Origin of the sequence: Brevibacillus brevis NBRC 100599 (genome assembly GCF_000010165.1) — a bacterium.
GTDB lineage: Bacteria > Bacillota > Bacilli > Brevibacillales > Brevibacillaceae > Brevibacillus > Brevibacillus brevis_D.
Window position 1 is genome coordinate 940,172 of record NC_012491.1, and the last position, 55,975, is coordinate 996,146.

General features: G+C 48.1%; 62 protein-coding genes, 1 pseudogene and 1 riboswitch (1 of these 64 only partly in view). Of the genes and pseudogenes, 31 read left to right on the forward strand and 32 right to left on the reverse strand.

Annotated elements, in window-relative coordinates; genetic code table 11:
- The 3 genes in view from BBR47_RS04785 to BBR47_RS04795 are tightly spaced (at most 26 nt apart) and all read right to left on the reverse strand, a layout consistent with a single transcriptional unit that may run on beyond the window.
- Window positions 1–307: the 5' portion of an ABC transporter permease gene (locus tag BBR47_RS04785; protein ID WP_012684624.1), read on the reverse strand. It extends 881 nt beyond the left edge of the window; the window shows 307 of its 1,188 coding nt (coding positions 1–307); the start codon lies at window positions 305–307; the stop codon falls past the left edge of the window.
- Window positions 304–1,023: an ABC transporter ATP-binding protein gene (locus BBR47_RS04790; protein ID WP_007724719.1), complete on the reverse strand. Its 720-nt coding sequence runs from the start codon at window positions 1,021–1,023 to the stop codon at window positions 304–306. Before BBR47_RS04790 ends, BBR47_RS04785 begins: the two co-directional genes overlap by 4 nt.
- 26 nt (window positions 1,024–1,049) lie before the next feature.
- Window positions 1,050–2,327, reverse strand: a complete 1,278-nt coding sequence (locus BBR47_RS04795) for an efflux RND transporter periplasmic adaptor subunit (protein WP_012684625.1) — start codon at window positions 2,325–2,327, stop codon at window positions 1,050–1,052.
- Between the two features lie 210 nt (window positions 2,328–2,537).
- Between BBR47_RS04795 and BBR47_RS04800 the strand changes: the two are divergent.
- From BBR47_RS04800 to BBR47_RS04840, 10 genes and pseudogenes are all read left to right on the forward strand, one after another.
- Window positions 2,538–3,887: pseudogene (locus tag BBR47_RS04800) on the forward strand (glucose-6-phosphate isomerase); the annotation flags it as partial.
- Between the two features lie 15 nt (window positions 3,888–3,902).
- Complete coding sequence (locus BBR47_RS31880) at window positions 3,903–4,127, forward strand: excisionase family DNA-binding protein (RefSeq protein WP_306299208.1); 225 nt, start codon at window positions 3,903–3,905, stop codon at window positions 4,125–4,127.
- Window positions 4,128–4,191: 64 nt separating this feature from the next.
- Window positions 4,192–4,308: riboswitch (TPP riboswitch) on the forward strand.
- A gap of 630 nt (window positions 4,309–4,938) precedes the next feature.
- The gene (gene thiO, locus BBR47_RS04805) at window positions 4,939–6,042 is read left to right on the forward strand and encodes a glycine oxidase ThiO (protein WP_012684627.1); all 1,104 of its coding nucleotides are present in this window, start codon (window positions 4,939–4,941) and stop codon (window positions 6,040–6,042) included.
- An 88-nt stretch (window positions 6,043–6,130) separates the two neighbouring features.
- The gene (locus BBR47_RS04810; protein WP_012684628.1) at window positions 6,131–6,937 is read left to right on the forward strand and encodes a hypothetical protein; all 807 of its coding nucleotides are present in this window, start codon (window positions 6,131–6,133) and stop codon (window positions 6,935–6,937) included.
- Between the two features lie 150 nt (window positions 6,938–7,087).
- Complete coding sequence (locus BBR47_RS04815) at window positions 7,088–7,486, forward strand: YugN-like family protein (protein WP_012684629.1); 399 nt, start codon at window positions 7,088–7,090, stop codon at window positions 7,484–7,486.
- Between the two features lie 94 nt (window positions 7,487–7,580).
- Window positions 7,581–8,030, forward strand: a complete 450-nt coding sequence (locus tag BBR47_RS04820; protein WP_012684630.1) for an NUDIX domain-containing protein — start codon at window positions 7,581–7,583, stop codon at window positions 8,028–8,030.
- A 102-nt stretch (window positions 8,031–8,132) separates the two neighbouring features.
- On the forward strand, window positions 8,133–8,930 hold the full coding sequence (locus BBR47_RS04825; RefSeq protein ID WP_012684631.1) for an NAD kinase: 798 nt from the start codon (window positions 8,133–8,135) through the stop codon (window positions 8,928–8,930).
- Window positions 8,931–8,955: 25 nt separating this feature from the next.
- A complete protein-coding gene (locus BBR47_RS04830; protein ID WP_012684632.1) occupies window positions 8,956–9,693 on the forward strand; it encodes an MOSC domain-containing protein in 738 nt (245 codons plus the stop codon).
- The gene (locus BBR47_RS04835) at window positions 9,690–10,178 is read left to right on the forward strand and encodes a YbaK/EbsC family protein (RefSeq protein WP_012684633.1); all 489 of its coding nucleotides are present in this window, start codon (window positions 9,690–9,692) and stop codon (window positions 10,176–10,178) included. Before BBR47_RS04830 ends, BBR47_RS04835 begins: the two co-directional genes overlap by 4 nt.
- On the forward strand, window positions 10,175–10,738 hold the full coding sequence (locus BBR47_RS04840) for a hypothetical protein (RefSeq protein WP_012684634.1): 564 nt from the start codon (window positions 10,175–10,177) through the stop codon (window positions 10,736–10,738). The genes BBR47_RS04835 and BBR47_RS04840 overlap by 4 nt, the downstream gene beginning before the upstream one ends.
- Window positions 10,739–10,806: 68 nt before the next feature.
- On the opposite strand, the gene BBR47_RS04845 is transcribed toward BBR47_RS04840, so the two are convergent.
- From BBR47_RS04845 to BBR47_RS31150, 9 genes are all read right to left on the reverse strand, one after another.
- Window positions 10,807–12,060: an MDR family MFS transporter gene (locus tag BBR47_RS04845; RefSeq protein WP_012684635.1), complete on the reverse strand. Its 1,254-nt coding sequence runs from the start codon at window positions 12,058–12,060 to the stop codon at window positions 10,807–10,809.
- A 225-nt stretch (window positions 12,061–12,285) separates the two neighbouring features.
- Window positions 12,286–12,777 carry a GNAT family N-acetyltransferase gene (locus BBR47_RS04850; RefSeq protein ID WP_012684636.1) on the reverse strand — a complete coding sequence of 164 codons (492 nt, stop codon included), beginning with the start codon at window positions 12,775–12,777 and terminating at the stop codon, window positions 12,286–12,288.
- A 54-nt stretch (window positions 12,778–12,831) separates the two neighbouring features.
- Window positions 12,832–13,539: a 3'-5' exonuclease gene (locus BBR47_RS04855; protein ID WP_012684637.1), complete on the reverse strand. Its 708-nt coding sequence runs from the start codon at window positions 13,537–13,539 to the stop codon at window positions 12,832–12,834.
- Window positions 13,540–13,550: 11 nt separating this feature from the next.
- Window positions 13,551–14,564 carry a DUF294 nucleotidyltransferase-like domain-containing protein gene (locus BBR47_RS04860; protein WP_173362214.1) on the reverse strand — a complete coding sequence of 338 codons (1,014 nt, stop codon included), beginning with the start codon at window positions 14,562–14,564 and terminating at the stop codon, window positions 13,551–13,553.
- Window positions 14,565–14,613: 49 nt separating this feature from the next.
- A complete protein-coding gene (locus BBR47_RS04865; protein WP_012684639.1) occupies window positions 14,614–15,948 on the reverse strand; it encodes an ammonium transporter in 1,335 nt (444 codons plus the stop codon).
- Window positions 15,949–16,072: 124 nt separating this feature from the next.
- Window positions 16,073–17,311 (reverse strand): MFS transporter, encoded by a 1,239-nt coding sequence (locus tag BBR47_RS04870; RefSeq protein WP_012684640.1) that lies wholly within the window; start codon window positions 17,309–17,311, stop codon window positions 16,073–16,075.
- A gap of 79 nt (window positions 17,312–17,390) precedes the next feature.
- Window positions 17,391–18,566: an MFS transporter gene (locus tag BBR47_RS04875; RefSeq protein WP_012684641.1), complete on the reverse strand. Its 1,176-nt coding sequence runs from the start codon at window positions 18,564–18,566 to the stop codon at window positions 17,391–17,393.
- A 70-nt stretch (window positions 18,567–18,636) separates the two neighbouring features.
- On the reverse strand, window positions 18,637–18,927 hold the full coding sequence (locus tag BBR47_RS04880) for an ArsR/SmtB family transcription factor (protein WP_012684642.1): 291 nt from the start codon (window positions 18,925–18,927) through the stop codon (window positions 18,637–18,639).
- Window positions 18,928–18,976: 49 nt separating this feature from the next.
- On the reverse strand, window positions 18,977–19,135 hold the full coding sequence (locus BBR47_RS31150) for a hypothetical protein (protein WP_012684643.1): 159 nt from the start codon (window positions 19,133–19,135) through the stop codon (window positions 18,977–18,979).
- A gap of 134 nt (window positions 19,136–19,269) precedes the next feature.
- Between BBR47_RS31150 and BBR47_RS04885 the strand changes: the two genes are divergently transcribed.
- Window positions 19,270–19,629, forward strand: coding sequence for a toprim domain-containing protein (locus BBR47_RS04885; RefSeq protein WP_012684644.1), 360 nt, complete (start codon window positions 19,270–19,272; stop codon window positions 19,627–19,629).
- A 64-nt stretch (window positions 19,630–19,693) separates the two neighbouring features.
- Window positions 19,694–19,900 carry a hypothetical protein gene (locus tag BBR47_RS04890; RefSeq protein WP_012684645.1) on the forward strand — a complete coding sequence of 69 codons (207 nt, stop codon included), beginning with the start codon at window positions 19,694–19,696 and terminating at the stop codon, window positions 19,898–19,900.
- Between the two features lie 33 nt (window positions 19,901–19,933).
- On the opposite strand, the gene BBR47_RS04895 is transcribed toward BBR47_RS04890, so the two are convergent.
- Window positions 19,934–20,713, reverse strand: coding sequence for an undecaprenyl-diphosphate phosphatase (locus BBR47_RS04895; protein ID WP_041749253.1), 780 nt, complete (start codon window positions 20,711–20,713; stop codon window positions 19,934–19,936).
- Between the two features lie 190 nt (window positions 20,714–20,903).
- On the opposite strand from BBR47_RS04895, the gene BBR47_RS04900 reads away from it, so the two are divergent.
- Window positions 20,904–21,824 carry a CvfB family protein gene (locus tag BBR47_RS04900; protein WP_041749254.1) on the forward strand — a complete coding sequence of 307 codons (921 nt, stop codon included), beginning with the start codon at window positions 20,904–20,906 and terminating at the stop codon, window positions 21,822–21,824.
- 75 nt (window positions 21,825–21,899) lie between these two features.
- On the opposite strand, the gene BBR47_RS04905 is transcribed toward BBR47_RS04900, so the two are convergent.
- The 3 genes from BBR47_RS04905 to BBR47_RS04915 are packed head-to-tail and all read right to left on the reverse strand — an operon-like array spanning window position 21,900 to window position 25,395.
- The gene (locus BBR47_RS04905; protein WP_012684648.1) at window positions 21,900–23,846 is read right to left on the reverse strand and encodes a TRAP transporter permease; all 1,947 of its coding nucleotides are present in this window, start codon (window positions 23,844–23,846) and stop codon (window positions 21,900–21,902) included.
- A gap of 1 nt (window position 23,847) precedes the next feature.
- Window positions 23,848–24,381: a DUF1850 domain-containing protein gene (locus tag BBR47_RS04910; protein ID WP_012684649.1), complete on the reverse strand. Its 534-nt coding sequence runs from the start codon at window positions 24,379–24,381 to the stop codon at window positions 23,848–23,850.
- 6 nt (window positions 24,382–24,387) lie between these two features.
- Entirely contained in the window at window positions 24,388–25,395 is a 1,008-nt protein-coding gene (locus tag BBR47_RS04915; protein ID WP_041749255.1) for a TAXI family TRAP transporter solute-binding subunit, read from the reverse strand.
- A gap of 167 nt (window positions 25,396–25,562) precedes the next feature.
- On the opposite strand from BBR47_RS04915, the gene BBR47_RS04920 reads away from it, so the two are divergent.
- The 3 genes from BBR47_RS04920 (at window position 25,563) to BBR47_RS04930 (ending at window position 28,966) form a co-directional block, all read left to right on the forward strand.
- A complete protein-coding gene (locus BBR47_RS04920; RefSeq protein ID WP_041749256.1) occupies window positions 25,563–26,846 on the forward strand; it encodes a sensor histidine kinase in 1,284 nt (427 codons plus the stop codon).
- 4 nt (window positions 26,847–26,850) lie between these two features.
- A complete protein-coding gene (locus BBR47_RS04925) occupies window positions 26,851–27,789 on the forward strand; it encodes a response regulator (RefSeq protein WP_012684652.1) in 939 nt (312 codons plus the stop codon).
- Window positions 27,790–27,910: 121 nt separating this feature from the next.
- Window positions 27,911–28,966 carry a tetraprenyl-beta-curcumene synthase family protein gene (locus BBR47_RS04930; RefSeq protein ID WP_012684653.1) on the forward strand — a complete coding sequence of 352 codons (1,056 nt, stop codon included), beginning with the start codon at window positions 27,911–27,913 and terminating at the stop codon, window positions 28,964–28,966.
- Between the two features lie 11 nt (window positions 28,967–28,977).
- On the opposite strand, the gene BBR47_RS31065 is transcribed toward BBR47_RS04930, so the two are convergent.
- A complete protein-coding gene (locus BBR47_RS31065; RefSeq protein ID WP_007722723.1) occupies window positions 28,978–29,151 on the reverse strand; it encodes a YlaF family protein in 174 nt (57 codons plus the stop codon).
- A 119-nt stretch (window positions 29,152–29,270) separates the two neighbouring features.
- Between BBR47_RS31065 and BBR47_RS04940 the strand changes: the two genes are divergently transcribed.
- Window positions 29,271–29,891, forward strand: a complete 621-nt coding sequence (locus BBR47_RS04940) for a PilZ domain-containing protein (protein WP_012684654.1) — start codon at window positions 29,271–29,273, stop codon at window positions 29,889–29,891.
- A 508-nt stretch (window positions 29,892–30,399) separates the two neighbouring features.
- On the opposite strand, the gene BBR47_RS04945 is transcribed toward BBR47_RS04940, so the two are convergent.
- The 3 genes from BBR47_RS04945 to BBR47_RS04955 are packed head-to-tail and all read right to left on the reverse strand — an operon-like array spanning window position 30,400 to window position 34,580.
- Entirely contained in the window at window positions 30,400–31,656 is a 1,257-nt protein-coding gene (locus BBR47_RS04945; protein ID WP_012684655.1) for an MFS transporter, read from the reverse strand.
- 57 nt (window positions 31,657–31,713) lie between these two features.
- Entirely contained in the window at window positions 31,714–32,853 is a 1,140-nt protein-coding gene (locus BBR47_RS04950; RefSeq protein WP_012684656.1) for a winged helix-turn-helix domain-containing protein, read from the reverse strand.
- Window positions 32,844–34,580: a sigma-54-dependent Fis family transcriptional regulator gene (locus tag BBR47_RS04955; protein WP_041749257.1), complete on the reverse strand. Its 1,737-nt coding sequence runs from the start codon at window positions 34,578–34,580 to the stop codon at window positions 32,844–32,846. The genes BBR47_RS04950 and BBR47_RS04955 overlap by 10 nt, the downstream gene beginning before the upstream one ends.
- A gap of 201 nt (window positions 34,581–34,781) precedes the next feature.
- On the opposite strand from BBR47_RS04955, the gene BBR47_RS04960 reads away from it, so the two are divergent.
- The 7 genes from BBR47_RS04960 (at window position 34,782) to BBR47_RS04990 (ending at window position 42,249) form a co-directional block, all read left to right on the forward strand.
- A complete protein-coding gene (locus BBR47_RS04960) occupies window positions 34,782–35,702 on the forward strand; it encodes a proline dehydrogenase family protein (protein WP_012684658.1) in 921 nt (306 codons plus the stop codon).
- Between the two features lie 74 nt (window positions 35,703–35,776).
- Window positions 35,777–36,706 carry a DNA-3-methyladenine glycosylase family protein gene (locus tag BBR47_RS04965; RefSeq protein ID WP_012684659.1) on the forward strand — a complete coding sequence of 310 codons (930 nt, stop codon included), beginning with the start codon at window positions 35,777–35,779 and terminating at the stop codon, window positions 36,704–36,706.
- A gap of 119 nt (window positions 36,707–36,825) precedes the next feature.
- On the forward strand, window positions 36,826–38,160 hold the full coding sequence (gene brnQ, locus BBR47_RS04970) for a branched-chain amino acid transport system II carrier protein (RefSeq protein WP_012684660.1): 1,335 nt from the start codon (window positions 36,826–36,828) through the stop codon (window positions 38,158–38,160).
- A gap of 194 nt (window positions 38,161–38,354) precedes the next feature.
- Entirely contained in the window at window positions 38,355–39,053 is a 699-nt protein-coding gene (locus tag BBR47_RS04975) for a response regulator transcription factor (protein WP_041749258.1), read from the forward strand.
- Window positions 39,053–40,489: a sensor histidine kinase gene (locus BBR47_RS04980; RefSeq protein WP_012684662.1), complete on the forward strand. Its 1,437-nt coding sequence runs from the start codon at window positions 39,053–39,055 to the stop codon at window positions 40,487–40,489. Before BBR47_RS04975 ends, BBR47_RS04980 begins: the two co-directional genes overlap by 1 nt.
- Window positions 40,490–40,659: 170 nt before the next feature.
- A complete protein-coding gene (locus BBR47_RS04985) occupies window positions 40,660–41,031 on the forward strand; it encodes a hypothetical protein (RefSeq protein WP_041749259.1) in 372 nt (123 codons plus the stop codon).
- Window positions 41,032–41,229: 198 nt separating this feature from the next.
- Complete coding sequence (locus BBR47_RS04990; RefSeq protein ID WP_012684664.1) at window positions 41,230–42,249, forward strand: S66 family peptidase; 1,020 nt, start codon at window positions 41,230–41,232, stop codon at window positions 42,247–42,249.
- Between the two features lie 63 nt (window positions 42,250–42,312).
- Here BBR47_RS04990 and BBR47_RS04995 read toward each other — a convergent pair whose 3' ends face one another.
- The 3 genes from BBR47_RS04995 to BBR47_RS05005 form a co-directional block, all read right to left on the reverse strand.
- Window positions 42,313–43,260, reverse strand: coding sequence for a DMT family transporter (locus BBR47_RS04995; protein ID WP_012684665.1), 948 nt, complete (start codon window positions 43,258–43,260; stop codon window positions 42,313–42,315).
- Between the two features lie 146 nt (window positions 43,261–43,406).
- Window positions 43,407–43,925 (reverse strand): GNAT family N-acetyltransferase, encoded by a 519-nt coding sequence (locus BBR47_RS05000; protein ID WP_012684666.1) that lies wholly within the window; start codon window positions 43,923–43,925, stop codon window positions 43,407–43,409.
- A complete protein-coding gene (locus BBR47_RS05005) occupies window positions 43,922–44,377 on the reverse strand; it encodes a DinB family protein (protein WP_012684667.1) in 456 nt (151 codons plus the stop codon). Before BBR47_RS05005 ends, BBR47_RS05000 begins: the two co-directional genes overlap by 4 nt.
- Window positions 44,378–44,517: 140 nt before the next feature.
- On the opposite strand from BBR47_RS05005, the gene BBR47_RS05010 reads away from it, so the two are divergent.
- Complete coding sequence (locus BBR47_RS05010) at window positions 44,518–44,928, forward strand: acyl-CoA thioesterase (protein WP_012684668.1); 411 nt, start codon at window positions 44,518–44,520, stop codon at window positions 44,926–44,928.
- Between the two features lie 5 nt (window positions 44,929–44,933).
- Here the strand turns inward: BBR47_RS05010 and BBR47_RS05015 are convergent, their stop codons facing one another.
- The gene (locus BBR47_RS05015) at window positions 44,934–45,272 is read right to left on the reverse strand and encodes a hypothetical protein (RefSeq protein WP_041749260.1); all 339 of its coding nucleotides are present in this window, start codon (window positions 45,270–45,272) and stop codon (window positions 44,934–44,936) included.
- Window positions 45,273–45,371: 99 nt separating this feature from the next.
- On the opposite strand from BBR47_RS05015, the gene BBR47_RS05020 reads away from it, so the two are divergent.
- Window positions 45,372–46,076, forward strand: a complete 705-nt coding sequence (locus tag BBR47_RS05020; protein WP_012684670.1) for an HAD family hydrolase — start codon at window positions 45,372–45,374, stop codon at window positions 46,074–46,076.
- A gap of 100 nt (window positions 46,077–46,176) precedes the next feature.
- Here BBR47_RS05020 and BBR47_RS31155 read toward each other — a convergent pair whose 3' ends face one another.
- From BBR47_RS31155 to BBR47_RS05035, 4 genes are read right to left on the reverse strand one after another with little or no spacing between them, the layout of a single operon-like run.
- Window positions 46,177–46,338, reverse strand: coding sequence for a hypothetical protein (locus BBR47_RS31155; protein WP_172801911.1), 162 nt, complete (start codon window positions 46,336–46,338; stop codon window positions 46,177–46,179).
- Between the two features lie 30 nt (window positions 46,339–46,368).
- On the reverse strand, window positions 46,369–46,566 hold the full coding sequence (locus BBR47_RS05025; RefSeq protein WP_041749261.1) for a hypothetical protein: 198 nt from the start codon (window positions 46,564–46,566) through the stop codon (window positions 46,369–46,371).
- On the reverse strand, window positions 46,556–47,476 hold the full coding sequence (locus tag BBR47_RS05030; protein ID WP_012684672.1) for an ABC transporter ATP-binding protein: 921 nt from the start codon (window positions 47,474–47,476) through the stop codon (window positions 46,556–46,558). Before BBR47_RS05030 ends, BBR47_RS05025 begins: the two co-directional genes overlap by 11 nt.
- Window positions 47,476–48,189, reverse strand: coding sequence for an ABC transporter permease (locus BBR47_RS05035; RefSeq protein ID WP_050763818.1), 714 nt, complete (start codon window positions 48,187–48,189; stop codon window positions 47,476–47,478). Before BBR47_RS05035 ends, BBR47_RS05030 begins: the two co-directional genes overlap by 1 nt.
- A gap of 108 nt (window positions 48,190–48,297) precedes the next feature.
- On the opposite strand from BBR47_RS05035, the gene BBR47_RS05040 reads away from it, so the two are divergent.
- Together BBR47_RS05040 and BBR47_RS05045 are read left to right on the forward strand one after the other, a co-directional pair.
- Window positions 48,298–49,014, forward strand: coding sequence for a response regulator transcription factor (locus BBR47_RS05040; RefSeq protein ID WP_012684674.1), 717 nt, complete (start codon window positions 48,298–48,300; stop codon window positions 49,012–49,014).
- Complete coding sequence (locus BBR47_RS05045) at window positions 49,011–50,750, forward strand: sensor histidine kinase (protein WP_012684675.1); 1,740 nt, start codon at window positions 49,011–49,013, stop codon at window positions 50,748–50,750. The genes BBR47_RS05040 and BBR47_RS05045 overlap by 4 nt, the downstream gene beginning before the upstream one ends.
- Before the next feature lie 54 nt (window positions 50,751–50,804).
- On the opposite strand, the gene BBR47_RS05050 is transcribed toward BBR47_RS05045, so the two are convergent.
- Window positions 50,805–51,299, reverse strand: coding sequence for a GNAT family N-acetyltransferase (locus BBR47_RS05050; RefSeq protein ID WP_012684676.1), 495 nt, complete (start codon window positions 51,297–51,299; stop codon window positions 50,805–50,807).
- A gap of 109 nt (window positions 51,300–51,408) precedes the next feature.
- Here BBR47_RS05050 and BBR47_RS05055 point away from each other — a divergent pair, with 109 nt between their 5' ends.
- Window positions 51,409–51,669, forward strand: coding sequence for a hypothetical protein (locus BBR47_RS05055; RefSeq protein ID WP_041749262.1), 261 nt, complete (start codon window positions 51,409–51,411; stop codon window positions 51,667–51,669).
- Window positions 51,670–51,736: 67 nt separating this feature from the next.
- Here the strand turns inward: BBR47_RS05055 and BBR47_RS05060 are convergent, their stop codons facing one another.
- Window positions 51,737–52,618: a YitT family protein gene (locus BBR47_RS05060; protein ID WP_041749263.1), complete on the reverse strand. Its 882-nt coding sequence runs from the start codon at window positions 52,616–52,618 to the stop codon at window positions 51,737–51,739.
- Window positions 52,619–52,860: 242 nt separating this feature from the next.
- On the opposite strand from BBR47_RS05060, the gene BBR47_RS05065 reads away from it, so the two are divergent.
- Together BBR47_RS05065 and BBR47_RS05070 are read left to right on the forward strand one after the other, a co-directional pair.
- On the forward strand, window positions 52,861–53,349 hold the full coding sequence (locus BBR47_RS05065) for an SRPBCC family protein (protein ID WP_012684679.1): 489 nt from the start codon (window positions 52,861–52,863) through the stop codon (window positions 53,347–53,349).
- Entirely contained in the window at window positions 53,313–54,074 is a 762-nt protein-coding gene (locus tag BBR47_RS05070) for a DUF2625 domain-containing protein (RefSeq protein ID WP_231850558.1), read from the forward strand. Before BBR47_RS05065 ends, BBR47_RS05070 begins: the two co-directional genes overlap by 37 nt.
- 37 nt (window positions 54,075–54,111) lie before the next feature.
- On the opposite strand, the gene eutH is transcribed toward BBR47_RS05070, so the two are convergent.
- The gene (gene eutH / locus BBR47_RS05075) at window positions 54,112–55,383 is read right to left on the reverse strand and encodes an ethanolamine utilization protein EutH (protein ID WP_012684681.1); all 1,272 of its coding nucleotides are present in this window, start codon (window positions 55,381–55,383) and stop codon (window positions 54,112–54,114) included.
- 375 nt (window positions 55,384–55,758) lie between these two features.
- Window positions 55,759–55,959: a cold-shock protein gene (locus tag BBR47_RS05080; RefSeq protein WP_007725380.1), complete on the reverse strand. Its 201-nt coding sequence runs from the start codon at window positions 55,957–55,959 to the stop codon at window positions 55,759–55,761.
- Between the last annotated feature and the right edge of the window lie 16 nt (window positions 55,960–55,975).

Here is a 55,975-nt window from a genome sequence, read left to right on the forward strand (position 1 = left end):
TACTGGAGTTGGAAGGCACGATGTATTCAATGGCAGGACTAATCCTGCCGAGTACCTCGGTATCTTCCACGGTCATATCTTCTGCGGCAATCTCTTCTTTTGTCTCCCAATTGATGAAGACGTTAAACGTGTTTTGCCCGAACTTTTCCATCTCTTCGTTGATGGCTTTTTGCCCACCTTCACCGAGTGCCGTGACGACAATGACGGAGGTAATCCCGATGATGATCCCGAGCATGGTCAAGATCGAGCGCATTTTGTTCGCCCAAATACCTTCCACGGCGGTGTTAAAGCTTTCCATAAAATTCATGTGACAATCACCTCGTCAGACGGCTTGGAGAATATTCGCTCCGTAACCTTTTCATCGCGAATGATCACGCCATCCTTGAAAGTCACAATCCGCTCAGCGTGCTGGGCGATATCCAATTCGTGGGTAACCAGAATGATCGTAACGCCCTGCGCATGCAGCTCCTGAAACATGGCCATAATTTCGACTCCAGAGCGGCTATCCAGATTTCCCGTGGGTTCATCTGCCAACAGGATGGCTGGTTTATTGACCAGTGCTCTGGCAATTGCTACACGCTGTTTTTGACCACCGGATAGCTGGGTTGGTTTATGATCCATGCGTTCAGCCAGTCCCACTCGCTTGAGTGCTTCTGTAGCCCGTTTGCGCCGTTCTGAGCGACTGACATTGGCGTACATCATCGGCAGCTCTACATTGTGCAAGGAGGAAGAGCGGGCGAGTAGATTAAACGATTGGAACACAAAGCCGATCTTTTGGTTGCGAACAACGGCGAGCTCCGTATCCTTCAAGCTGCTGACCTCAATGCCATCTAACATGTACGAGCCAGAATCTGGACGATCCAGACAGCCTAGCATGTTCATAAACGTCGACTTCCCTGATCCTGATGGCCCCATGATGGCAACGAATTCACCTTGTTCCACCAGCAGGGAGACACCTTTTAAGATGGGCAGTACGGTATCACCCGTCTTGTATGCTTTCGTCAAGCCTTCTACATGAAGCATCGTCGGCTGACCTCCTTCTTTACGTGTTACATGCCCATTGGTGCGCCGCCGCCACTCATCGGCATGACAGGTGTTCCTTCAGTCAGGGATTCGACAGGGCCAAGAATCACTTGCTCATCACCGTTAAGTCCAGACTTGACGTGAGAGAACAACTCATTTTCCATACCGGTTTGGACTTTCTGTTTTTTCGCCACACCATTGTCAGATACCCAAACAAAGGTGCTGCCGTCAGCATCTTGCTGTACAGCCTCGATTGGCACTTGCAAGGCATTATCGATTTTTTCGACGGAGATGTTGATATCCACATGGAAGCCAGGCTTCAAAGCAGATAGATCTCCAGATGGCTTGAGGGTAACTTTGACGCGTGTTTTTTCACCTTGCCCCGACTTGGTGGCAGTAGTGATCGCGGTTGGAGAGATGCGCGCTACTTCCGCATTCAGCTTTTTCTTTCCGAGTGTCACGCCTTCAATCGTGGCAGATTGACCGATTTTGAGCTTATTGACATCGGATTCGTTAATATCTGCTTCAACCAACAGATTGTTCAGATTGGCAAGGGTCAAGATTTCTGTTCCCTTGTTGACGTATTGACCGTTATCAGCTGCAATGCCAATGACGGTTCCATCCATAGGTGCTACGACGACGCTTTGGACACGTTCTTTATTCAACTGTGCTTTTTCTACATTCAGCTTGTTGATTTGGGCTTGCTGAGCGGCAATGTCTTCCTTGCGTGGCCCCTTTTGCTTGAGAGCGAGCTGTTGCTTGGCGACATTCAGCGTAGATAGAGAACTTTCCATTTGTGATTTCAACTTATCCAGCTCTTGCTGGGTAGAAGCGCCAGAAGTGAATAATTGATTCATCCGGTCATATTCCCGCTTTGCCGCATCATATTCACGCTGGGCTTGGGAGACACGTTCTCTGTCCTGTGCGACTTCTTCCGGCTCGTTGCCGATTTGTGCCTTGGCGAGGTTGGCTTTGGCCAATTCCATTTGCGCTTCCAGCTCAAGAATTCGGCTATCGACATCGGACGTGTCGATTTTCGCGATCACTTGTCCCTTTTTCACCTTGTCGCCTTCCTTGACGACAAACTCACGTAAGGTTCCAGTGACGTTGGCGTACTGTTTGAGCTTGTCTTCTACGGTGACGAGCCCTGATGTCAAAACCTTGCTTTCCAAAGCTGATTTCGTTGGTGCGCCGATGTTGACAGGCATTCCCATAGCTTGTTGCGATCCCATCATGGAAAACGCAACGCCCCCGATGCCCAGGAGGACTACGACGGAACCGATGATCCACCATCGTTTTTTCATGTTCATTCTCCTTGCTTTGGTAAGAACCATATTATTTCATTGCTCGAAAGGGTTTTACGGTAGTGCTGGAAAAAGGTAACATAAAACGCCGAATGTTCACATTTTGGACACATTTAAACGCATTTTGATACGTTTTATCGGGAAGTTCTTTGCCGCCAATCGCCGTGATATCATAGATAAAGATGAGATGACGTTCCTCGGAGGGGAGCTATGAACAAAACGATTCGTTTTGATTACGCCAACGCTCGAGCCTTTGTCAAACAGCATGAGTGGGAGCAGCTTTCTCCAGCGATCGAAATGGCGCATCAAATGCTTCATTCAAGGACTGGACCCGGCAAGGATTATCTTGGTTGGGTCGATTGGCCGGAACAATACGACCGGGATGAGTATGAGCGAATTCGCCAAGCGTCAGTACGGATTCAATCGGATTCGGATGTGCTTCTGGTGATTGGCATCGGAGGCTCGTATCTAGGGGCAAAAGCGGTACTTGACATTTTGGGCCACAGCTTTTACAATTTGCTGCCGAAGTCCAAGCGGCGTTTTCCGGAGATTTATTTTGTGGGCAACAATATTAGTCCGATTTATATCTCTCATCTGATGGACGTATTGGAAGGAAAAAATGTGTCCATCAACGTCATCTCAAAATCGGGCACGACGACTGAGCCCGCTATCGCGTTTCGACTTTTTCGGGAATGGCTGGAAAAGAAATACGGACGTGAAGAGGCCAAAAAACGAATTTACATTACGACGGATAAGCAGCGAGGAGCCCTGAAAAAGCTAGCGGATGACGAGGGCTATGCGTGCTTTGTCATTCCGGATGATATCGGTGGGCGATATTCAGTCCTGACTGCGGTTGGATTGTTGCCGATCGCTGTAAGCGGGGCGAATATGGATGCACTCATGCAAGGGGCCAGGGACGCACGCGAACGCTACATGGTCATGGATTTGCGCGATAATCCATGCTATCAGTATGCGGCGATTCGCAATGCACTCTATCGAAAAGGCAAGACAGTGGAGCTGTTGGTCAGCTATGAACCGCAGTTTCGCTACTTTGCGGAGTGGTGGAAGCAGCTCTTCGGGGAATCGGAGGGCAAGGACGGCAAAGGAATTTTTCCGGCTTCTGCCGAGTTTTCAACGGACTTGCATTCGTTGGGCCAATACATACAGGACGGCATGAGGCATTTGTTTGAGACCGTTGTGTCTGTGACGAAGCCCCTTGTTGATTTGACTGTCCAGGAGGATCCCGCTGACGTCGATGGATTGAATTTTTTGACTGGAAAACGAATGGGGTATGTCAATAAAAAGGCTTTCGAGGGAACGGTGCTGGCCCATGTGGACGGCGGTGTACCAAATCTGCTTGTGGAAATACCGGAAGCGACAGCTTACTATCTCGGTGGACTGATTTACTTTTTTGAAAAGGCATGCGGAATCAGCGGCTATTTGCTAGGCGTCAATCCGTTTGATCAGCCAGGGGTGGAGGCGTACAAAACCAATATGTTTGCCTTGCTGGGCAAGCCGGGCTACGAGCGGCAGAAAGCGGAACTGGAGGCAAGATTGCGAGAGAATAAGACGTATTTGACCGTCGAGGAGACAGCCGCCTATTTGGAGCTTCCTGAGACGTTTATTATGGAAAAAATCAAGCAGGGACGCATCCGTGCTGTTCATGACGGCAATGAGTACATCATTAATAAAGAGCAATTCAATCATCATCTCGAAGAAATTCGCAAGCTACAGGAGTTCGAGGATGCTGCACGCCATGAACCGATTCCGGAGAGCTACGATGTGAAGGATGAGGATTAACCAGCGGACGTGCTTGTCAGATGGCGGCAAACAGGACTATACTTACAAAGGAATATCATAATGAACAAGCAACTTGGGGAGTCCTTCATGCGGGGCTGAGAGGATGGAAGCAATCGACCATCGACCCATTGCACCTGATCCGGATCATGCCGGCGCAGGGATACGGTTGCCGGCAGACAGCGCTTTTCGCTTGATTGTTACCTATGCGCATGTAGCCCACCTTTTCCTGCTCGGGAACTGGTGGGCTTTTTGTTATGAAGAAGTGGGCATGTGGCTGTAGGGGAGAGAAGAATATTTCCAGTCTAGGCTCAGGGCTCCGTCCTGCTGGGGGCTGGGACTGCCCGCTACGAAGGGATTCGCGGGGAAACGCAAAAGTGGTAGCCGCTTCGTAGCCCGGGCACGGTTGCGTTTCTGTTGCCCGCGAATCCCTTCTCCGCTCGGTAGGACTCCACAAGTCGCTACATCTGGAAATATTCTTCTCTAGCGTAACTGATTGCGTTCTTCATTAATGAAAAATCTTTAAAAGATCGGATAACACGAAAGGCTCGTAGAGGAAACAGGAGAAAACAGCGAAGATCTTAGGGACACCGACCGAGACGCAATGCAAAAAGCGAAACACGCCTTTAAGCGTCCACCTCTGAAACACATCCTTGAAGATACCACTTTGGACGCGGTTTCGCTTTTTGCATGGAGTCGTGCAGTCAATCCCACAGCGGGTGGCCCTAGAAGCTGAGCGTTTTCTCCTGTTTCCTCCACGCCACAACAGCAACGTACATGACATTTTAGTCAACATGGTGAGGAGAGAAAAAAGATGAGTGATTGTCTGGTAGTGGGTGGAGGAATTATCGGATTGAGCTTGGCATACGAGCTGTCACGGCGCGGGATGAGCGTGACTTTGGTTGAGCAGGGCGAATGGGGAGGGCAGGCGTCTTCTGCTGCGGCCGGGATGCTTGCTCCTTTGAAAGAATTCACAGCACCTGGACCGATGCTCGATTTGGGCATGGAGTCACTTGCGCTATACCCGGAATGGGCAGCAGAGCTGGAAGAATTGACTGGCGGAGATGTACAGCTAAGCTTGGATGGATTGCTGACCGTCGCGTTAAATGAGGAGGAAGTCCAGCAGCTCGCTGACAAGTACCGTTGGCAAAAAGAAGCGGGACATGCTGTGCACTGGCTCTCGAATACAGCACAAGTGAAGGAAATAGAGCCGCTTCTGACCGATCAAGTGCAAGCGGCCATCTATTCTCCGTACGAAGGACACATCAACAATCGAATGCTTCTTCGCGCCTTGGCTACTGCTTGCCAATTGCAAGGAGTGAAGCTGTTATCAGGCTGTGTGGTAAGCGGCATTGCCGTGAAAGGCGGAAAAGTGATCGGGGTCGAGACCTCTTCAGGGTCACTACGTGCCGCACAGACCGTGATTTCCTCTGGAGCGTGGGTTGGAGGGATGATGGAGATGCTTGGTGTTTCCGTGCCGATTCGACCTGTACGCGGGCAGATTGCGGCCGTTTCTTCCGTGGGCATTCCATTGCGAACGGTGATTTTCGGAACGACAGGCTACATCACCCCGAAAAAGGATGGAAAAATTGTCCTTGGTGCGACTGAGGATGAGAGTGGCTTCCAGCGAGACGTTACAATGGCAGGTTTAGCGAGTATCCTGCAAGGGACCATGCCGTATGTTCCTGCGCTTCACTCCGCTACCTTTCTGGAGGCGTGGGGTGGACTTCGACCTGCGACCCAGGATGGAAAGCCGCTCTTGGGCCCCGTTCCTGGCTGGGAAGGACTGTCGATCGCAGGCGGACATTTTCGCAATGGCATCTTGCTTTCTCCTGTCACTGCAAAAGCGATGGCGGACTTTGTGGAAAAAGGAGAGACGGAGCGCCTTTTGCCATTTTTACCTGCCCGCTTTCTATAAATTGGGCTAGTCACGCCTAGATTCTGGTAACCTCCCCATGGGCACTTGTATATGGTAATAAAGAAACACCAGAAGGGGAGGAGTTTCCATGCAGTCTGATTCTGAAAAAAACCTGTATCAGGCTGACATTCAATTTGTCAGCCTGTTAAAGGATATGCGAGAAAATGTGCACAACATCTGCAAGGAGCACGTGGAGAAAAAAGTGCGCATCGAAGCACTTGACGGGCAAGTGTTTGAAGGCGTCATTGTCGATTATGATGATCAAAACGTATACGTAGAAGTTGTCGACCAGGATGCGGAGGAAGAAGAAGTTTTCGAAGAGTATGATTATGAGAACTATGATAACTATGAGGACTACAATCCTTATCAAGTAATGGAAGTGGCGCATCGGCAGCCGTATGGAGGATGGGGGCAGTATCCTGATTATTACTTTCAATATGTGAGCTATAATCCGTATGCAGGTTATCCTCCCTATGGCGATCTTAGTCCTTATGGAGGCAATCCGTACTTTCCGCAGGTAAGTCCCTATGGCGATGAGTTTAATCCATACAGTCAGGTAAGCCCTTTCGGCAGTTCCAACAACTCACGGGTCAGCCCGTTTAGCAGCAGCAATCGTCCCGCCCCCCAAGTCAGCCCGTATAGCAGCAGTAACCGTCCCGCTCCCCAAGTCAGTCCGTATAGCGAGCAGAAACCGCAAGTAAGTCCTTGGGAACAAAATCTATCGCCATTTCCACCATTCTCGCCGTATCCGCCGTTTTTTTGTCCGCCGCCACCACCCCCCCCACCGCCATATGTTTTGCCAAAAGTCCAAGGGAGAAGACGTAGAAGATGCCGGAACGGACGTAGAATCATTCCATTGGCACTCTTTACACTCCTGACAATTGTCTTGATTTAATGGTGGGGAACTTACAAGCCTCTCAAGGCCATCAGGGCTTAGGAGGCTTGCTGCTTTTTGTAGATGTGAGAGTACAACCTCGCCTTTTGTCACACACTACGAACAAAAGGTGGACGTTTCTCATAGAATAAACAAAGGCAGGGATTGACGATGCAACAAATAAACAGTAGCTTGCCAGGTACTCGGGCGACATTTGGCTATTTTCGTGAAGCGCTTCAGCCGCATTTTACATTATCCAATTGGGATTATGAGCAAGGGTACTTCGACCGGGCGCTGGATGATAAAAACATGGTCTATTTGCGCTTGCCTGTAAAAGTATTGCAAGGCGAGCTCGATAGCCCGGATGCATGGCTGGAACTGGGGCGGCCGTTTGTGATCCGGCATGTGTACCAGACTGGGGTAGAAGAAGATATCGGCTACACGGAGGCGCTCGCTTCGGGTTTGATGAATCAGTTTCAAGAGCCGGTAGACAAAGACGCACAGATTGATTCGAGATGGATTCGAAAAGCAGAGGCGGTTGTCAAAGAGCTGGAGAATCGCCTCGCGTGAGACAGGCCGCCGATAGGCCTGTTTTTTCTTGTTCATGGCAGGGAAAATATAGGTGGCTAAAGAATGGTAGCACATGGAAAAGTGAGGTGGAAATATGGCCTGGTACCATGCAGTGGCGAAATGGTATTGGAAAATCCGCAAGCCTCTCACCTTGGGTGTCCGTGTCATTGTAACGGATAAAGAAAAGGGAGTTTTGTTAATTCGGCATACGTATGTCCATGGCTGGTATTTGCCGGGGGGAGGGGTAGAGCGAGGAGAGTCGTTTGGGGAAGCTGCTCGCAGGGAGTTGTGGGAGGAGTGCGGGATACGAGCAGACGTACTTACCCTCTGCCATCTGTTTTACAGTGAGCGGGAAGGAAAACGAGACCACATTGCCTTGTATCATGTCGACCTCACACCTGGCCAAGAATTGCATAAGGATGACAAAGAAGTAGCGGAAATGCGCTTTTTTGCTTGGGATGAACTTCCTCAGGAAATATCACCAGCTACAGAGAGGCGTTTATCTCAGTATCGCATGCAGTCTTTTCAGAGTGACCACTGGTGACAGGTGGGATTTTATGCAAGTCGATTTTTCCTATGGTATAGTGAAGACAAACAACAGAGCGTATATGACCGCTTGTAAGGATAAAAGTGAGGGCAGACCAGCATGAAGATTGCGACTGTACTGCGAAATGACGATTATACACGAGAAGTGGAACAAGCATTAAAAGAAAAGCTGCATGCAGTAAATAGCCCGTTTACCTTTGTGAAGGGACCAGGTGAGCAACCGGATATGGTGTTGTCCATCGGGGGAGACGGGACACTTTTGGAGGCCGTCCATCAATATGGAATCGAGCCGTCTTATGTGGGGATTCATACGGGACATCTCGGCTTCTATGCGGACTGGCGTCCCGAGGAGCTGGACGAATTCGTTGAGCGTCTGATGAACGATGAGCCTCTGATCGCGGAATACCCGACGGTCCAATGCAGGATTAGCACAAGAGATGGCAAGCAGTATGAAAAGTGGGCGTTGAATGAAATGGTTTTGCGCAATGCGAATTTGTCTACCTTGGTGACATGCGTCTATATAAATGGCGATGAGCTGGAGACGTTTCGCGGTGACGGCTTGATCGTTTCATCACCGTCAGGAAGTACAGCCTACAACAAGGCGGTGGATGGAGCGATTGTTCATCCGTCTATTGAGGCGATTCAGTTGTCCGAGATCGCTTCGATCAATAATCAAGCGTATCGGACGATCAACAGCTCGCTCGTATTGCCGAAGCATCATGAAGTAGAGCTGATCGTCATGAATCCTGAGATTATGATCGGCTTGGACCGCGAGCAGGCAGTGTGGAAAGATGTGTGTTCCATTCGTTGCCGAGTGGGACCTGACAAAGTGAAATTCGCTCGCTACAAGCGACTGACGTTTTGGGGGCGGGTTCGCAATTCGTTTATATCCGGATAGAGAAAGCGTTGGGGAGGGGAACCAAATGAAAAAAGTAGGAAAACTGCAGACCATTTTCCGTCATCCTGTCAAAGGGATGCGAGGGGAAGAGCTATCATCAAGTACGGTCGATGAATTTGGCTTGTATGGAGACCGTGCCTATTATTTTTTGGATAATGCTCGTCAAGGTAAGTATCTCAGTGCGGATGTTGTGCCCGCTTTAATCGGGTATCATGCCAGAATGAGCGAAGGGACAGGAAAAGAAGCGTACCCGCCGATTCGGATTGAAGCCCGAGACGGCAGTGTACATACGTGGGATGATGCTTTATTTGCCCATGTCGCGGAGACAGCGAAGCGCTCCGTTACGCCAATGATTAGTAGTCCGCATGAAGGCGGCGTGAACTGGGAAGATCACATTCTGCTGGTCACGGATGCATCTCTTCGAGAGATTGCGCGGCAGATTGACGCAGAACAGGTAGATCCACGACGCTTTCGGGGGAATTTGGTCGTTGTCCTGGAGGATGATGAGCCGTTCGCCGAAGACAAATGGCTGGGCAAGCAGATCAAAATCAATGATGTGACCTTGCAAGTCAACAAGCACTGCGAGCGCTGTGTATATGTCAATATCGACCCGGAAACGTTGGCGATGACCCCTGCCGTATTGAAGGCATGCGTCAAGCGTCACAACAATCACTTCGGTGTCTATGCTTCAGTTGTCACGACAGGCAGTGTGTCACAAGGCGATGACGTTTTTTTAGTGGAGATGGAGAGTGACGGGGAATGATCGCAAGCCCTTTAGAAAAGGTTCGCAGCTATGTACAACGCTATGATTCGAGTATCGAGCCAATTTTGTTTGAACAGCCGTTGCCTACGTCGGAAGTGGCTGCACAGGCATTAGGTGTCGAGATCGGACAAATCGCAAAGTCAATCTTGTTTCGGGTGGATGAGCAGTTCGCCTTGTTTGTGGCAGCAGGCGATGTACGTGTCCATCCCAAGCAAGTGAAGGCAGCATTTGGACAAGGAAAGCCAAAGATGGCTACGCCGGAAGAGGTAGAAAAAATGACAGGCTTCCGTGTCGGAGCCGTTTGTCCGTTTGCTTTGCAGGAAGAAGTACCTGTCTATGTGGATCGCTCCTTGAAGCGTTTCCCGATGGTTTATACGGCGGCTGGTATAGCAGAATCGCTTTTACCCGTCTCTTATGAAGCATTGTTGGAGATGACAGGGGCGAAGGAAATCGATGCGGCTTCGGCAGAAGGAAGCGCATCATGAAAAAGGTTGCAGTCTCCATCGCAGTAGTAGCCATTGTCGTAGTCGCTGGTCTTGCCATGCTCGGAATGTCTAACCAAACGACTGCAATTGAAACGAGCATCTCCCATTCTGCTTCCTCATTTAAACAGATGACAACAGAAACGTACCTGAGTCAGTACAACAAAATCAAAGAAGATTTAGCTGTGAAAGGAATTCATACTCTTCCTTTTCAGCTTGAGTTGGACAAGCAAACGAATTACTACCGCTTTTATTATCCAAAACAAGCAAATGCGGCAAACGAAAAAGCGATATGGGTAAGCGTTATGCTGAGTGCCGATCAAAAAACAATAGACGGTATCATGTATGAAGGGGTTCCTGATGTTCATACAGTGAAGGCGATGATTCAAGCTACTGGACTTACCTGGACTCCAGAGCTGGAGCAATTCGTTGCGGTTACCAACATTGCAAAAACGCCAAAAGAAATGGTTGTTTCCGATGTGAAAGTAACGATCGAAGGAACGTCAGCACAAATAAAAGTAATGGTTGACCCTGTGAAATTAGAAGCTCCGAAAAAATTATGATGCTGAAAATGAAAAAGTGGTTGGCAGAGGTTATGGCTGCGCAACCACTTTTCGTTTTTTGTTGTCGTTTAGCAGGAATGAGAGGACTCACGCATCTGCACGATTTGGAATAGCTTCACATAAAGAATGGCACTCAAAAGGGAGCAGCACAAGATAAACCCAAAAACGCCAATCGGCATGATCCACTCTGAAAGAATGACGGTCACGGGAGCGAGGAAGCGACCGAGCGAGTACTGTAGGTTTGCGGCACCCATGTACTGTCCGCGTGCATGTTCTGGTGCGTATTTGCTGACGAAGCTCTGCTCTACCGGAGTTCGCATCACTTCCCCAACTGTAAAGACAACCACGCATCCGAACAACAGCCAGGCATTCGTCGTGAAACCCACCAAAAACATGCCCATGCCAAATAGCAAGGAGGACAAGAGGAAGATATTCCGGTCGCTCCAGTTCTCAAACCATTTGGTAACTGGCAGAGCGCACAGAACAAACAGAAGGCCACTTATTCCCAGCATCCATCCGAAAATCTCCGTACTGCTAAGCGAGAGCGACCAGGCATTCCACGAAAGAAGTGTCTGCGCTGGGACAAACTCTTTTACATAGACCGCCAAAAATAAATCGAGCTGCACGATTGCGATCGTTATTAGCATGCCTGCGAAAATATAGATAGCAAAAGCTTTGTCGCGTAGAATGACGGCGTAGCTCTTCCATTGCTCCTTCATAACGGAAGGGAAATGGATAGAGGCGACAGAGCTTTTTACGGACTTTGGCAGTGTTTCTCTCATATTGAACCAGATCGCAATCGAATACAAAAAAGTGACAAGCGCACAAGTCCACAGCAGCTCACTGCGGTATTGGAAGAAAAAGATGGCCCCCAGAGCGGGTCCCAATATGGCGCCAATGTTCATGGCCGTAACGAAGGTAGCGAAGACTCTGCGTCTATCTTTTTCGGAGGTGAGATCAGCGACCATCGCAGAACTCGCTGGGCTGTATACCGCTTTGCCAATCCCGATTCCAATAAACGCAAGATAATCGATCCAAGAAGAGAGGGAGAAGGCAAACAGGACAAACATGCCTGCCTGCAAAAACGCTCCTGACAGCATGACATATCGACGACCAAATCGATCAGCCAAATAGCCGCCAAAAAGATTGCCGATCATACTCATAATCGGTGGCACTGTCATGAGTATCCCGGCAACATTTTTGCCAAAGGTATCACTAAAGTGGAGGGTGAGAAAGGGGAAGTACATCCAAAATAATAGGTTGAAAAGGGTCTCGCCGATCAATCTGGTCTTCAGGTTCAGATCCCATGACAGCCATTGCACAGCAGGGTTACCTCCTATTTTTGATTCCCTGGCCAGGTACACCCACTTTAGTGCAAATTTTCAAAAAGATATAGACTTATAATCATCCGTCGGTTACACTAATATCATAAGGGCTAAGGGATTAGACCCTGGCTTAAGATGTGCCACTTTTAGGGATTCGCTTCTTACAAAAACAAATAAGCCGACACTTCCTTTTGGAAAGGGGTGTCGGCTTTTCGTATGTTGTTACTTGACCATCCATTGATAGAAATGAACATCGTGCCACTCTCCGAACTTGAATCCCACCTCTTGAAACCTCCCTGCCAATGTAAAACCGAATTTCTCGTGCAGCTTCACGCTGGCGTCATTGCCACCTACGATTCCGCTCACGATCGTGTGGTATTCGAGTTGTCTGGCGCGCTCCAGAATCGCACTCATCAAGGTAGTGCCGACACCTTTCCCGCTTTGATCAGGGGCGATATAAATAGACAGTTCCGTTGATTTTTGATAGGCGGGCTTCTCACGGAATACGGACAGACTGCAATATCCGATCACATTCCCTTCGTATTCGGCGACGATGATCGGATGTCTGCCACCGTGCTTGTGGAACCACACTTCGCGCTGGGCCAAGGTCTGTGGCTCCAAGTCAAATGTCGCAACTAGATTTTCCACTGCGTAGTTGTAAATAGCGAGCATAGCGGGCAGGTCACTCAGAACTGCGTCTCTGATCTGTAGCATAATATTCTCTCCTCATGTTGGTTGGTAGGACTTATTGAACGATTCGAACGAATTCTAGCGTGCGGCTTCGTAAACCTGCCGCAGGTTTGTAAATCCCTGGGATTGTGCTTTTACCAAATACTTCGCCCAGAGCGTTCCAGCGGCAAGAGCGTCACAGTAAGCGTGATGCCTGCGTGAGATCGGGATGTCGTGGGCCGCACAGAGGGCGTCCAGCGAGCCGTTGCCAATCGGATTATTCAACAATCGGATGAGCAGCATCGTATCCAGCATGCGATGGGTAAATGGACGCCGACTCGTTTTCCAAAGTCCAGATCGCAAAAATTCACGCTCATGGCGAGAATGATGGGCAACGAGTGGCCGATCTCCAACGTATTGAAAAAAACGGGACAAAGCCTCTAATAGCGGAGGAGCATCGGCAACCATATCATCGGTAATCCCGGTGAGAGAGCGGATGTGTGGAGGAATCGCCCGTCCGGGATTGACCAACGTATAAAAAGAATCGCCGAGGAGGAGGTGTTCTCCTCTCATGGCGACTGCTCCCATCGATATAATCGCGTCCCCGTGATCGGGATAAAAACCGGTCGTTTCCAGATCGACGACGACAACCTCCAGATCGTGTAGAGGAATATCGGCACTGGAATCGACCTGTTTATTCACTTTGGAGATGGAGCGCAAATAGGCGATGTGTTGTTTATCATCTGCAATATCCGGCATGTCACGGTTCATATGCCAAATGCGACCGAATAAGTCCCATTTTGCCACGAAAACTCCTCCTATCGCCCCAAAATGGACGGGAGCTTTTCTGTCATTTTTTGCAGGCGGATCGCTAGCTTCATCGATTGTCGCACCATCACTTGGGTGTCAGGAGAAAGCTCCCCTAGTTTGATATAGCTATTGCTTGTGTATTGTCCGTCTTCCCAATGGAGGGGAGCGATCAGTCGCAGACCTTGAACTTGACGGAAGTACGCGGCTACCTCGTCACAAAAGCTTTTGCTCCAGACGCCTTTTTCGCCGAGTAGATCTAAGCGTTCCAAAGTAGAACTAGCAAAGATTCCATTCGCCAAGGCAAAATGCCGTACACAATTCACCAGTGGCAAATAGATGCCATACTTCACATTGATGGCGCCGCGGAAGCGACCATGGACTTCAGGTAAAACTCTGCCGAAGATTCCGAGCGGCACTCGATAATGCAGCGTATTGCTCACCAGTCGATTCAGCAAGAAGACGTTTCCTGCAAGCAATTGACGGAAACGGTCATGGACGGGAGTAAAAATAGCCGATTCACCCCATAGGACACGAACATCACTTGCGAGCAGTAAATAACGGGCGTTTTCCCAGATGGGGTGAGAGACCCATCTGTCCATTTGGTCCAGCCATTGTTCGGTGCTTCCTCGCCATTTTGGGGAGAGGCAAGTGACATTCCCTTGGCAGGGAGGATAGCCAGCTACCTCCAAACCAGCAACGATCGTCGCCCCTAACAATTGAAAGTAGCCATGTATCTTCTCTTTTTCTTGTTCGCCCAGATGATCTGGCAGTTGATAGACGAGACCGTTATCCTGATCGCTGATGAGTGCTTGCTCTGATCGGCCGCCACTGCCGAATTGCAGAAAGGCAAAGGGGATGGGAGGGGTACCCAAGCCTCTTTTGGCAAGGTCGTTCACAGCGAGGAGCACCCCTTGTCGGATGAGATTGTCGTGAATCAGATTGACGACGATGGAAAAGGGGGCTAATTCCCCTGCGCGATTTAATGAACGTAACGGGGAAGGGTCCAACAATTCGCGTCGCAATACGGCCAGCTCGTCAAAGGAGTCAACATTCCGTATTTTTTCCACTTGTTCAGGTGAGAAAATGAGAGGTGCTGCTTTGAGTAGATCCAGTCGGTCGTGCGCGTTCAGGCTGGAGTAGTTCGGGATAGCCGTATCCCCCGTGTTCGCTAAGGTCAAGACCAACCACCTCCTCCTCTTCAGTGACTCGCAGGCCAATGGTTACTTTTAACACATACAAAATGATGAAGGCTACCACGAAGACGTAGAGCGCGGAGCCAGCCAAGCCCAAGGCCTGAACCCCTAGTTGATGCAGACCGCCACCATAAAACAGCCCAGGACTGCCTACGCCGACCTTTTCGACAAGCTCCGGGGTAGCGAATAAGCCCGTGGACAACGTTCCCCATATACCAGCCACCCCATGCACGGAAAAAGCGAAGACAGGATCATCAATCCCCATGCGGTCAAACCAAATAGATGTATAAAATGTTAGAATACCTGACACAGAACCAATCACGACAGCTGCCCACGGATCGACGAAGGCGCAGGATGCTGTAATCGCGACGAGAGCTGCGAGGACGCCGTTGAGCATGCTTGGAATATCTGCTTTTCCCATGACGATCCAGGAGATAGCAAGAGCGGCGACAGCGCCCGCTGCGGTAGCAAGATTGGTAGTGACAGCGATATAGCCGAAAAATCCAGATGTGCTGCCGAGCGTGGAGCCAGCATTAAAGCCGAACCAGCCGATCCAGAGAAACAGGACACCTAGGACAGAGTAGACTTGGTTGTGACCAGGAATCAGATTGGAGCTGCCGTCGCGATTGTATTTTCCAATGCGGGGTTTCAAAAGGATAGTGGCGACGAGTGCGACGATGGCGCCTTGAAGGTGGACAACCGTAGAACCAGCGAAGTCTTGCATCCCGAGCTGCGCCAACCAACCTCCGCCCCATACCCAGTGACCGACGACAGGGTAGATGAGGACAGTAAATAGTACGCTGAACAGAAAATAAATGGATAGCTTGGCGCGTTCAGCAAAACCGCCCCAGGCGATGGCGAGTGAAACGGCTGCAAAAGCGAGCTGAAAGAGGAAGAGAATCGAGATAGGTACAGTTGCAGCGGAAAAAGCGGAGAAAGCGTCTTTTTGCATGCCGTCAAAAAAGAATCCGGAAAGTCCAATGAAAGAGTTCCCGTCTCCAAAGGTCAGCCCAAAGCCGAACGCCCAAAAGGCAATCGAGCAGATGCCGAAGGTAAGGACCGTTTTGCCTGCGACGTGACCGGCGTTTTTCATGCGAGTAGAACCGGCTTCCAGCAGGGCGAATCCAACCTGCATGAGAATGACCAGAATGGCCGAGACCATGACCCATGTGGCGTCAATGGCAGACGAGAGACTTGCGACAGTAGGTTCCATCCATCTACCTCTTTTCTGTGTCAGATAACCTGACGCGAATTTATTTATGTCAGATTATATGACATGAAAATTTCGGATGCAATTGTTTTTTTGCAAATAATGAGAAAACACCAATCCTTCCGTCTTAAGCAGAGGAGGATTGGTGTTGTTCGGTTGATGCTCGTTTTTCAATTAGGAAGCCAGTGAAGCTCATGGCAGCGAGGAATAGTCCACTGACGAGGAAAAGCTGCTCGACGGGCCATTTGCCCATCCAGATTGCACCGAGGCTGCTGGACAACGTCGAAAAGAAGGTGAGCACAAGCAAATTGATTGCGAATATCTTGCCTGTACTGTTGCTGGATGCTTTCATTTGAATCGCAGTCACGGTAGGAATGCCGATGAGCGGTCCCCCTATTCCTGAGACGGCAGCTCCGAGGAAAGCGGTCCAGGAAGCACTCCCTCCCATCATGAGTAAAAAGGACCCGCATGCCTGAAAAGACCACCCGATTAAAATGAGAAACAAATAGCGAGTAGAACTCGTCCGGGTCATGTACAGACTCCCCAACAAATTTCCGATTCCATAAAAACCAAACAGGATGGCTAATATACTTCCGTTGCCTTGTTGCATGCGTTCGGCTAAAAAGGGGTAGCCCACCGTATACGTGACCTGCCAAATGAGAAAGCCCATGTTGCCAAAGAGTAGGACCAACAGCAATATTCGATTTCGCTTCAATTCTTGTACTCCTGAGGTAATATCACGGATGTACTGGCGAGGTGTCATTTTGACAGGGAAATGATCGGTCTTAGAGAGGCGAAGTGCTTGAAGAAAGAATACCGAGATGAGATAACTGCCTGCGTTGATAAAAAACAAGGTGGAAAGTGGCAAGAAAGAGGCGACAAGCCCGATTGTCATTGGTGCAATAATTCGAACTGTTCGCATGGTTGTATCCAAAATGGCGTTTGCCTGTCCTAGCTGATCCACGGGAACTGCTGATTTGATCGCCACAGTCCGGGCGGGTTGGAACAGACTGGAGAACAATCCTAACCCAAATTGGGCTATAAGAAAATACGAAAACTGCTCGATTCCCATCACTGTAAGGAAGCCAACGACGATCACCACGGCAATTCGTGAGAGGACAGCCACAACCATAAGCAGGCGTGGACTGTATCGGTCCGCAAGTACGCCACTAATGAGGAAAAACAGCAGGCCAGCAACCATCTCCGGAATGGCGAGGAGACTGAGCACCGTTCCTGATTTCGTTGCTTGAAGCAAATACCAGAGCAAGGCAAAGCTGTAGCACTGATCTCCAATGTTGGACATCAATTGCGCTAGCCATAGCTTGAGAAACGACCCATTTTTCCACAAAGATGAAGGCGAATCCATCTAACCCTCTCCGTTCTGCTGACTGCGATAAAATGAATTTGACCATAGCGTAGCAAGGCGGAGAGGGAAAGTAAAGGACTCAAGCTTGTGCGGTTACATGTAATTTACCTGTCCTCCAAACGAAGAGAAAATAGGCGATCAGAAAAGTGAAGGTGGCGAAGGTGCTGACCCCCACGAAACCAAAAATCGAATACAAACTGCCTGCGAAAGAAGAGGCAATGAAAGTTCCTATGTACATGCAAGCGTTAGCCAAGCTCGATATGGTACCGCGCGAGGTGTCGGACAATGATTGCAAGTAACCCATCAGGACAGGCACGAGTACACCGCCGAAGCAATACATGAAGAAGAGGACAACCTGCAAAAGGCCGATTCCCGGTATGTAAGGCAAAACAAGATAGAGCAGGGCGCTGCCCAGAAACCCAACGGTCAAAATCGTACTTCTCTTCCAACGCTCGAGTAACCAACCGCTGAGTAAGCTGCCAACGGTGTTGCCAAGCCCGATAACTAAAGTGATCAAGCCAATTTCAGTAACAGATTGCTGATATTGATCGGAAAGCCATACGCCATAGAATGAAAAGACTGCATAGACACCCGTCATAAAAACGAAATAGCCGATAAAGCTGCGTGAAGCTTGCGGCAGTCGCAACAGATCCTTGTAACGTGCAAAAATAGCGTTGGTGGTTCCAAGTCCGGGTATGGAGGTAGGAGGCAATAGATCAGGAAGTTTTCGGATGATGAGTACAAAAGCTCCGAGAGAAGCAATTCCTACAGCCAAAAAAGGAAACGACCAATGATAAGCTGACAGAAAACTGCCGATAGGTACACCGATCACTTGGGAAACCGAAAGACCTGCCATGACAACCCCCATAGCTTTTCCGATACGAGCAGGAGGAAACAAAACAGGAATGGCGGCCCACACCTGCGGACCGATAAAGGCTGAACAGATCCCGGCAAGAAAGCGAAAGAAAAGCATCGCGGTGAAACTAGGTGCAAAGGCGCATGCAAGTGTGGAAAGGGCAAATCCGAGCATACCGACTGCCATCACATGTTTTCTATTTCGATTATCAGATAGCGGGCCGGCGATTAAAGCGGCTAAAGCAAATCCGAGAGCATAGGTTCCGATCAGCCAAGCTGCCTGATTAGTGGATACGTGATATAGCTCTCGCAAGGTTGGCAGCAGTGGGCTAATGATAAATGTATTCGTACCGATCAAAAACATGGTGAAGAAAAAGATCATCAAAAATAGGCGCTCCATAAAAAACTCTCCTCTTTGTAATTATATAGTTAAATAACCTTTGAACTAAAGAGCAAAAAAAGGATACCAATTATAAGGTATCTAAAAAGCCAGGCAGAATTTGATCAAATGTCTCTTTATAAATGCGCATGTACCGTGTTTGCCCCTCCTTTCTTACTTTGATCAGTCCTGCCTCTCGAAGTGTCTTGAAATGATAGGAGGCATTGGACTTGGAAGTATCGCAGGTCAAACCCACTTCTGTACAACTTAGCTCGTTGCTGGAATGATATAAGGCCTTTAAAATGGCTAGCCTTGTCTCATCTGCCAACGCTTTAAAAATCTTGATTCGTTTTTCGGTGAGTTCAAGTTGTTCAATATTCATAAAACTATCTTACTAAGGAATCGCTATCCAGGCAACCATTTCATTCCTTTTATTTTTGATTCTTTATGTTTTCGTTGTTGTGTTGGTGCTGATAGGAAGCGCCTTGGTTGTCTTCGGTATGCGTATCATCTGCAACGGTACTGCTGGTTAGCCCTGCTACGGCTAATCCTTTTTGATTCAGGTTTTTGGCGCTTTTGAATTTGGACATATTACTACCCCCTATTTGCTAATGGATGCTTACTTAAGATGTCTTGTTTCGCGGGGGAGTAGTCATCCTCATTTTCCTAGACGGCAGTTGAGGTATACTAAATAAAAAGGGTGCGTCAGGGAGGATGGGAGCGGATGGCAGGGTGTGTCATGATCGTGGAGGGGAAGACAGACAAAGAACGTTTGCTTCGGGTGCTGGCTGAGCCTGTCACGATTCTTTGTACGTACGGTTCCTATAGCTTGGAAAAAGGGGAGAAGCTGCTCGCTCAAACGGAAGTAGCAGATGCAGATGAGATATACCTATTTACTGATGAAGACGACAGCGGGAAAAAATTGCGAACGCATTTAAGTGAAGATTTTCCTGATGCAATCCATCTGCATACGCCGAAAATGTACAGAGAGGTTGCCGACACGCCTCTTTCGGTACTGGCAGAAATTTTGGAGCGAGCAGGCTTTGCAGTTATAGTGCCTCATCCTGATCTTGGAGAGCGGTAAGGGGATAAAACACCGTTCCATCGGCTATAACAGTAGTAAATGGAATGGTGGAGGTGCAAGGTAATTGCGTAGTTTGATGACATTTTTTAATCGAATGAACATTATGGTGTGGCTGGTGGGTATCTTTGTTGCTCATGCCGCGCTCTATCTGGTATTGGGGACGGCGACGTGGCTGGCTACCTCGCTTTTGGCAACAGCGTTCTACGGCGTTATTTTATTGGTAGGCAAATTAATTGCCAGTCGTTATCCAGACAAGGAAGAAAGCAGATGAAAGCCGGCGAGCAAGTAGCCGGCTTTTTTTGCATTACCAGCCCAAGAGCTGCATGAGTAAAATGAACCCACCTAATACCCAGACGTAGATGGCGAAGCCCTTCATCGAGCCTGTACTGATAATCGTAAGCATCCAGCGAATGGCAACATATCCAGCAAGTCCGGCAAACATGGTGCCCACGAGCATCGGGATCAATAAAGCTGTTTCAAGCGGTGTTTCTACGAGCTTGGCTGTTTGCAAGACACAAGCACCCAGAATCGCTGGCAAGGATATTAAAAACGAAAAGCGCGCAGCGTCAGCGCGGTCGATCCCGCGTAGGAGAGCGCCGGCAATCGTCAGTCCTGAGCGGGAAATAGCAGGCAGGATCGCAGCACCTTGCAGTGTCCCGATGATGAGGGCGTCCGTGTAGTTGATTTCCTCGAATCTCCGATTTCCACGGCGCATGGATTCCACCGCCCAGAGGATCGCGCCTGTCGCAAGAAATTCCCACCCGATCGTAATGCCTGTCTGCGAGATTTCTTCAAAATAATCTTCAAAGGCGAGTCCGATCACTGCTGTAGGGATCGTACCTACGACCAATAGCTTTGTCAGCTTGCTCTTCGGATTCATGATGATAAAACGAACCTGTGGCCAAAAGACGATAACGACAGCGATCAGCGTACCGAAATGAAGCATCGTGTCAAATAAAAGGCCGACCTCCTGCATACCAAACATTTTGCGAAATAAAACGAGATGACCCGTGCTGGATATCGGTAAAAATTCAGTCAAGCCTTGTACAATACCGAGAAAAATATGTTCAAGCAACAACAGCATAGGCAAGAGTCACTCCAGTCTTGAAAAAGTAGGGCCAAGCCAGTCTTACTGTCATATGTATGTCCGTGAATGGAAGACTTGCCTATTTCGTTGGGCATCGTTATTTTGTTAGAAAAAAGTTGTGGTATTTTCTTGCGGGAGATGGGTATAGTTAGTGTGCACAAAGGTAGAGAGCGAGGAAAAAATACATATGTACAAAAGACAAATGCGTGAAAAGCGTGAGCCCCAAATCATTCAGAACGGCAATTTGGCGGCAGGGATGACGCTTACCATGACGGTAGCGCGTAAAACGGAAATCGGCTATTTCTTGAGCGATGGCAAAGACGAAGTGTTTCTCCATGCCAATGAAGCGCACGAGCGTTTACATATCGATGATGAGGTCGAAGTGTTTTTGTACCATGATCACGAAAACCGATTGGCTGCGACCATGGACATGCCTCATGTCGGCATGGGTGAATACGGCTGGCTAGAAGTCGTGGACATTTCTCCGCGCATGGGTGTATTCCTGGACAACGGCATTAACAAGGACCTGCTCTTATTCATCGATGACCTGCCCAAGCATAGCGATGAATGGCCGCGTCCCAAGGATCAAATGCTGGTAGCGCTGAAGCAAGACAAGCTCGGCAGACTCTTGGCAAAGCCGGTCACTGAAAACGAAATCGTCAAGATCGCAGCTATGGCGGATGAGAGTATGAAAAACAAATCTGTCGAGGGTACGGTCTACAAAGTGATTCAAGCAGGTGCATTCCTGTTGACGGAGGACGAGCATATCCTTTTCATTCATCGTGATGAAATGGTGGGGCGTCTGCGCCTCGGACAAACGGTGCGCTGCCGCATTAGCTTTGTACGTGAGGATGGTCGTCTGAACGGTTCCATGAAAGAGCGCAAGGAAGTACAGTATGGCGAAGATGCGGACAAGCTGCTGCGCTATTTGATCAATCGTGACGGGGCTATGCCTTATACCGATTCGACGGAAGCGGATGTCATCCGAGAAAAATTCCAAATGAGCAAGTCCAGCTTCAAGCGAGCACTCGGCAAGCTGATGAAGGAACGCCGTGTGGAGCAAGTAGACGGCTGGACCAAAATCATTCAAAGCGAACAAGAAGAATAAATGAAGAAAACCCTCCTGGGCAAAAGAGCTTCCTGAAAACAGGAAACGAATGCTTGGGAGGGTTTTTGGTTTTTTTTACAGTGTCGTTTGTACAGCTTGCTTTTGCTTGCGGGCTTTGTAATACGACAGGGAATATACGAGTGCGATCAAAATAATTCCGGCGATATCCGTTTCAATTCCGGGGATGACCGCGAGCACGCCACCCGCAATGGCCAGGATTCGCTCCAGTACGTTTAGCTTGGACATCCAGTACCCGATCAATCCTGCTCCCACACCGATCATCCCAATTATAGATGTCAGCATGACCCAGATCGATTCCAGCAAGGTGGTATTAATGAGCAGCAAGGCTGGCGAGATGACGAAAATATAGGGAGCCATAAAAGCGGCGATCGATAGCCGCGTTGATTCTACACCTGTCTGGATTGGCTTTGACTTGGCAATGCCTGATGCGGCAAAGGCAGCAAGCGCAACTGGTGGAGTGATGTCTGCGACGATTCCGAAGTAGAAGGTAAACATGTGAGCCGCGATAGCAGGAACGCCCAATTGAATGAGCGCTGGAGCCGCGATGGTCGAAGTGATAATGTAGTTCGCCGTTGTTGGCGTTCCCATTCCCAAAATGAGCGATGCAATCATGGTAAAGAACAACGTAAGAAAAAGCTGGCCGCCCGCCAAATCAATCAGACCATTTGCCAGCTTCAACCCAATGCCTGTCAACGTAATCGTACCAACAATGATTCCGGCACACGCAGTTGCAGCGACGACGCCAAGAGCCATTTTGGCACCTGAGGCAAGAGCTGCAAAAATATCAGCAATAGACATGCGGGTTTCTTTTCGGAAGGCTCCTACGACAATTGTAGAGACAATACCGATAATCGCGGAGCGCTCGGCGGAGATGTTCATCATCAAGGCTGTAATAATAATCACGATGGGAAGGAGCAGGTACATTTTTTTCAAAACTTCTTTTTTGTTCGGCAGTTCTTCCTTCGAGAGTCCGCGTAATCCGAGTCGCTTCGCTTCAAAATGCGTCATAATCCAGATCCCTACGAAAAACAAAATCGCAGGAAGAATCGCTGATTTGGCGATTTCCAAGTAAGGAACACCGATGAACTCCGCCATCAAAAAGGCAGCAGCTCCCATGACTGGCGGCATGATTTGTCCCCCGGTAGAGGACGAGGCTTCCACCGCAGCGGCAAATTCGGAGCGATAGCCGAGCCGCTTCATCATCGGGATGGTAAAGGCACCAGAGGTAACGACATTGGCAACAGAGCTGCCGCTAATCGTCCCTTGCAGGGCGCTGGAAAAAACGGCTACCTTCGCCGGACCGCCGATACGTCTACCTGCAATGACCAGCGACAAATCGTTAAAATACTCACCGACGCCTGTTTTTTCGAGAAACGCACCAAACAGCACAAACAAAAAGATAAAGGTAGAGGAAACGGCGAGCGGAGTACCGAGAATCCCCTCCAGCGTGTAGTAGCTGTGTCCGATAATCCGCTCGACATCACTGCCGCGATGCTCCAAAAAGCCTGGCATGTAAGGTCCGAAGTAGGTGTATAAAAGAAAAATGGTGGCGATGAGAGCAATTGGAATTCCGACGACTCGTCGTGCAGCCTCGAGTACAAGCAAGACAGCAATACCGCCGACAACCATATCCATCGTCGTATAGTTGCCTGTTCGGGTCACAAGTCCCTCGTAGTCAATGACCCAATAGAGTGAGACGAAGACACCTAACAGAGCGAGAATCATGTTCACGATCCCGATTTTGTTATGTTTGCCTTTGGATGTCCCTGCATATAGCAGATAGACAAGGGCAAGCCCGAAGGCTAAGTGGATCGGGCGGTGAATCTGGGGAGGAAGCGTGAAGAAAAGCGTGCTGGATAATTGGTACAGGGAGAAAAGGACAAGTAGACCAAAGGAGATCCACTTCATGGGACCCGCGAGCTGGCGTGTGGCTGATTCTTTGTCGTATTGCGCGATCAGCTTATCCATCTCTTGCTGGTTTATATTCGTTGTTGTACTCATTCTAGTAACCTCCTAACTCGCTCAGAATGGATCGCTTTTCTGCCTGAATCGTGATGGCTTCTCCCGGATTGTCGATCAAGCTCAACGGAATATCCTGTCCAGCGAAAAGCAACGTATGATTAGCACGTACTTGCCCGATAAACAGGCGGAGGGCAGGAAAAGACCGCTGCATATTGCGAATGTGGAATCGTCCATCTGCGAGAACCAGCTTCTCGCCAGGAGCCAATTCATTTTCCATGCCGATACCGTAGTCGTGAAAGCTCATCTCCGACAAAATAATTTGACCGTCTACAATCCGGTATTGCTCCTCGATTGTGGAGCGATGAATGGAATGAGTCCAGCGAATGCCAAAGGCTGCTTCATCCTGTATGTTGGCACTCCAAACTACTTGATTTGACTGTGTATCCCGGATAACCAGAGCGGGAAACAGTGGAGTGGAGATGCCTACATAAAAGACAGTGATGAGAAAAAAGAAGGAGAAAAGGCGGAACAACGTCCGCCCTCTTCCTTTTGTTACTGCCTGGATAAAAACCATCTGGCTTTACTTCACGCCTTTTTCGTCGAAGTACTTTTGTGCCCCCGGGTGAACAGGGATGCTGACGCCGTTCTTCACGTTCTCTAGCTTGATTTCCTTGGCTTTGGCGTGACCGAGCTTGTCGCTGTTCTCAAAGATCGCCTTTGTTACTTTGTACACGAGGTCTTCACTCAGATCGGAGCGAATCAAGAGCATCGATTTGACGGAGACGGTTGTCACTTCTTCTGGAACGGTTTGGTACGTATGGGCAGGGACTGTTGTTTTCACGTAGTAAGGATATTTGGCGATGATTGCATCGATTTTGTCCGCGTCAATGGGAATGATTTTTACACCAGTTGTCGCTGCCAGCTCCGTGATTGCTGCGGTAGGCGTACCAGCCGTTTGGAAGGCAGCATCTAATTGCCCGTCCTGAATGGCTTTGGCGGAGTCAGCAAAGGAGAGGCGCTGGAGCTTCGTATCTTCAAAGGTCATCCCGTATGCTTCCAAAATTTGCTGAGCGTTCACTTCTGTGCCGCTTCCCGGAGCGCCTACAGATACGCGCTTCTCTTTCAAATCGGCAACGCTTTTAATATTGCTGTCAGCAGAGACGACAATTTGGATGGTTTCATCGTAGAGAGCGCCCAATGCCTGGAAGGAATCAATTTTACCGTCTTGCTGGAACATGTTCGTTCCCTTTGACGCATACTCGGCAATGTCGTTTTGCGTAAAGGCGATGTCCGCCTTTTTATCGCGAATGAGGCGAATGTTTTCTGCTGAAGCGCCTGTGGCTTGGGCTGTAGCAGTGATCCCGGCGTTTTTCGTAATATGGTCAGCCATGCCGCCGCCGAGTGGGAAATAGGTGCCTCCTGTACCGCCTGTTGCAAGAATTAGTTGAGAGGGATCGGCGCTTCCTCCCGAGCTGGAGCTGCCTCCACCTGCCCCTCCTTGAGCAGAGTTCCCGCCACCTCCACATGCCGTCATGAGCGACATGGACAGAAGCAGTGTGAGCGAGAGAAGAAAATGACGCTTCTTCAAGATAATTCCCCCTTAGTCTAAAAATTCTGTTTATATGGCCTTCTTCGGCATTGTAAGGGGAGGTCTATAAAAAACTACAAAATTCTATAGAAAAATATAGTAAACTAAGAAATAAACGTTAACGGCTTTTTGAACAATTTCATATGAGAAAGTGCGGGCAACATTTTATGAGAGAGAACATTTCAATTCTGCTGCTTATGCTCATTGCTGTCCCGATTGCCGGAGAGCTTAAATTTCACCCGTTTCAGGATGAGTTTCGGATTAGCTTTGGTACAACGGCTTTTTTCTTTTTTTTATTGTGGCTGCGTCCTTCTTTCTTGGCAGGGGTCGTAACTGGATTAATTGTCGTTCTATTTCGAATAGTCTTGGATTTTTTGTATGAGGATGCCTTTTCGCTTCTGGTTTCTTTTCAGATGCACTTCCCTGCATTTTGCTATTATGCTGCCTTTGCTTGTCTATTCTCGCTCTTTCGCGTTAATACGCTACATCATCGACCGCTTTGGGTGGGGCTGTTGGGGACAGTCGCAGAAATAGCAGCGAATTTGGTAGAGCTGTCCTTCCGTGCAGTGTCCTGGGAGGGAGTTTTTCAGTTGGAGGTTGTAGGGCCGATTGCTGTGATTGCATTGATACGCAGTTTTTTTGTCCTTAGTTTTTTCAATATGATTCAGCTGCGTCAGGCGAAATGGATGGAAAAGCAACAGCGTATTCGAAACGAGCAGATGTTGATGCTCATTTCCAATTTGTACGAGGAATCTGTTCTCCTAAAAAAGACATTGCATCAGGTTGAGGAAATCACACGCAGCTGCTATGAGCTGTATCGCGAGATGAACGAGGTGGAACAAAAGAATGGGACGAGCAAGCGTTACGCGAAGCGGTTGCTATCCCTTGCCGGACAAGTGCATGAAGTGAAAAAGGACAATCAACGCATATATGCTGGTCTTTCCAAGCTGATTTCTGACGAGAATGATCGAGACTATATGCCACTGGGCGAATTGATAGGGATCATTGTTCAGGGACAACGAAAGTACGCGAGACTATTGGAGAAGGACATCCAGTTTGAAACGAATGTGGAGGTGCCGTATCTCGCTTGCCACATTTACACGACACTTTCACTCATCAACAATCTGGTCGGCAACAGTGTTGAAGCGATCCGCGACCGGGGGATGGTATCGATCGTGGCTTCGATTGACGAGAGTCAGGGGTGGCTTCATTTTGTCGTAACCGATGATGGTCCAGGCATTGTGGTGAAGGATAAAGAGCTCTTGTTCATGCCTGGATTCACGACCAAATACGACGTATCAGGCAGACCTTCCACGGGGATCGGACTTTCATACGTAAAGGAAATGACAGACAGTCTCCAAGGAATGATTGATTTATCCGAGGACTCATGCGGACAAACGACACAATTTTGCATTCGCTTGCCAATCGCAACTCTGATTCAGAAAGGGTGACCTCATGCGCTACTTCATTGTGGACGACGATCCTGCGATTCGATTCATGCTCGGTCAAATGATTGAGGATGCTGATTTGGGAGAGGTATGTGGGGAAGCAGAGGATGGCTCGCAAATTGACCACGATTTTTTGAATTGGAAGCAAGTAGACATTTTGTTGATTGATCTTTTAATGCCGAATCGAGATGGCATTGAAACGGTGCGCCATCTGAGGCATTTTACCGGAAAAATTGTCATGATCTCGCAAATCGAAACGAAGGAGATGATCGCTGAGGCGTATGCGACAGGGATCGAATACTACGTGACCAAACCAGTGAATCGCCTAGAGGTCATCAGTGTTCTGCAAAAGGTACGGGAACGCATATTGCTACAGCAATCCATTGAGGGTATTCAACGGTCACTTTCCGTCTTATCCGGCACGATTAACATGACGGCAGCTCCATCAAAAGATACATCGTATCCTGAAATGGGCATCTTATCTTCCGCACGGTTTCTCTTGACTGAACTGGGGATGATTAGTGAAAAAGGCAGCAAAGATTTACTCGACATGATGGAGTGGCTGTATCGCTGGGAGAAGGAAAGGGATGGAGAAGTGAATCTTCCTCCTTTACGCGATATTTTTTGGGCGGTTGCTGCCCGCAAGCTGGGGAAGGGAGTGACTGTCCTGATCCAAAAGGAAACGAAGGCCGCTGAGCAGCGCGTACGCAGAGCCATTTATCAGGCATTAACCCATCTGGCTTCTCTCGGGCTGACCGATTACAGTCATCCTAAATTCGAGAGCTACGCGACCACATTCTTCGATTTTACTGAGGTGCGAAAGCGCATGCTGGAGCTGGAGAATCAAATGGAAGCGACGATCTCTTCTACGCGTATCAATACCAAGAAGTTTATTTTTGTACTCTACATGGAGTCAAAAAGGCGAATTGGTGTATTTCAGTGCTGATTTTTGGAGTGGGCATCCAAATGTGATAAGATATTTCTATTGGTCATAGCGAGGGCTTCGATGTAAGCTGGTAAAAGCTTTGGAATGCCTCCGTTTTACATTTGTTTTGGGAGGGAAGAAAGTGAGCGAACTACGTAATCCATGGCAGCTACTTTACCGAGTCTATCGTCATGTGCAACCTGTTCTGGAGCGGGAGTTTGCGGCCTGGTATAAAAGAGCACAGGCGATTCCCAATCCCGAGCTGAGAAAACAGGCACAAGACAGCATGGACTCCAAAAAGTTTCACTGCCAAGGGGGATGTGTCTATGCAGCACAGGTCATCCCGCATGTAGAGACGATTGTTCCGCTGATTGTCGCCTACCAAACAATCAGCGACTACTTGGATAATCTGTGTGATCGCAGCACGTCACTAGATCCGCAAGACTTCCGTCAGCTTCATGTGTCGATGCAGGATGCATTGACACCAGGTGCGCCCTTACGAGACTATTATTTGTACCGTGAGGATAAGGATGACGGCGGCTTTTTGGCTGGGCTGGTTCAGACCTGTCAACAGCATGTCGCACAATTGCCAGCCTATGAAAAAATTCAGGCAAAGATACTCGAGTTTTCTTGTTTGTATAGCGATTTGCAAGTATATAAGCACATTGCTCCCCATTTGCGCGAGGATCACCTGTTGACGTGGTGGGATCAGTACAAAGACCGCTATCACGATTTGCACTGGCAAGAATTTGCTGCTGTCACAGGCTCGACTATCGGGATATTCGCTCTTTTTTGCTTGGCGACTGATCCTGATGTAGGGGAAGAGCAAATACAAACAGTAAGTGAGGCTTACTTTCCGTGGCTGTGCGGGTTACATATTTTATTGGACTATTTAATTGACCTGGAAGAAGATAAAATGGGTGGAGATTTAAACTTCGTGAGCTATTACGATTCGGAACGGATAGCGACTGAACGCTTGAAGCTTTTCATAAAACAAGCAAAGGCAAGCGTTAAACGCTTGCCAAATCCTGCATTTCACCGTATGATCGTGGACGGGCTAGTCGCGTTTTATCTCGCGGATCGCAAGGTAAATCGGAGCCAGCCACACATTTATACTATCGCTAGACAACTGCTGAAGCAGGCAAAGGGCTTGCCTTCTGTCCTGTTTTATGTGAACAGTTTACTTGTACGGCGATAACGGAGAAGAGGTTAGCGCATATGCTTGCGCTTGTACGAAAAGCCAAATCCCATCAACGAGAAGGCAACAACGATACAGCCAAGGATACCAAGGGGACTTTTTTCCCCAATGGCAATGCCAACTCCGATGAGACAGGCGGTTACCAAAAATGCCAAAGCCAGTGTTACCAATTGATAACGATTCATCGGTCTGTAACCTCCTATCTGTCAATGTTCCCATTATACCTTATTTTCCGCGAAAAGCATCCAGGTAAAGATTTCGGAAATCCCGGTAATATATTTGTGCGAAGTGGTGGAGAACGCAGATGGAAAGCATAATACAAATTAGAAAAGGGAATCGAGTGATAGAAGGTCATGTTACCTATGAAGAAGGGGACTTGATCGAAGCCGTATTTCCCAGCCCATTGGATGTCACAGTAGGGGATCAGCTCCCCTGTCTATTGACGGCTGACTATGAAACAATTAATACGTTTGAAGCCGTAGTCGTGGCTAAAGACAAAAATCGCTTATTTTTGTTCCACTCTCCAACAGCTGCTGAGTTTCGGGAGCAGCGCAGACGCTATCCCCGTTTCGACATGGAGGTTAAGGGGTGGATCCAGTATCCGACGCAGGAGCCAGACTCATTTTTTTCCGTCTATAGTCAAATGGTGTACTTGGTGAACTTGAGCCTGGGAGGCTTGGCATTCCGCTCAGACAAACAGATTCCCGCGGATCAGCACATTGTCTTTTCCTTTGAATTGTATGGTCGCAATCGCCCGGACGGGGTAGTAAAAACTGATTTGGTTATCATTCATGAGCGAATAGAGGGACCGAATTATTTTTACGGCTGTACGATCAAAGGAATCAATGCCCGTCATTTTCACAATTTGCGAAAGTACATTTTGCATCGACAAATCGAGGAACGAAGACAAGTGAAAATCGAGTAGGTCTTTTCGTTAATTGGTTCAATGGGGACCAATTTTTTTTTTGCCTTTTTGGTGGTGAGTTTGGAGGGGCTGTAGGGGAGGGAAGAAGCGGATTTCCAGTCTACGCTTCGGCCTACGCCCTGCCGGGAGGCGGGGACTGTCCGCTACGGAATGAATGTCGGGAGGGCCTCAAAAGTAGAGGTTCGAGGATGACATTTCAGAGGTTGAGGCTGAAAACCCCCGACATTCATTCCTTCGCTGAGTAGGGCTCCAGAGGCGCTTGTACTGGAAAACCGCTTCTTCCTACGCGGCTTCAGTCAACATTTGAAAGGCATCAAAAGAAGAAAGATAAAGAAAAACGGAAAGGCCTCTCTGGTAAATCAAATTGTTCCGGCTCATTGTCACTATGTTACGACAGGCCGGTCCTTCTCGGTGAACAGCAAAAAGAGGGGCTGAAAACCCCCTCCTGCAAAGCGGTAATACGACATTGGCACCTAGATGCTACTCAACAGAGAAGGGGACGATAAAATTATCCGGCTCGTTCCGATCCAGCTGTAGCTGTCGAGACAGTCACGTCTTTTGTTCGTTTCCCCCAAATCCAGTGCTGTAAGAGGACAGCACCTCCGCCAATCGCAGCGATTAGCATTCCGACCCATAAAAAAGCGGTGTTTGGACCCCAGATGGTCATAATGACGCCTCCGAGCAACGGAGCAATAATGAAAGTGGCGCTCGTCAATGAATCGATAATTCCTCTCACGCGGCCGAGTGCTTGCGGGGGGCTTTCTTTTTGTACCAGATAATTGGCTCCGACCGAAGTCAGACCCGTTCCAACTCCAGCCAACAAAGCAGCAATCAGTAGCCAATACATGCCATCACCCGGCTGGAAAAATCCAATCCACGAAAAACTAATTCCGATGAGCAAAACGCCACCGCCCAGCACCCATCCATAGGAACGAATTTCTTTTAAGCGATGGAGCCAGGTGACGGTGACAAGTGCGCCTAATCCAATGACACTGACTGTAAACCCGAGCATTTCCGGATTGTCGGGCAGCTTCTCGCGGAAGATCACGGGAAACTGTGTATCCGCCAATTGAATCGCCAACGAGGTAATGATTGCGAAGATCGTGCTGTACAACAGGACACGGTTTTGCAAAAAGATCCGCCAGCCCTCTTGCCATGCTTGACGGTAAGGGAGAGGCTGCTCTTCTACGGATGGACGAGACAACGTTTTCTCCACTTTACGAATCGTGAACAGAAATCCAGTAGAGAGGAGAAATGTCGAAGCATTAATCATCAGACAAATGGCGGGTGCAAAAACGGCCGCTACCAATCCTCCGGCAAGTGGACCGATCAATTTCCCCATCTGGTATACGGCTCCATTCAAGGCAGAGGCTTGTAACAATTGATTTTTAGGTACGATTTGACGCGTCAAGGTCTGTTGTGCTGGATCGTTGAAGACAGAGGCACCTGAACGCAGGGCAATGACTACCAGGAACCAGAACGGATTCGGCATGACAAGCAGGAGCAGAGTGAAAGCAGCCTGCATGATATTCATGGACATGATCATCCGAACCTTGTTCACGCGGTCTGCAAGTACCCCGGCAAACTGTCCGAGCAAAATGCTTGGAGCTGCATAGGCAACGGGCAGGAGGGCCATCGTCATCGGATCAACCTTCCACACAAACCCCAACAGGATGGATACCGCTATAAAATCAAACCAATCGCCAAGCGTAGACAGTCCGTAAGAGACGAACAGCGTGCGAAACGTTCTATTTTCTTTTAACAAAAAAATCCCTCCATCGATCTGTTAACTCGATGATAAAAGGGATTTGTCAGAGGAATATCAGATAGTGGATGAGATGATGGCACGAATTTTTTTCTGCAAGTAGTCGAACTTGTACTCCTCGGATAATTCAGTCCAGATTTTCTGGTATTTGCGCTCCCATTCTCGGTCGTAGCCGAAGTCTTTCAAGAACGACAAGATCATTTTTGCGCCATAAATGAGATGGGGGACGAACTTGGTGCTTCGTAAGACCTCCAGACCTTCATCGACCAAGCGGCGCGCCTTGGCAAGCTCCTGTCGATGGTACAGACAAAGACCGCGCGTAATAGTAAAGCTGCCGAGTTCACGCTGCATAGGGAGTTCTTGCAAGATCTCCTCAGAGCGTTGAATGACCTTCTCAGCCTCTTCAACCTCACCCATGAGCAGATACAAGAGGGCTTCTTCCGCTTGAAAAAAGAGTTGAAAGCCGGGTGAATTGACTCGCTCAACAACCTCCCTGGCAGGAAGCAGCTGTTTTTTTGCTCGCTCCCATTCTTTGGCTTGGGCGTAGACACAGATTGCGGTGATTTGCATCTCATCCTGATAATTTTTAGGCATACTTTTCGCGTTTTTCAGAGCCCATTGTAAAATTTCTAATGTTTTTTGCGAGTCAATTTCTGTCATACGGTATAAATGAAACAAATAAAACAGCTTGTCGGAGAGGGGGGGTTTATCCTCGACAAACCAGCCGAAGTCACCGCCAACAAACCGCAAATAGGTAGCATAAAAAGAGTCCATCTGGAAGCCAAGCACTTGCTGATTCGCATAGAGTGTCTGCAAAGCGGCCCCCATACCCATGCCGTGGTAGGTGGTTAGCATCCTCTGGATGTTCTCTGAGAAATCACTGGTTAATACGGATGGACTAGGCGATGGCTGCTCTTTTAGTGTAAGCCGATAGCCGACTCCTCGGACCGTATCAATCGTGAGCAGATGAGACCACTTTTGCAGTTTTTTCCGCAAGCGGTATATGTGATCGTCGACAGTACGGTCAGTAGGCTCTTCCAGCGGCCAGACGCGATCTAGCAAATCACTCCTTGAAAAGGCCCGGTTTTTCCATGTGTACAGATATTGAAACAAGGCGTATTCCTTTGGCAAAAGGACAATCGTTTCCCCAGCATAATGGATTTGATACGAATCATCCGACCATGTTATCAATCCCATTTGAAAGACTCCTCGTTTATATTGAACTTCTTCATTTTATTGTAAAGGGTGCCACGAGATACGCCGAGCAGCTCGGCTGCTGCTTTTTTGTTGCCGTATGTGCGCTCCAACGCTGCCAGAATGCGCTCCTTTTCGTTCGCAGGTGAAGAAGGGTACGCAATCGCAATCGACGGACGAATGATGGGCGGCGGTGTCGTAGTCGGCGGTGCATACGTTCCCCCCATCGGCGTGTGCAGAGAGACGTGTGTGGGTTCTGTGTGACTGCGAATGACAGACGGCAGATGCTCAGGCAAAATTACGCCGTTTTCTTGCAGGATCGACAGACGTTCAATGACGTTGCGAAGCTGGCGGATGTTCCCAGGCCAAGTGTACTCGAACAACGCTTGCATGACTTCGGGAGAGATGCGTGGTACGGATTGGTCATGGGCCACGGAATACTCATGAATGAAAATTTGCACGAGCTCTGGCAAATCCTCACGTCGTTCGCGCAGTGGCGGGATTTCCAGAGAAAAGACGTTCAGCCGATAATACAGATCCTCGCGAAAACGACCGTCTGCAACCATTTGCTCCAGCTGTCTGTTTGTCGCCGCTACGATCCGTGTATTGACGGTGATCGGTTCTGTTCCGCCTACACGGTAAAACTGTCGTTCCTGCAAGGCGCGAAGCAGTTTCACCTGCAATTCTAGGGGGAGTTCTCCTATTTCATCGAGGAAAAGCGTCCCGCCATGCGCCAGCTCCAGCTTGCCAGGCTTGCCTTTTTTCTCGGCTCCAGTAAAAGCACCGCCCTGATAACCAAACAGCTCACTTTCGAACAGTGCAGCAGGAATGGCACCGCAGTTGATCGCAATAAAAGGCTTCTCATGTCGGCGACTTGCCTGATGAATGGCTTGGGCAAACAGCTCTTTCCCAACGCCGCTTTCTCCATAAATCAGCACAGTCGCATCCGTCTGCGCCACTTTTTTAGCGGAACCAATAGCGGATTGTATAGAGGCGGAATGACCTTTGATTGCGTAAAAAGGATCGTCTGCTGCCTGAAATCGACTCATCTCTTGCTGCAAATTATGGAGATGGGCCGTCGTATGTGCTAATTCTTCATTGAGACGAACCAGCTCGGTAATATCCTGTTCGATGGAAATCGCACCGATAATCTCACCCTCACGGCGAATCGGTGCCGCATTAATGAGTACATGACTATCAGGACGAGGAATGTGATAGACACGTTGAACAGATGTCCCTTGGCGAAGCGCATCGAGCAGGCGAATCGATTCACTCGCGAAGTGCTCATCGAGTGAGGTTCCGACGACTTGGGCGCGATCGATTTCATATATCGTTTCTGCTGCCCGATTCCAGTGTTGGACGACATTGCGGGAGTCTACGATTGTGACAGCCTCACTCATCGTATCCATCAAGGTACGGAGCAGGGCAGACTGGTTTTGGGTCAACACGATAAAGGCAGTCATGAGCTGGTATGGCTCAACCATTCCCGTAGGAGTGCCATGTTCATCCACGATAACGATTGCTGGCAGATCGGAAAGAGCTGAGCCAGCGACAATGTGGCTAATGGATTGTTCGAGCGTAGTTGTAGAAGCGACGACGACTACTCTGCCCTTTCGTTCTTTATCCACCCATTCACCCACAGTTTCTCCTGTGCGTATTTTGACAATATCAGGTGGAATCGGAATCGCAAAGGAAGAGAGCGTACTGTCCAACGAAAATAACGGTTTCAAATTGTCACCTCTTATCCAAACTAACAGGGAAAGGAATGGTTCCTGTTGTACATCTAATCAGAAGTGTACAAGAATAGACACGTAATGTACATATGTGTTAAATGCGTCGGATAGACATCACGATAGCGCTTACGTGAAATAGTTGGCACGATTCATGCTTGTAGAAGTGGACAGAGTACGTTGAGGAGGAGACAGTCAACGATGGAACAAGCGATGAAGGATTTCTTTCTATTCTTATCCAAAAACAAAACCTTAAATTCTGCCGCAAAAAAGTGGGGCCTGCGCTTTGGAGCGAGCCGCTTTGTATCTGGTCAAACAATCGCGGAGGCAATCAACGCCGTACGCAAGCTGAACCAGCAAGGTCTGGTATGCACGCTGGATCACTTGGGCGAATTCGTGTTCAGCGTAGAGGAAGCAAACGAATCTGCTGACTATTGCATCAAAACGCTGGATGCGATCCACCAATCTGGTGTCGATTGCAATCTTTCGTTGAAAATGACTTCGCTTGGTCTGGATATCAGCCGTGAGCTTTGCATGGACAACATGAGACGCATTTTGGATTCGGCTAAGAAAAACGGAAACATTTTCGTTCGTATCGACATGGAGGACTACGCACACAATCAGGTGACCATGGAGATTTTGAACGAATTACTGCAAGAGTACGACAACGTCGGAACCGTTATTCAGGCGTATCTCTACAAAGCATCGGACGATATCGACAGCTTGAAGGACAAAAAAGTGAACTTCCGTCTCGTAAAAGGAGCATACAAGGAGTCTCCTGAAGTCGCTTACCCGAACAAGCCAGATGTAGATGAGAACTACAAAAAAATCATCAAGCAGCATCTGTTGAACGGCGGGTACGCTGCTGTGGCAACTCATGATGACAACATCATTGATTTTGTGAAAAAGCTGGAGAAGGAACACAGCATCCCGCGTACACAGTTTGAATTCCAAATGTTGTATGGTATTCGTACGCAGTCCCAAATTGACTTGGCTCGCGAAGGCTATAAAATGCGTGTTTATGTACCGTACGGAAACGACTGGTACGGATATTTCATGCGCCGTTTGGCAGAAAGTCCGGCAAACGTGAAATTTGTTCTCAAAGGGATGTTTACGAAATAAGTTTTGCGAAGTATACTTGACACCTTCGGAGATTCTCCGGAGGTTTTTATTTTATCTGGAAAGGTGATAGTCTTGTGAATTGTTGGATTATTTCGCTTACTCCTCCATATTCTTTTGACCGGTTGCTTCGGCGTCTAGAGACACATCCAGATACGCAGATACGTGTGAATCAAGAAAAAAATAGCCTACAGCGCGTCTTTCGTATCGGCTTACGGCCTGTTCTGGTCCATATGCAATTTATGGGTAGCTTGGAAGAACCGGCATTGCGTTATGGGACACAAGCGATTTTGTCCACGTCAGACCAACAGCTGCTAGAAAAAATGATTCGCCGTACTTTTAGTGCCGATTTGGAGCTATCCGTTATTTACGAGCAGATGAGGGAGGAGGGTGAGCTCGCCATCCTGACTGAGCGGTTTCGCGGTCTTCGTCCTATGCTGGATGCTGATTTGTTTCAATGTATGGTCAAGACGATCATCGGGCAGCAGATCAATCTGACCTTTGCAGCCAATTTGACCGAGAGGCTGGTTACACTTGCAGGCGACCCAGTAGAAAACCAAAACGGCGAGGGCATCATTGCTTTTCCGACACCTGACTCGGTAGCGAGATTGACTGTGGAGGATTTGCGCTCTCTGCAATTTAGTCAGCGAAAAGCAGAGTATATCATCGATTTCGCGCGTGCCATTGTGAATGAAACGGTAGATTTGGAAAGACTATGGACAATGGAGGATGAGGAAATCATTACGTACCTCACTTCGCTACGAGGAATTGGGCGGTGGACAGTAGAGTGCCTACTCATGTTTGGAATGGGACGTCCAGACTTGTTGCCTGCTGCTGACATCGGTTTGCGAAATGGAATTGTGCACCTCTATGGGATGGAAACGAAGCCGAATGAAAACGATATTCGCAAACTAGGGGAAAAGTGGGCTCCATGGCGCAGTATCTATTGTCTGTACGTATGGGAAGCTGTGGGGGCGATCAAGAGAAAAGAGATGTTTGACCTGTAAGAACTTTCATTTTTGACAAAAGTTCAATAATTTTAAAAAATTAAAGGTTGAATAGTGAGTTAATTTTAAGTTATACTAATGAAAATTTTATTTTATTAAACAATATTGAGAGGATTCATATGAAAGAACTTTCCACGAAAGAAACAATTACAATTGGTTTAATGCTGTTTGCCCTATTCTTTGGAGCAGGGAATATGATTTTTCCGCCAGCGCTAGGACAAGCTGCAGGAGATAATGTTTGGATCGCGATGGGCGGCTTTTTGATTACGGGTGTAGGTCTGCCTTTACTAGGCATCATCGCGGTAGGCTTGGCGGGAGGTAACTTGCAAACGATGGCGTCAAGAGTCCATCCGATGTTTGCAGTCGTGTTCACGTTTATTGTTTATCTGTCGATTGGTCCATTCATGGCGATTCCGCGGACAGGTACAGTAACCTTTGAAATGGGCGTGTTGCCGTTTTTGCCAGAATCGATGAAAGGCAGTTGGGTACCGCTTTTTGTGACCACGGTCGTCTATTTTGCCATCACCTTCTGGTTGAGTCTGAACCCGAGCAAGCTGGTGGATCGAATTGGTAAAGTCTTGACACCTGCTCTTTTGATCATCATTGGCCTGATGTTTGTCAAATCGCTCATTTCTCCAATGGGTGAGGTGGGACAACCGATAGGCTCCTATCAGGATACAGCATTCTTCAAAGGCTTTGTCGAAGGCTATCTGACGCTGGATGCATTAGCTGCGATGGTATTTGGTCTGGTAGTAACAACGGCTGTTCAAGATAGAGGCATCATCGATCGCAAAAAAGTGATGTGGTCTACGATCAAAGCAGCAATTCTCGCCGCTACCGGACTTGGACTCGTCTACCTTGCCCTCAGCTATTTGGGAGCGACGAGTGTTTCGATTGCGAAATCGGAAAATGGTGGACAAATTTTGACAGGGGTCGTGCATCAACTGTTCGGTCCATTAGGCTCACTACTGCTGGGAGCAGCCGTTACGCTTGCTTGCCTCACGACTTCTGTCGGGCTTGTCACTGCGTGCAGTCAATTTTTCTCCAGTCGGATTCCTAGCATCTCTTACAAGAACATGGCGGTAATTTTGTCTGTGTTCAGTGCTGCGGTAGCAAACGTAGGCTTGACACAGTTGATTACCTTCTCCGTTCCTGTCTTGATGGCGATTTATCCGCTGGCTATCGTGCTGATGCTGCTGACGTTTTGTCATCGGATGTTCAATGGACATCGCTCGGTCTATGTCGGTGCAATCACAGCAACGGCTGTCATTAGTCTGTTGGATGGAGCTTCCCAGCTTGGATTGTCTATCGACTCGCTGACGCCAATCCTGGAACAATTGCCGCTGTACAAAGTTGGAATTGGATGGCTGGTCCCAGCTATTGCAGGCGCACTGATAGGGTTGTTGTGGGCTAGTCTCACGCGAAGTGTTCCGATTGTAAGAGAAACGAAGTAAAGAATGAAGAGCGGGTGGGCTTTAGGTCCACTCGCTTTTTTATTGTTCCAAACCATTTTGTCCTGCTATTACCAGCTGGATAGGACTTCTACCCGTCCACAACATGGGTGATCTATGTTACCATGGAAAAACGTAAATTGTCTGAACGGCATGTTTCATTTTATGTCGTTTTGAAAGAAGGGAGGTTATTGGCTATGTCCACGATGAAAGTCTTGGTTGCCGATGACGATCCAAACGTACGCGAAATTATACGCCTTTATTTTGAAAAACAACAAATCGAGCTCATCGCAGCAACAGATGGACGAGAAGCTCTTGAGATGATGGAAAAGGAACAGCCGGATGTGGTCATTCTCGATGTCATGATGCCGCAGTTGGATGGCTTTGAAGCATGCCGGGAAATCCGCAAAAAGTGGGATACGCCGATCATTATGCTGACGGCAAAGGATGAGGAGTTTGACCGTGTTCTCGGCTTGGAGCTCGGAGCGGATGATTACGTGACGAAGCCGTTTAGTCCACGTGAAATCGTTGCGCGTATCCGCGCGATTATGCGCAGATTGCAGCCAAAGCCAAAAGTAGAAGACGAGGCAGCGCTTCGAACCTTTGTTTTTGAGCAATTGACGATAGATCTGGATAAACGGGAAGTGATCGTTGCCGGGGAAAAAGTCAGCTTTCGCCCGAAGGAGTTTGATCTGCTTGTTCAACTTGTCAAATCGCCAGGAAGTGTATGGTCGCGGGAGCAATTGCTGGAACAGGTGTGGGGATTTGATTATTTTGGCGATGTTCGAACGATCGATGTTCATATTAAAAAGATCAGACAGCGTTTAGATAAGCTCCCGTATGATTGCATTCAAACGGTTTGGGGGATCGGCTACAAGTTTGGGGTGGATAGCTGATGCTAGGCATGTCGAAAAGTATCTACCGCAGACTGCTGGTCAGCTTTTTGGCTACCGTTTTGGTAGGGTTGGGGATTACAGGGATTGTTCTCTCCTTTTTTACGAAGGAGTATATTTACAACGCCAAAGAAGAAGAGCTTTTGCGGATGGCCAAAAAAGTAAATACCGCTATCCATAACAGCAATGAAGTAAACAAACGGCTCTTGGACAAGCTGGCAATGCTGGACGAGTCATTTGATACCCGCATCTGGTTATTTGATACAAAAGGAAAAATTGTCGCGACTTCAATGAAGGATGAGATGTTTACGGGTAAGTCCGTGGCAGTTTCTATCGCGGACAACGTGCTGAAGGGAAAAAGCGCGGTTACCGAGCTGCAAATCGAAGGTCTGGATGATCCGATGTTGTCGGTCTCCGTCCCATGGGGCGAGGGCGAAAATGTCTACGGCGGAATTATTTTGCACGCGCCGATTGAAGGAATTGAGAAAACCTTTGGTCAAATGCGCGAGTCGATTCTGTGGGCGACCTTGTTCGGGGTGCTGCTTTCTACGATCATGGTTTCGTATTTGTCATGGTCAATCTCCCGCCCATTGCGAACCATTGAGAGAACAGCGGCTGAAATTGGTCGAGGGAATTATGCAGAGCGCGTCCAGGTCGATACGTCGGACGAGATCAGCGACTTGGCGCAAACGATCAATACGATGGCACAGAAGCTGGAGAAGGTAGAGCAGGAGCGTCATCATTTGGAGCAAGTTCGCAATGATTTTTTGGCGAATGTCTCTCATGAATTGCGCACGCCTCTCACGGCGATCCAAGGTTTCCTCGAGGCGTTGCAGGATGGCTTGGTAGAGGAGGAGGAGGCGCGACAGAAGTATTACGCCGTGATGTACACCGAAACGATGCAAGTGAATCGCTTGGTGGATGACCTGATGGACTTGATGAAGCTGGAGAACAATGAAGTAAATCTGGTCAAGTTCCCTGTCGATGTGGCAGATGTCATGAATCGGGTTGCTTTTTCCTTCCATCAAGAAGCAGAGGAAAAAGGGCTTCACATGGGAGTAGAGGTAGAGGACGAGCTTCCGCGAATTTATGCCGATAAAGACAGGATCGCGCAAATTCTAAAAAATCTGGTGAAGAATGCACTCAAGTTTACGTCTGCTGGTGAAATCCGCATGCGTGCTTCGCTGGATGGAGAATACGTACAGATTCAAGTGATCGATACTGGAATGGGAATTGCAGCAGATGACCTGGACCGCATCTGGGAGCGTTTTTTCAAAGTAGATCGGGGACGTTCCAAGAACAATAAAGGAACAGGACTTGGACTCGCCATTGTAAAAGAGCTGGTAGAGCTGCATGATGGCAAATGCAGAGTGGAGAGCTCGCCTGGGAAGGGTAGTACTTTTACGATATGGCTTCCTAGGATTAAGCCGGAGAACTAAATCATGATCCGCTCAAAATGAATCTGTTCAAAATGATCATGGTCATACTTTCTTCATATTTTGATCATCGTTTTTTCCTACTTTCCTTACAGAATGGTTATCTTTGCCCGTTACGATATAGGTGTGACAGCGAGAAGGTCACGAAGCCAAGGAATGAAAGGGGAATGAACATGAACAAAAAGTGGTTCTCCATTGCCACTGTCGCATTACTCCTGTCTGGCAGCTTGGTTGCCTGCTCTAACACAACAGGAACACCTGAACCGGCGACACAACAGGAGGGCACGACAAGCGAAACCGCTCCGGGCTCCTCCACTTCTGATAGCGGACAATCGACCAATAGCTCGGTTTCGCAAGATCAGTCTACTCCGGATGCTTCAGCGAACAGCTCTGATGCATCGACGGGCACAGGTTCGTCTACGGAAGCACCTGCGACAGATGCGAAATCTGATGCAGGTACCAGCACTGGATCATCTGGTGCTGTCGGAACCGACAACAGCAGTTCCGCTGGACAGTCTACAACGACTGACGCTAGCAAGAAGTAATCATTCACGAACAGGAAACACGTTCGTCTGAACTCCTCTACTTCCCTCCCGTTTTATATACTTTGATGACGACTATAGGTCGTCTTTTTTTTTGTCTAAGAAAAGCAGTTCCAGTCTACCCTTCGGCCTACGTCTGGAAAATACTTTGGTGGCATGTGGTATGATTATCCAAAATCATACATAGCGGGAGGGAGAAGCATGATCACGTATCCATCGTTGAAAAAGGGCGCTACTATAGGGGTAACTGCACCATCATCAGGTGTACCAGAGTATTTGCATGAACTAATCAGGTTGGCATGCAGTCGTATGGAGAGCAGGGGGTATTCCATCGTTTGCAAAGATACAGTCTGGACACAGGAAAAAGCCAAGTCAGCTCCTGCCATTAACCGCGCAGCCGAATTCAACTCCCTGATGCAAGAGGAAGACGTCGATATCATCATTCCTCCTTGGGGTGGCGAGTTGCTGATTGAGATTTTAGACAAGCTTGATTTTGATGCCATGCAACCAAAATGGGTGTTAGGCTATTCGGATGTGAGTGTGCTGTTGCTCGCGATTACATTAAAAACGGGGATGGCTACGGCCCATGGGACGAATCTGATAGATTTGCGTGGAGCAGATATGGATGAGACGACGGCTATGTGGGAAACAGTTCTGTCAACGCAAAAGGGCGAGTCAGTCTTGCAGTACTCTTCTCCGATGTATCAAAAGGAATGGCAGCATACGAATCCTTCCCCGCATATCTTTCACCTGACGGAACCGACTGTATGGAAAACTACAGAGACTACTCCCCACGTAAATATGCAGGGACGGCTACTTGGCGGCTGTATCGATATCATTCGGCATGTGATCGGCACACCGTATGGGGACGTGCAAACGTTTCAAAAAGAACAGATCGGGAATGAAGCGATCATCTGGTATTTGGAAAACTGTGAGCTTTCAACGACTGATCTGCGCAGATCATTGGTACAAATGAAGCTGGCCGGATGGTTCGACCATTGTGCGGGGATCATGTTTGGGCGCAGTCCAGCGAATCAGACGGTGGACGGCTACACTGTGGAAGACGTCTATCAGGAACTGGCTGAAGAGCTGCAAGTCCCTGTCCTCTACGACATAGATTGTGGGCATATGCCGCCACAAATCACGTTTATAAATGGGGCATTTGCTGAAGTAGAGCTATCTTTCGAAAAAGGAAGTGTACGGCAATATTTTCGTCCATAGCTTAAAAAAACGAGGGCTTCCCAACGATTGGGAAGCCCTCGTAGCATGTAAGCAAACACGATTTTAGCCTTGCTTCTCGTTGGAATGGGGGAAAGGATGTTCCTCCATCGATCCACGTTTATTTTTGGTACGCAAAGTGGACAAGGCGACACCGATGAAAATAAATGAGCCACCAGCGAAAAAGCCAATACCCAAATGTTCATGCAGCAACAGCCAGCCTAAAAATGCACCAACAATGGGCTGTACAAAAAAGAACCCGGCCCCACTCCCTGCGGGCATCAGCTCGAAGCCTTTGTTCCACAAATAAAAAGCACCTGCGGTAGAAATCATGCCGATATAGAGGACGCCTGCCCAGATGTCCCAACCAAATTGCCAGGAGACGGGTGTGACAGACAGCTCCCAAAACATGAGTGGACTCGTAAAGATGATGCCAAACAATGCTACGTAGGTAGTGACGAGCAGGGATGAATAGCGCTGCGTTGCCTTTTTGCTGAGAACGGTATACAATCCCCAGCTAATCGCTGCTAGGAACAAAATCAGGTTTCCTGCGAGGGAAGACTGAGCGTCAGCTTGATCAGGAACACCAATGACGATGATGACACCAATCGTCGCTAACAAGATACCCGCTGCTTGCTTCAGATGGATGCGCTCCTTTAATAGCCAGACCGCAAAAATGGCAATAAAGGCAGGCGATGCGGAGGTAATCAAAGCACCCATATGGGCAGTAGACAGCTTGGTACCGAGAAATTGTGCGGCGATTGAGATCGTGACCCCGACAAAGGAGATGGCCATCAGCAAAGGGTAATCTTTTTTCGCGACACGCTCCTTGCGAGCAACGATAAATGCCGCCAGCACGACTAAAGCAATGCAAAAACGCAAAATCAATAGCGTGAACGGTGGAATCACTTCCAACACGACCTTGCTGACGACATAAACACCGCCCCAGATCGCTGCAGCGAGAGTCAGGCAGACAGCCCCTAAAAACATTTGCTTCCATTGTGATTGTGACATAACAAGTCCCTCCCGGAATAATGAATCAATCGTTCGAGCGTTATTCCGTAGCCGGGAGGCAGTAAGAGAACCACTTCCTCACCGACTAGGAGAGGAGGGTGGGCACATCATTTTCAAAAAGGCGACGGTTCATATCTTTCACCTCCTTAATTTGTACGGGGTAGCCACTTGGCTACCAGCAGCACCGGTTGTGTCAGACGACCGACTGGTGCCTCCACCTGACGATACTGCTCATAGCCAAGCTTCCCCCAGAAAAGAAGAGCAGGTTCATTATGCGCAATGACACCGTGATGAACATGCTCACTGCCATGGTGGATGCAGTAGGATTCCATGAGTGTCACTGCCTCTTTTCCAAAGCCCTGTTGCTGATAATCGGCATGCAAAAGCAAAAGACTAATCCAGCTTTTTGGATCGTTTACACTGGAGAGGACGATATGGATGACTCCAATGATCGTACCTTCACGAGTAATAGCGAGCCAATGCCCGGAAGGTATGCTTATGGTAGCGTCATATTCGGCTTCCAGTTCAGCAAGACTTACTGTGCTCGTGCCGTTTCGAAGCTGATTGTACTTTGGATTGCTGTTGTAGGTGGCGAGTAAGTCGGGTAAATCCTCGCGCAGCAATTCGCGAATGATGAGCCGCTCACCTGTCAAAATGAGACTCATTGAGGTCCTCCGTACTTGCGGATAAGTCCAATCTGCCCGCCGTGGTAGCCCATATGATAGATCAGTCGACCAAGTGCCTGACGGGGAGTCAATGTGGCAATCGGTGCTTCACATGGGATGTCCCACGCGTCTTTTGGCAGGGCAGCCAGAGAATCCAGCAAGTGATGGTAGGCAGTATCTTTGAAAGCAAGCAAGGCAGACAAGTCGGTAAAGTTTCCTTCATCCTTCACAGGTCCAATGGTAGTGAGAGTGATGTCGGACGGGATTGCTCTTCCGAAAAACATCATACAGAATCGATATTCGACTTCCGCGATGTGATGAATCAAAAATCCGATGGAATTAGAGCCCGGAGCCAGCTTCCAGCCAAGCTCGGCTTCAACCAATTCGACGAGTGCATCCTGATACCGGGAGCGAGCAGTTTGCAAGGTCGGCAAAAGTTCTTGTTCGAACATCGAATCTTCCTTTCTAGTGTTTATTTATATTATAGGAAAAAGATCCGGAAAGAACAGCATGACCATTCGGAATATTTTGAATGAATGTTCACTCAGCAACTTGAATTCGTTATACTAAAGAAAAACAAGGAGTGAGAAAGATGGCTCATCGCTATCATCTAACTGTGCGTTCAACTGATATTGACGTAATCGGACATGTGAACAATGCCAAGTATTTGGAGTACATGGAGTGGGCGCGTTTTGAATGGATATGGGAGCAAGGATTTACGCTGGACGAATTGAGGCGACGGGCCATCATGCCGGTAGTGGCCAATATAAACATTAACTACCGCAAAGAATTGAAAATGCGTGAAGAGGTAACGGCGATTACTACGGTGGTCAAGGTGGGTGAAAAAAGCTTCGTCATCCGCCAGGAGCTGTACAACGCTGCAGATGTATTAGTGGCGGACGCCGATGTGACAATGGTCATGATCGATGCGAATACACGCCAATCTATTTCTTTACCAGTTGAGTTGAAAGAGGCATTGCTTGTGGATTTGCCTAAAAGCTAAAGGCATCAGGATGATTTGCGAATGAAGTCGAGGCGGAAATTATTCCATTCGAGAGCACGCAGCGCCAATGTCTCCAAGATACGCTCATGGCGATCTTGACCTTCCTTTAACTCAGCAACATCTTGCTTCAGCATGGCAACATCTTGCTTTAATTCGGCAACATCTTGCTTCAACATGGCGACATCCTGCTTTAGTTCGGTAACATCGGCTTTTAGCTGGTGAACTTCCATGGTTAAAGCGTCCATCTTGGCATCCAATTCGTCCTGCCGATCTATGAGGGCATGAGCAATCAGACGCAACTCATTCATACCCTCTACTAAAATATCCAGTTTTTCGTTAGACATGTTTCCACCTCCTTTTTCCGTTACAATGATCATAACAAAAGACAGAGTCATATGCACAATGAAAACAGCAAGAAAAAAGGAAGGGGACGCCACTCAGCCATGTCCAAATTTACAACAATCCTATTTGATCTCGACGACACTCTCTTCGATTTTTCAGCTTGCTGGGAGAAAGGGATGCGGCAGACGATTGCGAGCCATGCACTTACAGCAGAACTCGACCAAGAGAAATTCCTTGAAGCTCTGCGGCGCCACGGAGATGATTTGTGGATCGATGTTATTGCTAAGCGCTACGATTTTACGCAATACAGGAGGTTGCGTTTTCAGCGAGCTATGGCTGATTGTAACCGACAGATTGAAGTGGAGCAGGTCGACGATTTTCAACGCGCCTATCAGGTGGCATGTATGGACGCAGTCCAGCCAGATCCCACTGTTCAGTCTACCATTGCGAGGTTGGCAGAAGAGCATAAACTAGGGATTGTTACGAATGGTCCTGTCGATATGGCATTTATCAAGCTGGAGAGGTTGGGATTGTCTGCTTATTTTCCACGGGAGCGGGTGTTTCTCTCCGAAATCATCGGACATCATAAGCCAGATCTACGTATATATGAACATGTTCGTGAAAAACTCGGAGTTGAGAGCAAGCAGGTGTTGTTCGTCGGAGATACGTGGGAGGCAGATGTAGCAGGCGCGATGGACGCAGGCTTCTCAGCTGTCTGGATCAATCCACGAGGGAAAAAGCCTACTTCAGAGCATCAGCCACTCGCTGTCATTGAACGACTGGATCAGCTTTTGGCAATCTTGTAGAAAAAAGCAGCCTATTGCCCCATAGCCGCATAGCTTGCAGGCTGTTTTCGGTGGCAATCAAGCTGCTTTTTTTCTACATATTTTCTTGCTCTTTTTGCTCCTAGCGTTTTGCGTACTGCTTTCTCATGAAAAGGATGAGAGAAACAATAATCAGCCCAATTAAAATCCCGATAACTTCTGGTTTAAGGCTATCTCCCCAAAAGATTCTATACAGCAAAACCCCTGTCAGGATAACGGCAAAATCCAGAAACCTACTTGTCATGCGAATCTTCCCCCATTTACATGAACCTGATTATCGTTCGTATCGACTAACCTGATCTTCCATTTTTTCATGCTGACTCTTCCTGTACTTTGTGATGAAAAAGATGAGATTGAGGACAATCAGGCCAATCGTAATTGACATACTTCCGATAGTCATGCTTTTTCCTATCGAGATGTTGAAAAGCAGCATCCCGGATAGGAGCAGGACAAAAACGAGATTAAGCATCATGAGACTCTTCCCCCATAAAAATTCGTTCGAGCGAAGGGACTTCAACGTTCACGCCATAAATATCCACGCGTGCCTGAACAAGAGCACGAACGAGGGTTGCCACTTTTTGATCGTCATCAACCTGAATCGAGAGACGACCATCTTCCCAAATCGTATTGCGCCCGAGGGACTCGATAAAGGTGCGCAGGTTTACAGAATCCTCTGTAATAAAAGCCGAGTGACGTACGTTCACAGATCGCCATGCCTGATGGGCAGCTTGCAGCTCATCGAGAGTGCCGAGTGAACGGATCTTTCCGCTTTTCATGATGGCGATGCGGGTACAGATTTTCTCAACTTCATTCAAATTGTGCGAGGTCATGAAGATCGTTTTTCCTTGTTGATGGAGCTTGCGTAGCAAATTTTGAATATGCAGGGCTGATTCGACGTCTACGCCAGAAGTAGGTTCATCAAGGAAGATGAGCTCCGGGTCACCAACTAAGGCTTGGGCAATGCCCAGCTTCTTTTTCATCCCGAAGGAAAACGTTTTGGCTTTGCGGGATGCATGCTCCTCAAGCTCAACGGCTGTCAGGATGCGTATACAGTCTTCCTTTGTGAGTGTGACGCCTTTTACCCGAGCGAAATAGTGCAGGTGCTCCGCAGGAGATAAATGGTCGTAGAAGGTGGAGTAATCTGGCAGTACGCCAATTCGTTTTTTCCATCCTTCTGTATGGGCCTCTTCTCCGAACATACGAATGGTACCCGCTGTCGGAATCAGAATACCTGTCAGCATATTGATAAAGGTCGATTTTCCTGCGCCGTTTCGACCGAGGAATCCGAAAATCTCCCCACTGTGCACAGTAAGACTGACGTCATTCACGACCGTGCGATTGCCAAAGCGCTTGTTCAACTGTATGGTCTCGATCATTGCCATTAACAATCCCTCCGTCGGAATAAGTACATAGAAGCGATCAGGAAAGCTGCTGCATAGAGCCAAATGAAGCCGGTCCAAGCGCCGCCTTTTTCCATGAATGAAAAGGGTGTCAAATATTTAATCCATGGTGCTGCTGGGTGACTAGAGAAGGTGCTCCATAGTCCGATACCTGGCAAAATCAGTGCAATCACGATTCCCAAAAACATCGTGTAGCTGGGGCGAGGTATCACGAGCGAGAGCAGCAGTGCCAGCGAGATGCAGTAGATAAGCAGAGATACGCATAGATAAAAGGTCTTCGCGTCAAACGTTTGCACGGTGGCGAAAACTACGCCAAACGTAATAATCATGCAGGTTAACCAAAAGAACGCCACTCCGAGAAATTTCCCTAAAATAATCTGATTGCGTGAAGTCCGGGTGACGAGAAAGCGAATTGTCCTGCCCGCTAGCTCACGATTTATGACATCATGAGACAGGCTGAATACAAACAAGGGCCCGAACAGCATGATAAGTGCAAAAATACCAAGCGCATGTCCCTGCGCCAGCTCCTGTTCTGGGAGAAGACTTGCTGCCTGATTGACGAGGTCAGAAACCAAGTACGAGATGCCGACAATAAAGGCAACGGTAATTAACGATTTGATACTTTTAAACAACCGAAAAAATTCGTGTTGGCAAATAGCCCACATAGGTGAATCCGCTCCTTTCTCCTTCATCATAATAGCCAGACCTTTCCCCTACTAAAACACTACCTTACCATTTCCTTATCTTTTTTATTGGCGTCGTTTCTCATGGTAGAATGTATGACAGCAAGGGAGGGAACGGATATGGAGAAAGAAGCAAGAATCTTGCTGGTAGATGATGAAGAAGCGATTTTGCAGATGCTCCAAACGGTGCTGAAAAAGGAAGGCTTTGTCCAGATCGATACATGCACGACAGCAGCAGAGGCGATTCGTCTCGTGGAAGAGAAGACATACGACTTGTTGATTCTGGATGTCATGCTGCCTGATAAAAGTGGGTTTGAGCTGTGCGGAGCAGTGCGACAGCGAACGAAGGCACCGATTTTTTTTCTGACAGCAAAAGGTACCGATTTTGATAAATTAAGCGGATTTGCCTATGGAGCGGATGATTACATAACGAAGCCATTTCATCCATTAGAGGTCGTTGCCCGGATGAAGGCTCATCTGCGCAGAACCTTGGGGGGCTCTGCTCCATCGCAGGAAGAAAAGCGCTATGATTTTGGACGTTTTCAAGTAAATGTGGAGGCAGCCGAGCTGTTCGTGAACGGAGAGCGAGTGGACTGCCCGGCGCAAGTATTTTCATTGCTCGTCTTTTTCTGCCAGTATCCGAACCGGGTATTTACGAAAGAACAAATTTACGATCATGTATGGAAAGACGAGTACGGGATGTTTGACGAAAATACAGTCATGGTGCATATTCACAAGCTGCGTCAGCGCATAGAAGAAAACCCGGGACAGCCAAAGCTCTTGGTCACGGTGAGAGGGCTGGGCTACAAGCTGGTTAGTCCGGCAAGACAGTCATGAATTTGCGGAACAAGCTGATTTTTCAATATGTCCGGCAACTGTTCGGTTTTCTCCTCGTCTTGCTGCTATTTCTGATTTTCGCGATGCTGGGGTTAGGCTGGCGCATTATGAACGAGCAGTTGTCCAGCGATTTGTCCTGGCTGGATGCATCCGATTTGACATTGAAGATAGAGTATGAGGAGAAGCGAATCCGCGTTGATCCGGAAATTGAGAAGAGCGTGGCGAGACATCAAGGCTGGTTGCAGATTATCGACAAGCACGGAAAAATACTGTACAACTATCGGACACCTGCTGACGTTCCCAGTCAATTCAGGCCAGGAGAGTGGATTAGTTATGTAGAAGACCGTGATGCTTCTCGCTATCACGTCACGCACTGGGTTATAAGCCAATCTGACGAAAACATGATCATCCTCTATGGAACACCCGCTCCCGAAAAAGAAATGATGCAGCGCCTGATCGCAAAAAAAACGGGAACGAGCAAGGAGACATGGGACGAGTTGAACGAAAGCTTTTCCCAAGAAAAGGCATGGTACTTGGTATACGATCGTACGGGGAAGCTCATCCATCAATGGAATCACCCGAACGCTACTGCCCAGTTAGACATGACGGAGGCTCTTCAGAACAGCGAGACCACTAAAAATGTTCCTGTCCGCATCACGAGTCGATATGACACGAAGAGCAACTTGACCTACGTAGTGGGCACACCGAATCCAACCTATCAGTCTGGTGTCCAAGAAACGTCTGAGGATGCCATGGTCAAGGAAACGTTCCTTCAGATCGGTATTCTTTTGATCCTGGTCGTTTTATTTGCAGGTAGCTGGTATGCGTGGCGGGTAGGCAAGCCGCTCTTGCATATGGTGAATTGGCTGGACAGACTGGCCCAAGGCCGCTATGAGGAGCCAATCGGAAAAAAGGGGAAACCAATCGGAAGGAATTGGCGAGGGAAGGAAAAGAAGTCATTTCGTGTTTTCAAGGACGTATTTGACGCTCTCCGGCATCTGAGTGAAACCTTGCGCTCCAACGAAAAGCTTCAGCAAGAGATCGAGCAGACGCGAGAGGAATGGATTACAGGGCTATCCCATGATCTCAAGACACCGCTGAGCTCGATTTACGGTTATGCTACCTTTTTAGAGTCGGAACAGTATGAGTGGGATAGAAAAGAAGTCAGCGAATTTGGGAAGACGATTCGGGAAAAGTCAGACTACATGAACGGGCTGATTGAAGATTTGAATTTGACCTATCGACTCAAGAATCAAGCTTTGCCGATGGTCAAACAACCTGTCGCGATCGTAGAAACCATTCGCAGGATTGTGGTGGATATGGTAAACGATCCGAGCTCGTCTTTGCATGATATCGAGTTTTCGGCGAATGTCCCATCGATAACGGCCGAGGTCGATCCAATCTGGTTTCGCCGCATCATCGTCAACATTTTGACAAACGCGATCAAGTATACCCCGGCCGGTACACATGTGCTTGTAGAGGTACAATCGATTGCAGCCGATCAGTTTGTGGTCAAAATCGCGGATAATGGTCCAGGCATGGATGAGACGACACTGGCCAATCTGTTCGAAAGATACTACCGAGGTGGGCATACAGGAGAGAATACCAGTGGGACGGGGCTGGGTATGGCGATAGCCAAGCAGCTCGTTTTGGCGCACGGGGGAGAGATTACGGTGGACAGTAAGCTGGGTAGCGGAACGGCTGTCGTGATGACCTTTCCTGCGGTTATCAGCTAGTTCGTTTTCATGAAAAAAAGCCAAGGGATTTGCGCTGTCCCTTGGCTTTTTTTACTATGGTCTCGAAATGAACGTTTGTATGACTTTGCCATCCGCTTGACGCTCTTCATAGTGATTGGCTGTGTAATCGCAGATGCTCGCCCGCCAAAAGCCGATGGCAGGCATGTTGTTTTCCAATTGAAAGACTTCCCAGGCACCCGGGAACATTTTGAAGATTTGATGGGAGACCGCTTTTCCAATCCCAAGCCGACGGTAGCGTTTCATGATAAAAAATTCAGCAATGGAGTGGACCGATGGCAAATTTGCATCAGGGCTTGTGAGCATGCGGACGAGGACAAAACCAGCCAGCTTACCATTAACCTTAATGAAAAAGGGATGGCGCTCTGGTTCGACCCAATACTTCTCAAAGTAGTCGTAGCCAAACAAGCCGTCGTCATCTACTTCGAAAGGCTCAAACTCAGTGAAGTCGTACGTATACAGCTCCAACAGTTGCTTGAGAGCGTGCTTCTGTTCAAAAGGAACTCGTTCTATCGAGAATGCTTGATTCACTGAGAAAACCTCCTTTTTTCTTGAGATATAGGAGTATCGTACTTTATTTTGAATTCTGGCATTATTGAAAGAGAAGGTGTTTGATTCATGAAAGAAAAAACAATAAATTATGGTTCCGAATGGTGACGGAGAAAAACAAGATTTGTTTATTAGTTTCAACGGAAATCAAACATCGATTTTTGTAAAAGATGAAGAATTAATGTTTATTGATGAAAGTACAAAAGGCAGTTATACAACGAGTGATACTTTTGGAAATGTTGTATATGAGGGAACATTACGTAATCTTACCCATGCTGAGATGTTAACTTTAAAAAACAATAATTTAGATAGAAAAAAGAAAGTCTTCGAAAATATTACCATATATTATTAACATACAAAAAATACCCTATAGACAGACGTTCCCCAACGCCCAATCTATAGGGTACACTTTTTTCCCTTTAATGAATCGCGTTCTTCTTAAACTGCCCACCGCGCACATCGTGAATATTGCCGACAGCCAGGAAGGCATTCGGGTCCACTTCTTCCACGATCAGCTTCAGCTTGGCTTCTTCCAAACGCGTAATGATGCAGAAAATCACTTTCTTATCGTCTCCGGTATAGCCGCCCTCACCATTCAAATAGGTAACGCCACGGCCCAGACGAGCAACAATCGCATCTCCCAAATCCTTGTGATTGTCGCTAATAATCCATACGGCTTTCGACTCCTGGAAGCCTTCGATGGTCAGATCGATCATTTTGAATGCAATGTAATAGGCGATCAGCGAGTACATCGCGCGATCCCAACCGAATACAAATCCGGCACTGCTCAAAATGAATAAGTTCATGAACATTACGATCTCACCAACGGAGAATGGAGATTTCTTGTTAAGCAGTACAGCGACGATCTCTGTACCGTCCAGAGAGCCTCCATAACGGAGAACGAGTCCTACACCAATCCCGAGAAGTATGCCGCCAAAAACAGCCGCAAGCAAGGGATCATCCGTTAGCCCTTTGACTTCGTGCAGGAATGTCGTTCCAACTGACATGATCGTAACCCCGAAGAGGGTTGATAGTGCAAACGTTTTTCCGATTTGCTTGTACCCTATGATCAAGAAGGGCAGGTTAAGCACAAACAGGAAAACGCCAAGAGGGATTCCAGACAGATGCGAGGTAATAATCGAGATACCTACGATTCCACCGTCGATAATATTGTTCGGTACGAGAAAAATCTCGAGCGCTACCGAAAACAGGGAAGCACCAATCAGGATACCGAAGACCCTCTTGAGCAATTTTCCAATGGGTAATTTCTGATGAGCCGATTTAGCAAGTGGTTGTTCCATCGTTCCTCTCCCCATTGTGAAATTTTTTACTTACTCAACTATTATAGCATTCATTCTTATGCGATTACTGCATAATTACACTTTTAAGTAAAAAATATTCCATTCAGACTTGTTCAGACTCATTTATACGCTTGAAATCTCGTTCGGGCGTGAATGTTGAGGATAGCGAGTGTTCTGTATTGACTGGTTATACAGAAATTGCTATTTTCAAACTGTTAGGAAAATAGTTAGGGGGATGTTCCATGGGTTTCTTGAAAGCGGAGATAGAAGTATCATCATCTATAGAGCTGGTTTGGTGGGCATGGACACGAAAGGAACGGCTAGTTCAGTGGTTTGCGCCTGATGCAACGATTGAGCCGTACCTGGGCGGAGCCTATGAATTGTACTTCAACCCAGCCAATCGCGACCAGATGGGGACGAAAGGTTGCATCATTACCCATTTTGAACCGAAGGAGCGCCTGGGCTTTACATGGAAGGGACCAGATGAATTCGCAGATACCATGAATCACGAGGATGCTTTGACATATGTGCTTGTCACCTTGTCTGAAACAGCGGGGAAAACGCAAGTATTGGTCGAGCATTTCGGTTGGAAAGAGGGAGAGGAGTGGGAAAAGGCTCGGGGCTGGCACGAAATGGCTTGGTCTCATGTGTTGGGTAGCCTGAAGTCTGCACTTGAATCGGGCAAAGGGGATCTGTGCTGCTCTCCACAGGCTGCTGCCCATCAAGGGTAGATGTTGAGGATTCATCCGTCAGTCATGGCGAGCTAACAGCTTCCAAACTATTGTTTATTTTGGCGAGATTGGAGACTGAAATGAAAAGCTTCGAGGAATTGTACTGCGAAAAGGATTCAGCAATGGATGAAATAAAAAAATGGCAGTCAGCATCAGAGCGGAAAATTACTCTTCTTCCAGTTGAACTGGAGAAAGGGAAAAAACAGCTTGTTGATTTACAAGTGACGACGAGGTCAACGCTAGGTGCTGTTGCTTTTGAAACAGGCGGGATTCTGATTCACCAAGGCTGGCTAAGGATTCTAGGGTCAGGCCATCCTCATTTGCCGCGTTCCATCACTTCTTGGAACCAGCAATGTGCCTTGAACGGGATGCTGCTGGTAGCAGACGATGTCATAGGGGGATTCTTTGCGATCAATGGTGGAATGTTTCCGGATTCGGTAGGGGGTATATGGTATTTCGCTCCGGACAGTCTTGCGTGGGAGGATCTTGAAATTGGCTATACCGACTTTTTGCACTGGGCAATGACCGGGGATATCCATACGTTTTATGAGACATTTTTCTGGACGGATTGGGAGAAGGACGTTTCCGAGCTAAAAGGCAATGAAATGTTCGAAATCTATCCTTTTTTGTGGTCAAAAGAAGCTCGCGAATTAACGATGGATGGGTGCTCAAAAAAGCCGGTATCTGCATTGGAAATTTGGGAGATGAGCAAGAACGGTGTGTAAAGGAAAGAGCGGCCCACGAAGGACCGCTCTTTTGCATTTATTGTTTAGTTGCTGCAACTTCAGCTTGAGCGTTGTGAGTATCCAGATACTCATCTGGTCCGATAATTCCAGCAGCACGATCTTGTTTTTCCAGTTCAAGGGCTTTCGGTACGGAGAGCCAGTAAGCAAAAGCAATCCCGATAATACCTGCACCCAATTTACCGAGCATGACCGGCAAGATAATGTTTGGTTGGAAGTTTGCCGAGAAGGACAAGTGGTCACCTAGCAAGAAAGCGGAACAAACCCCGAAGGAAATGTTGATAACCTTGTCTTTAGGCGGCATGGAACGAATGAGACGGAACATCGCCAGGATGTTTGCACTCGTTGCGAGCAAGCCTGCACTACCTGAAGGGCTCATGCCAAGCTTATTACCCAATACTTCGAGTGGCTTCGCTGCATATTTACGCAGCATGTAAACCATTGGGAACGCACCTGCGAGCATGATACCGATGTAACCAGCGGTCTCCAACGCACGGTATTGGTCGGTTGGATCGGCGATGATCGGATCGAAGCCCCAAGCTCCGAAAATCTTTGTGAAGATGCCAGTAAAGTGTTGCACGATCGAGAAAACGAGTACGAGCTTGATAGCTGCATCCATTGTCTTACCGAAAATCATGAAGCCTTTAATCATCAAGTCTGGCAGGAAGCGCAGACCAGCAGCAATCGCTAATACGAAGAACAAAATTGGTGAAAGGTTCAGCAGTACCTGTCCGAAGCCAATGGCAAAAGCATAAGTCGATTCAGCGTTCGTCGAGATTTCATTGCGAACCTCTGCATTTGTCAAAACGAGAATGGCACTGGAGATAAAAGCACCGATCGGAACTGTCAAAATACCGGACATTACGCCAAGCGCCATGTATTTATGATCGCGCTTGTCCAACATAGCAAGTCCCATTGGGATGGAGAACACGATCGTAGCACCGGCCATCAGACCGACGATCATCGCCATAATCCAACCTTCCGTGGAGGTCTTCAGGAGGTTTGCCAACTGATAACCACCCATGTCAGATGCGAGAATCGCAGTTGCCGCAATTGCAGGATCTGCTCCAATTTTGTTAAAGATGGGTGATACCGCTTTTTCTACGAACCAAGAGATGTACGGGAGGGACGCCATAATACCGGCGGCAGGAACGAAGATGTAACCTGTTGAGTGAATCCCTTCCATGAACTCCTTACCGAGACCCTCATCGCTGTTGCGGATCGCGGCAATGGCACCAATTACTGCACATAACATGATGATGTAAATAATGACGCTTCCAATGTGCTCCATGGATATCCCACCTTTTTGCGGATGTAAACAATAAAAGCACTTAGGATCTCATTAAATAAATGAGTGATACCCTAAGCGCCTTTGCTTACTTTTATGAACTTGTTTACAGGTAATGGTAATAACAGCCAACTGGAACCGCTTTCATAGCTCGTTAAAAATAAACGGAAAATACATGTCGCGTTTATTCCCTTGTGTACATTCTGAATATTTTATGCTAGAAAGCGCCGTTGCTTTACTCTGCATTATAAAGAGATTATATGGGGAGGCATGGCTAATGTCAACTGCCCTTTAGGAACAAAGAACGAATTATGTGAGGAAAAAGATGTGGAAAAAAAAGCCACCCTTGTTATTCGCAAGGGCAGCTTTATGTGTAATTTACAGTTTTGTTACGTTCTCAGCTTGTGGACCACGGTTGCCTTCAACTACGTTGAATTCTACGCGTTGGCCTTCTTCAAGGGTTTTGAAACCGTCGCCTTGGATTGCGCTGAAGTGAACGAATACATCGTTTCCGCCTTCAACTGCGATGAAGCCATAACCTTTTTCTGCGTTGAACCATTTAACTGTACCTGTTTGCATGGGTGTTACCTCCAAC

Bases quoted from the DNA above. Each gene is read 5' to 3' on its own strand.
- BBR47_RS04830 (WP_012684632.1), top strand. From the start codon at position 8,956: ATGAAAAAAGTAGGAAAACTGCAGACCATTTTCCGTCATCCTGTCAAA.
- BBR47_RS04995 (WP_012684665.1), bottom strand. From the start codon at position 43,260: ATGTCACAATCACAATGGAAGCAAATGTTTTTAGGGGCTGTCTGCCTG.
- BBR47_RS04925 (WP_012684652.1), top strand. From the start codon at position 26,851: ATGCGCTACTTCATTGTGGACGACGATCCTGCGATTCGATTCATGCTC.
- BBR47_RS05055 (WP_041749262.1), top strand. From the start codon at position 51,409: ATGGTTCCGAATGGTGACGGAGAAAAACAAGATTTGTTTATTAGTTTC.
- BBR47_RS04885 (WP_012684644.1), top strand. From the start codon at position 19,270: ATGGCAGGGTGTGTCATGATCGTGGAGGGGAAGACAGACAAAGAACGT.
- BBR47_RS04810 (WP_012684628.1), top strand. From the start codon at position 6,131: ATGCAGTCTGATTCTGAAAAAAACCTGTATCAGGCTGACATTCAATTT.
- BBR47_RS05060 (WP_041749263.1), bottom strand. From the start codon at position 52,618: ATGGAACAACCACTTGCTAAATCGGCTCATCAGAAATTACCCATTGGA.
- BBR47_RS04815 (WP_012684629.1), top strand. From the start codon at position 7,088: ATGCAACAAATAAACAGTAGCTTGCCAGGTACTCGGGCGACATTTGGC.
- BBR47_RS04985 (WP_041749259.1), top strand. From the start codon at position 40,660: ATGAACAAAAAGTGGTTCTCCATTGCCACTGTCGCATTACTCCTGTCT.
- BBR47_RS04900 (WP_041749254.1), top strand. From the start codon at position 20,904: ATGTACAAAAGACAAATGCGTGAAAAGCGTGAGCCCCAAATCATTCAG.
- BBR47_RS04940 (WP_012684654.1), top strand. From the start codon at position 29,271: ATGGAAAGCATAATACAAATTAGAAAAGGGAATCGAGTGATAGAAGGT.
- BBR47_RS05035 (WP_050763818.1), bottom strand. From the start codon at position 48,189: ATGATGAAGGAGAAAGGAGCGGATTCACCTATGTGGGCTATTTGCCAA.
- BBR47_RS04795 (WP_012684625.1), bottom strand. From the start codon at position 2,327: ATGAAAAAACGATGGTGGATCATCGGTTCCGTCGTAGTCCTCCTGGGC.
- BBR47_RS04910 (WP_012684649.1), bottom strand. From the start codon at position 24,381: ATGGTTTTTATCCAGGCAGTAACAAAAGGAAGAGGGCGGACGTTGTTC.
- BBR47_RS31150 (WP_012684643.1), bottom strand. From the start codon at position 19,135: ATGTCCAAATTCAAAAGCGCCAAAAACCTGAATCAAAAAGGATTAGCC.
- BBR47_RS05010 (WP_012684668.1), top strand. From the start codon at position 44,518: ATGGCTCATCGCTATCATCTAACTGTGCGTTCAACTGATATTGACGTA.
- BBR47_RS05080 (WP_007725380.1), bottom strand. From the start codon at position 55,959: ATGCAAACAGGTACAGTTAAATGGTTCAACGCAGAAAAAGGTTATGGC.
- BBR47_RS04895 (WP_041749253.1), bottom strand. From the start codon at position 20,713: ATGCTGTTGTTGCTTGAACATATTTTTCTCGGTATTGTACAAGGCTTG.
- BBR47_RS04850 (WP_012684636.1), bottom strand. From the start codon at position 12,777: ATGCTACAGATCAGAGACGCAGTTCTGAGTGACCTGCCCGCTATGCTC.
- BBR47_RS05020 (WP_012684670.1), top strand. From the start codon at position 45,372: ATGTCCAAATTTACAACAATCCTATTTGATCTCGACGACACTCTCTTC.
- BBR47_RS05015 (WP_041749260.1), bottom strand. From the start codon at position 45,272: ATGTCTAACGAAAAACTGGATATTTTAGTAGAGGGTATGAATGAGTTG.
- BBR47_RS04905 (WP_012684648.1), bottom strand. From the start codon at position 23,846: ATGAGTACAACAACGAATATAAACCAGCAAGAGATGGATAAGCTGATC.
- BBR47_RS05005 (WP_012684667.1), bottom strand. From the start codon at position 44,377: ATGTTCGAACAAGAACTTTTGCCGACCTTGCAAACTGCTCGCTCCCGG.
- BBR47_RS05040 (WP_012684674.1), top strand. From the start codon at position 48,298: ATGGAGAAAGAAGCAAGAATCTTGCTGGTAGATGATGAAGAAGCGATT.
- eutH (WP_012684681.1), bottom strand. From the start codon at position 55,383: ATGGAGCACATTGGAAGCGTCATTATTTACATCATCATGTTATGTGCA.
- BBR47_RS04790 (WP_007724719.1), bottom strand. From the start codon at position 1,023: ATGCTTCATGTAGAAGGCTTGACGAAAGCATACAAGACGGGTGATACC.
- thiO (WP_012684627.1), top strand. From the start codon at position 4,939: ATGAGTGATTGTCTGGTAGTGGGTGGAGGAATTATCGGATTGAGCTTG.
- BBR47_RS04990 (WP_012684664.1), top strand. From the start codon at position 41,230: ATGATCACGTATCCATCGTTGAAAAAGGGCGCTACTATAGGGGTAACT.
- BBR47_RS04980 (WP_012684662.1), top strand. From the start codon at position 39,053: ATGCTAGGCATGTCGAAAAGTATCTACCGCAGACTGCTGGTCAGCTTT.
- BBR47_RS31065 (WP_007722723.1), bottom strand. From the start codon at position 29,151: ATGAATCGTTATCAATTGGTAACACTGGCTTTGGCATTTTTGGTAACC.
- BBR47_RS04975 (WP_041749258.1), top strand. From the start codon at position 38,355: ATGTCCACGATGAAAGTCTTGGTTGCCGATGACGATCCAAACGTACGC.
- BBR47_RS04960 (WP_012684658.1), top strand. From the start codon at position 34,782: ATGGAACAAGCGATGAAGGATTTCTTTCTATTCTTATCCAAAAACAAA.
- BBR47_RS04825 (WP_012684631.1), top strand. From the start codon at position 8,133: ATGAAGATTGCGACTGTACTGCGAAATGACGATTATACACGAGAAGTG.
- BBR47_RS05065 (WP_012684679.1), top strand. From the start codon at position 52,861: ATGGGTTTCTTGAAAGCGGAGATAGAAGTATCATCATCTATAGAGCTG.
- BBR47_RS04870 (WP_012684640.1), bottom strand. From the start codon at position 17,311: ATGGATTCGCCTTCATCTTTGTGGAAAAATGGGTCGTTTCTCAAGCTA.
- brnQ (WP_012684660.1), top strand. From the start codon at position 36,826: ATGAAAGAACTTTCCACGAAAGAAACAATTACAATTGGTTTAATGCTG.
- BBR47_RS04950 (WP_012684656.1), bottom strand. From the start codon at position 32,853: ATGGGATTGATAACATGGTCGGATGATTCGTATCAAATCCATTATGCT.
- BBR47_RS04920 (WP_041749256.1), top strand. From the start codon at position 25,563: ATGAGAGAGAACATTTCAATTCTGCTGCTTATGCTCATTGCTGTCCCG.
- BBR47_RS04835 (WP_012684633.1), top strand. From the start codon at position 9,690: ATGATCGCAAGCCCTTTAGAAAAGGTTCGCAGCTATGTACAACGCTAT.
- BBR47_RS04865 (WP_012684639.1), bottom strand. From the start codon at position 15,948: ATGGAACCTACTGTCGCAAGTCTCTCGTCTGCCATTGACGCCACATGG.
- BBR47_RS05000 (WP_012684666.1), bottom strand. From the start codon at position 43,925: ATGAGTCTCATTTTGACAGGTGAGCGGCTCATCATTCGCGAATTGCTG.
- BBR47_RS04820 (WP_012684630.1), top strand. From the start codon at position 7,581: ATGGCCTGGTACCATGCAGTGGCGAAATGGTATTGGAAAATCCGCAAG.
- BBR47_RS05030 (WP_012684672.1), bottom strand. From the start codon at position 47,476: ATGGCAATGATCGAGACCATACAGTTGAACAAGCGCTTTGGCAATCGC.
- BBR47_RS05045 (WP_012684675.1), top strand. From the start codon at position 49,011: ATGAATTTGCGGAACAAGCTGATTTTTCAATATGTCCGGCAACTGTTC.
- BBR47_RS04880 (WP_012684642.1), bottom strand. From the start codon at position 18,927: ATGAATATTGAACAACTTGAACTCACCGAAAAACGAATCAAGATTTTT.
- BBR47_RS31155 (WP_172801911.1), bottom strand. From the start codon at position 46,338: ATGACAAGTAGGTTTCTGGATTTTGCCGTTATCCTGACAGGGGTTTTG.
- BBR47_RS04875 (WP_012684641.1), bottom strand. From the start codon at position 18,566: ATGGAGCGCCTATTTTTGATGATCTTTTTCTTCACCATGTTTTTGATC.
- BBR47_RS05025 (WP_041749261.1), bottom strand. From the start codon at position 46,566: ATGATGCTTAATCTCGTTTTTGTCCTGCTCCTATCCGGGATGCTGCTT.
- BBR47_RS04840 (WP_012684634.1), top strand. From the start codon at position 10,175: ATGAAAAAGGTTGCAGTCTCCATCGCAGTAGTAGCCATTGTCGTAGTC.